This window comes from Mesorhizobium sp. M00.F.Ca.ET.216.01.1.1, assembly GCF_004010325.2.
Classification (GTDB): Bacteria; Pseudomonadota; Alphaproteobacteria; order Rhizobiales; family Rhizobiaceae; genus Mesorhizobium.
In genome coordinates this window covers 1-57,464 of the sequence record NZ_SADR02000022.1, presented here as the reverse complement: position 1 = coordinate 57,464, position 57,464 = coordinate 1, and the positions used below count along the sequence as shown (strand labels likewise).

Sequence of the window (57,464 nt, the reverse complement as noted above, 5' to 3'; positions counted from 1 at the left end):
GACACCGGGCGGGTGGCGGCGATTGCCATTGCCCACCAGCGTGAGACCTTCACGCTGATCGACAGCGCCGGCAAGCCGCTCATTCCGGCGATCCTTTGGCTCGACGAGCGCGCCCGCCCGCAGGTTATCAGGCTTTCGGCCGAACTCGGCCGCGAGACTATCCGCGACTGGAGCGGCAAGCCGCCCGACCCGACGCCGGCGCTCTATGCTGTTCGCTGGCTCGCCGAACACCAGCCGCAGGCGCTTGGCAAGGCAGCGGCGCTGGTCGACGTGCATGGCTTCTTCGTTCAGCGGCTGACCGGGCGGCTTGTCACCAGCACGGCAAGTGCCGATCCGCTCGGGCTTCTCGACGTCGGGAACGGCACATGGCACCCGCAGCTTGTCAAGGCCGCGGGGCTGCGGCCGGACCAGTTGCCGGACCTGGTCGCGCCGGGCACGGTCTGCGGCGGCCTCGCAGAAAGCGTGGCCCGGCTGACCGGCCTGAAGGCCGGCACGCCTGTCGTCGCCGGCGCCGGCGACGGCCAGGCGATGGGGCTCGGCATGGGCGTCTGCGGCGAAGGCAAGAGCTATCTTTCGCTCGGCTCGGGCGTCGTCAGCGGCTGCTACTCCGGCAAGGCGAAAACCTCGGACGCATTTCGAACACTCGTATCGCCGACCGGCGCGGGATACATGCTGGAGACCGTGCTGCGCTCCGGCATGCAACTGGTGGACTGGATCGTTCGCACCACCGGCTCGCCGTCGGCTGCGGCGCTGGAGAAGGCGGCGGTGGACGTTGCCGCCGGCAGCGAGGGCCTGCTTGTCATGCCCTATTGGGCGGGCGTCATGAGCCCTTATTGGGACGGCGCGGCGCGCGGCGCCGTTGTCGGCCTGTCGCTCGACCACCGACCGGAGCATCTCTTCCGCGCGGTTCTGGAAGGCATCGCCTTCGAGCAGGCGATCGCCAGCGAGGCGATGGAAGATCAGAACGGCGGCAAGCCGGCAGCGATGATTGCTGCCGGCGGCGGCACCAATTCGGCGCTGCTGATGCAGATCATGGCAAGTGTGCTCGAGCGGCCGCTCTCCGTCTCGCCGGTCAACGAAGCCGCAGCACTTGGCGCCGCCATGCTGGCGGCCTCCGCCGTCGGCTGGTTTGCCTCGCCCGAGGCAGCCGCCGAGGCGATGACCGCAGAGCCGGCCAAGCGTGTCGACCCGGTCGATGGGCTGGTCTCAAGATATCGCGTGCGCAAGGCGATCTACCGCGACCTCTATCAGGCGACACGTGATATTCACGCCCGGCTGGATGCGCTTGGTTAGGTGGAAGATCAGCGGTTGAGCAGGCCCTTGGCCGCATCCTCGTCGGTGACCAGGACCGACACCCTGGTACTGGCGAGCGCCGCCCGCATGACCGCGATCTTTTCCTGCCCTCCCGAAACCAGGACGATGTTCGGGATATCCGACAGATCCTGCAGCGGATAGGCGCAGACGCGGCGATTGACCTCGTGGTCGACCGGACGGCCCTCGGCGTCGATGAAATGGCACAGGATATCGCCAACGGCGCCGGCCGCCTGCAATTCCTCGAGCTCGCTGGGCTTGATGAAGCCGTAATTGGCGATCGGGCTGTCGTTGGAAAACGAGCCGACGCTGAGCACGGCGATGTTTGCCCGGCGCGCGCGGAAGACGACATCCTGGACGCTGCGCTGGCTCATGAAGGCGTCGCGCTGCTCCGGCCTGTCGGCATAGACCGGCACCGGCAGCAGAAAACACTCGGCGCCGATCTTTTCGGCGAAATCCCAGGCGCTTTCGGTCGGGTTGAGCGGCTGCGCGTGGGTGAGGCCGCCAAGCATGGAGACCACCGTCGTCCTGGCGATCGGTCGCCGCGGCAGTTCATTGATGGCGAATTTCAGCGTCCGCCCCCAGCCCAGCGCAATGACATCGCCGGCATTGACATTGTCGGCCAGATAGGTGGCGGCGGCGTGGCCGATCATGAGCGGCGCGTTGCTCCTGTCGGCGGCCGAGGGCACCACGACGGCCTGGCTGAGCCCGAAGCGCTGCTTGAGGGCCTCCTCCAGCACCACGCATTCGACGACGCTGTCGCGGATGCGGAACTGGACGACACCCTCCTCGCGGGCGGCGGAGAGGATGCGATGCACCTTGATGCGGCCGACGCCGAGGATCTCGGAAATCCGCTCCTGCGTCAGGCCCTCGACATAATAGTGCCACGCAGCGCGGGCCTTGAGCTCGGCATCCGGGAAGCGCGCGGCCTTCTCGTTCTCCATCACCGCCATCTTTTTGCCCTCCCGCGGCTGTCCAAAACTACTCGCTGCCATTCAGATCGCGTATCCGACCGAGTGGCTTGCAACCGTCGGCGCGCCTGAGGTCAAGCCCGCGGCACCGGCAAGATATCGTCCGCAAGGCGAGATGAAACCCAAAATGATCAACATTTACTTCGTTTTGGCCGCCTTGCCCTCTCATGCAGCCCAAGGACGAGACCCAGGCCCGAAACGCGACACTTCGTGCCCTTCCCCTAAGGCAAACAGCCCGGCAGCGCAAACCAGGGTCGAATGAGGCAGCAGGCCTTGACAATTTTCCGAGGAACAGTTTAGCTGAACAAAATTGCATATAAAAGATAAATTGTTCACAGGGAGGGGCCTGGTGAACAAGGGTGAGCTGGCGACGCATCGCCGGATTGCTGGTGGAGGAGACAAAGTGACTGTGAGCAACGATGCAAGCAGGCTGAAAGCCGGGGCCGGTGCGCAGGCAGCGACGGGCGCGAAGCTTTCGGCCGTCTTCGCCGGAACCATGGGACCGCTGATCGGGCTGGTGCTGCTGTGCGTCGCGCTGACGCTGACCACCGACACGTTCCTGACCTTCCGCAACATCCTCAACGTGCTCGACCAGGTCACGGTGCTCGGGATCATGGCGATCGGCATGACGCTGGTCATCCTGATCGGCGGCATCGACCTGTCCGTCGGTTCCGTACTGGCGCTCGCCGCCATGGTGATGGGCTTTGTTGCCCATCCCGACTATCTCAATCTCGGCCTCCCGGTGGGCATTGCCTCAGCGCTCGCCGTCGCCGGCCTTTGCGGGCTGGTCTCGGGCCTGCTGGTGACGGTCACCAAGCTGCCGCCCTTCATCGCCACGCTGGCCATGATGTCGGTGGCGCGCGGCCTTGCCAACATGATCACCGACGGCTCGCAGATCATCGGCTTCCCCGACTGGTTCACCAACCTGTCGATCATCCGCCATTTCGGCTTCCTGTCGGTCACCGTCGGGCTGATGATCGTGCTGGCCATCGTCTTCGCGATTTTCCTGAACTACCGCGCGACAGGCCGCAGCCTGTACGCGATCGGCGGCAGCGCCGAGGTCGCCCGGCTCTCTGGCATACCGGTCAAGCCGCTGACCAACTGGGTCTACGCGACCTGCGGCCTGCTGGCCGGGCTCGCCGGCATCGTGCTCGCGGCGCGGCTCGATTCCGTCCAGCCGAGCTCCGGCCTCGGCTACGAGTTGGACACGATCGCGGCGGTGGTGATCGGCGGCGCCAGCCTGTCGGGCGGCGTCGGCTCGATCGGCGGCACCACAGTCGGCGTCCTCATCATCGGCGTGCTGCGCAACGGGCTGAACCTGCTCGGCGTGTCGCCCTTTATCCAGCAGGTGGTGATCGGCGTGGTCATCGCGCTGGCGGTGGCCACCGACACCTGGCGGCGCCGAGCTCAATGAAAACTGGGGCGCAATGAGATTCGCCCGGATGTGCGGGCGAAAACGGATCGGTGATCCGAAACTGGGAACGTTCGGCCGAGGCGCCGCGAGGCGCCGGCAGGACAGATTGAATATCAACGGAGGAAACACATGCTGACCAAACGTTCATTGCTGCTCGCTGCCGCAGCCGTCATGCCGCTGCTTGCACTATCCGACATGGCCTCGGCCAAGGATGCCAAGAAGCTCGGCCTTGCCGTCGCCAATCTGCAGGCCGACTTCTTCAACCAGATCAAACAGTCGGTCGAAGCCTACGGCAAGGACAAGGGCATCGAAGTCGTCACCGTCGACGCCAAGGGCGATTCGGCGACCCAGGTCAGCCAGGTGCAGGACCTGATCACGCAAAACATCGATGCGCTGATCTACATTCCGGCCGGCGCAACCGCCGCCACCGTGCCGACCAAGACGGCCAAGGCCGCCGGCATCCCGGTCATCAATGTCGACCGCAACGCCGATGGCGCACCGGGCGACACCTTCATCGCCACCAACAGCGTGGCGTCGGCCAAGGCGGTCTGCGACTACATCGCCAAGCAGGCCGGCGGCAAGGGTGAGCTGATCATCATCCACGGCCAGAAGGGCACGACGCCCGAGGTCGACCGCTCGAAGGGCTGCGGCGAAGCTCTGACCGCCTATCCCGACATCAAGGTGGTCGGCGAGCTGTGGAGCGAGGGCTGGCACCAGGACGAAGGCTTCAAGCTGACGCAGGACCTCTTGCAGTCGCACCCCGACGTCTCGATCGTCATCGGCCAGGCCGATGCGCTTGCGCTCGGTGCGGCCCAGGCGGTCAAGGTCGCAAGCCCCGGCCACAAGGTGTGGGTTGCCGGCTTTGACGGTGACGTGGCGGCGCTCAAGGCGTTGAAGGACGGCGTCTTCGACGTGACCGCGACGCAGCAGACGCAAGGCATGGGCCGGCTTGCAGTCGATGCGGCGCTCAAGCTGGTGGCCGGCGAATCCCTCCCCGCCGAACAGCTGCAGGACGCGACGCTGACCACCAAGGACAATGTCGAGCAGTTCATCGCCAAGCATCCCTAGACCAGGCATCCCTAAGACCAGGCATCCCTGACTATTGACGAGCGGAACGATGTCACTTGATCCTCGCCATACCGAGAGCCCGCATATGGGGCTCTTCGTCGACGGCCTCTGCAAGAGCTATGGACCGGTGCAGGTCCTGGCCGATGCGAGCTTTGACGTGCGGCCGGGAGAGGTCGTGGCGCTGCTTGGAGAAAACGGCGCCGGCAAGTCCACCGTTTCGAACATCATCGCCGGATCGGTCAAAGCCGATGCCGGCACCATCACCTGGCGGGGGAAATCCTATTCCCCCGCCTCCCCCGCCGCGGCCATCGACGCCGGCGTCGGCATGATCCACCAGGAATTGAAGCTGCTGCCGGACCTGTCGGTTGCCGAGAACGTCTATGTCGGGCGCCTGCCGATGCGCGGCGGCCGCATCGACCGTGCGGCAATGAATGCGCAGGCATCGGCGCAGTTGAAGCGCCTCGGCCTCGATGTCTCGCCGGAGCGCAAGGTGCGCACGCTGCGCGTCGCCGCCCAGCAGCAGGTCGAGATCGCCAAGGCGCTGACGCTCAATGCCGAGCTTCTGATCTTCGACGAGCCGACGGCGGCGCTTGGCGGCGAGGAAACGGAACTGTTGTTCCGGCAGATCCGCAAGCTCAAGGCGGAAGGCATGTGCTTCATCTATATCAGCCACCGGCTGGACGAGATCGCCCAGATCGCCGACCGCGTGGTGGTAATGCGCGACGGGCGCATCGTCGCCCGGCACGAGCGCGCCGACATTCCGGTGCGCACCGTGGTCGAGCAGATGGTCGGCCGCAGCGTCGAGCGGATGTTCCCGACGCTGTCGGCGCCGGGCGACCAGACGCTGCTCGAGGTCGAGAACCTGTCCTCGCCGGAACGCAGCTTCAACAACGTCAGCTTTTCGGTGCGGGCCGGCGAAATCCTTGGCATTGCCGGGCTGATCGGCGCCGGCCGCACGGAGCTGGTGCGGGCGATCGCCGGCGCCGACCCGATCTCATCCGGCTCGGTGCGTGTCGCCGGCAGACCGGTGCATCTCAGCGGCCCGGCGGCGGCGATCAAGGCCGGCGTGGTGCTGGTGCCGGAGGACCGCAAGGCGCAAGGCGTGGTGCTCGACCAGACCATCGGCGAGAATCTGGCGATCGGCAATTTCGACCTTGTGGCGCCGAATGGCTGGGTGTTTCCCAAGGCGGTGCAGAGATTCGCCCAAGCCGGCATCGGCCGGCTTGGCGTGAAAGGCCGGCCGGGCCAGGCGGTCAGCAAGCTTTCCGGCGGCAACCAGCAGAAGGTCGTCATCGCCAAATGGGTTTCGCGCCCGCCCAAGGTGTTCATCCTGGACGAGCCGACGCGCGGCATCGATGTCGGCGCCCGCGCCGCGATCTACGATGTCGTCGCAGATCTTGCTCGTTCCGGAATGGCGGTGGTGGTGGTGAGCTCCGACCTTGAGGAGGTGCTCGGCCTGTCGCATCGCGTGCTGGTGCTGAGCCGCGGCCGCCAGCGCGGGATCCTCGACCGCAGCGAGGCCAGCAATGTCGCCGTGATGGAACTCGCTACAAGCTAATAACGGCAAAGGATCGGAACAAAGCGCAGCAGGTGGTATCCTCCCAGACACCGGACCGCGCGGGGCGCCAGCGATGTTGGCGCCCTTCATTTCAGGAGGCCGGCGGTTGGAGCAGAGGGACCGACGATGAAACTATTCGACCTTCACGGGGACGTTGCATTTGTTACCGGCGCCGGCAGCGGCATCGGGCAAGCGATCGCCATCGGCCTGGCCGGGGCCGGCGCCGACATCGCCTGCTTCGGCCATGCCTCGAAGGGCGGGCTGGAGGAGACGGCACACAAGATTGCAGCGCTTGGCCGCAAGGCGCTGGTGCTGACCGGCACGGTGACCTCCGAAAGCGATCTGGCGGCGGCGATCGAGCGCACTGAAACTGAGCTCGGCGCGCTGACCGTCGCCGTCAACAATGCCGGCGTTGCCGGGGCCGAAGCGGCCGAGACGCTGTCGCTGGAGAAGTGGCAGAAGCTTTACGAGGTCAATGTCAGTGGCGTGTTCCTGTCCTGCCAGGCCGAAGCACGCAGAATGCTGGCGCGACGCAAGGGCTCGATCATCAACATCGCCTCGATGTCGGGCTCAATCGTCAATCGCGGCCTGACCCAGGCACACTACAATTCCTCGAAGGCGGCGGTCATCCACATGTCGAAGAGCCTCGCCATGGAATGGGCCGATCGCGGCCTGCGCGTCAACGTCGTCAGCCCCGGCTACACGCTGACGCCGATGAACAAGCGGCCCGAGGTCGCCGAACAGGTCAGGATCTTCGAGCGCGACACGCCTATGGGGCGCATGGCGACACCGGAAGAGATGGTCGGGCCGACCGTGTTCCTGGCCAGCCGCGCCTCGAGTTTCGTCACCGGCATCGACCTGATCGTCGATGGCGGCTTCGTCTGCTGGTAGGAGAGAAGAAAAGTGCAGAAGCGTTTCCAGGGAAAGACGGCGGTCATCACCGGCGCCAGCGGTGGCATCGGTGCGGCGATGGCCAAGCGCTTCGCAGCGGAAGGCGCCGCGGTCGTCGTCAGCGCCATCGACGCGCGCGTCGAAGAGATAGCCGCTGGCCTGAAGGCAGAGGGCGCACAGGTCGCGTCGATGCGCATGGACGTGACAAAGAAGGACGAGGTCGCCGCCCTCTATGACCTGGCCGAGCAGCAGTTTGGCCGCGTCGACATCTCGGTACAGAACGCCGGCGTCATCACCATCGCCAGGATCGAGGCGATGACCGAGGCCGAATGGGACAAGGTGCTGGCGGTGAACACCAAGGGCGTGTTCCTGTGCTGCCAGGAGGCGATCGCGCGCATCCGCAAGCATGGCGACGGCGGCAGGCTGATCAACACCGCGTCCGGCCAGGCGCGGCAAGGTTTCATCTACACGCCGCATTATGCAGCGTCGAAATTCGGCGTCGTCGGCATCACCCAAAGCCTCGCCAAGGAAGTGGCGAAGGAGAAGATCACCGTCAACGCGATCTGCCCCGGCATCATCGACACCGACATGTGGGCCTATAATGACGCGGCCTGGGGCAAACTGATGGGCGACTACAAGCCAGGCGAACTGATGGCCGAATGGGTGAAGAACATCCCGATGGGCCGCGCCGGCAGCGGCGAGGACGTTTCCGGCCTGGTCAGCTTTCTGGCCAGCAACGACGCCGCCTACATCACCGGCCAGACCATCAATGTCGATGGCGGCCTGATCATGTCGTGAGGTACAGCGCAGACCAACGCACCAATCCACGGGGATCTGAAACGTTCTTCGTTGTATTCAGGCTGCTCGGCCGGCTCGTGCCAGTCCATGTTGTAAGAGCCGGTCGATGATCTCGGCATAACTCACGCCGCTTGCCGCCATTGCCTTGGAATACATGCTGATGTCGGTGAAGCCGGGAATGGTGTTGATTTCATTGACCAAAAATTGCATGTCCGATGTCAGGAAAAAGTCGACGCGCGCCATCCCGTCACAGCCGACGGCTCTGAAAGCCCTTGCGGCCATGTCCCGCATGCCCGTCTCAACCTCCGGCGGCAGCTCGGCCGGCACTTTTAGCACTGCGCCATTCTCGTCGATGTATTTGGCATCATAGCTGTAAAAGCCGTGGCTTTCCGCCGGCACGATCTCGCCTGGCCGCGAGACGAAAAGGTTGCCTGCCGGGTCCTCCAGCACGCTGTATTCGATCTCGCGCCCACAAACGAATTCCTCGGCCAACAGCTTGCAATCGTGGCGGAAGGCTTCAGCAAGCGCTCCGTCGAATTCCTGGCTGGCATTGACCTTTCTGACGCCGACAGACGATCCCTGTCGCGCCGGTTTGATGAAGAGAGGCAGGCCGAGTTCGCCTTCAAGTGTGGCGAGGGAAGGTGCTGCACCTTCATGGATCGTCACTGAGCGCGCGATCGGTAGACCCGCCGCCTTCAGGAGCCGTTTGGCGATATCCTTGTCCAGCGCGGCTGCCGAACCCAGGATGCCACAGCCGGCGAGCGGAACCCGAGCCACCTCCGCCATCCCCTGCACCGAGCCGTCTTCGCCGTGGAGGCCGTGCAGGACGGGAAACAGGATGTCGATCTTCGGCAGATCATAGGGTGTGCCGTCGGCCGGGATCGCCATCGTCCGTCCGCGCCCGCCCGGAAGGAGGCAAACTTCCGTGCCGGCCGCAGGTTTCGCGAGCGTACCATCCTGGAAGCTGCTCAGCAGCCATTGTCCTTCGCGCGTCACGAAGACTGGGATGGCTTCGTATTTCGCAGGCTCCAGCGCCCGCATGACATTGGTTGCCGAAAGCACCGAAACGTCATGCTCGGCGGAACGTCCGCCGAAGAGCACGGCAATACGCAGTCTGTTCGAGGAAGAGGTCATGCAAGCCTCGGAAATGATCTGGTGTTGAAAGGGTCAGAAGCCGACGGCAATGCCGCGGTTGGCGAAGAAACGATCGAAGGTGGCAAGTGGTAGCGTCACGTCCGCCTGGCTCGCCTGGTCGTGGCCGGACGGATTGTGGAAGCGGGCCGTCTCTGGAGAGGCTGCCGTCACCAGCACCAGATGCCCACCCTTCGACGGCGGCTCGCGCTCCGGCCAGCGGACTGCGTGATGCACCGAGGCGATGAAAAACTGCCGCTTCGAAAGAAGTTCGGGAATGGCGGCCGTATCGACGTTTGTCATTGTCTCCGCACTTAGCCCGAAACATTCGGAGACGAACTTTACGAAGGGCGCATAGATCAACCCCTTGATCGAGGCGTCGATCTCGTTGACGACATAGCCGCCATAGGCCGTGCAGGCGCGGGCAAGTTCGAGTGTCGGATGGATTTCACCGCGTGCAGCAAGGATCATCTTCAGGCAGGCCATGCCGCACACGTTCGCTGCCCAGCGTACATATTCCTCGATCGTCTCGGCGCCCGAATGCCGCCAGAGCGGATCGTGCATCAGTGCCGAAGGCCCTTCGGTAATCACCGGCAGCGTCATCTCCGGTGTTTCCCATTGGCTGAAATAAGGCACTTTGGTCTGCTGCATCGTATCGATATCCCGTCCTTCCTGGCTCGTATACGAGATGGCCGGCAACCTTGGCTTTTTTCGAACCGTTACGTCGCGCAGCCGTACTCAGCACGTCATAGCTCGCAATCTGGAAAGTTATCCGTTAAGGAGCACTTCACCCCTGCCGCAAAAAACGCCGATCGAATTCGCGCGAAACGGGCGGCGTTATTCGTTGCGCGACATGAACGTTGGTATATATAATTTCATCCCATGAAAATGGCTTCGGCGACTGGCTGGCTTGCCGGCGATCGATCCGCGGATGACTGCTTTGGCAGCAACCCCCGGCAGTCATGACGCGGCCCCGCACGACATCTTCATCAAACTGGGCACCATCCCCCTTCTGCGCCGGCATCAGCGCCTACAGCAATTTGGTGCCAACGGCCTTGCGCAACGACCAGCTTTTCCAACACAATCAAAAAAAGACGTAAAAAGGGAACGAACGATAACTTCCACACAAGCTTGACAGGAGAACAAGCATGTCACTTCGGAGTGTGATTTCGACATTATCAATGGGAGCCTTCACGCTTGCCGCGGCAAGCGCACTGACGCCTTCGGCCTATGCGGCGGCGCCAGAATCCAACGACCCGATCAAAATCGCGCTATTCGATTGGACCAGCGTCAATCTGAACGCCAAGATCCTGGGCGGTATTCTCGAAAAGCTCGGATACACGGTCGAATACCCGACCGCCGATTATCTTTCCAGCCTGACCACCGGCCTTACCAATGGCGACCTCGATGTCGCCCTGGAGTTCTGGGACACGACGGCCGGCGAAGCCATGAAGGCCTCCGATGCAACCGGGCAGACCGAACGCCTCGGCAAGCTCGGCCCCAAGGCCAAGGAAGAGTGGTGGTTTCCCGAATACATGAAAGAGAAATGCCCCGGCCTGCCGAACTGGGAAGCGCTGAAAGACCCTAAATGCGCCGAAGCGTTCTCAACGGCCGAAACGGCGCCGAACGGCCGCTATCTCGGCGGCCCGGTGACATGGGAAGGCTTTGACGACGAGCGTGCCGCGGCGCTGAAACTACCCTTTACCGTCATCCATGCCGGCACCGATGCGGCGATGTTTGCTGAACTGGAGTCGGCCTATCAGCGCAAGGCACCGATCATGCTGTGGATCTATTCGCCGCACTGGGCGCCGGCCAAATACAAGGGCGAATGGGTGCAATTCCCCGAATACACGCCCGAGTGCTACAGCGACCCGAAATGGGGCGTTAACCCCGACGCGAAATATGACTGTGGCAAGCCGCATGGCGAGATCTGGAAATATTCCTGGGCCGGCATGAAGGACAAATGGCCGGTCGCCTACAAGGTGGCGAAAAACTACACGGTCGACACCGACGAGCTCAACAAGATGAGCGGCGACATCGATCTCGGCGGCAAGACGCCGGAAGACGTCGCTGCCGCCTGGATCGCCGCCCACGAGGCCGACTGGAAAGCCTGGGCGGAGTGATCGTTCCGACTGGAAACCAAAAGATCCGGGCCTTCGCGACCGGGTCTCCATCCGATATTCCAGAAGGACGATCGCATGAGCGAAGTGACTGAACAAAGCTTGCAAGCGGCGGGCAAGGATGCCCGCCCAATAAAGCTTGCCTGCCGCAACGTCTGGAAGCTGTTCGGGGGGAACGCGGCCAATTTCATCCGCCAACGCGACGGCAAGGCCAGCATGGCGGAAGTCGCAGCGGCCGGGTTGGTCGGCGCGGTGCGCGCCGTCGACCTCGAAATCCGTCAGGGTGAGATCTTCATCATCATGGGCCTGTCCGGCTCCGGCAAGTCGACGCTGGTGCGCTGCATGTCGCGGCTGGTCGAGCCGACCCACGGCAAGGTCGAGTTCGAGGGCAAGGATCTGCTCAAAATCTCTGATGCAGCGTTGATCGAATTGCGGCGCCACCGCATGGGTATGGTGTTCCAGAATTTTGCCTTGCTGCCGCATCTCAACGTGCTGGAGAACATCGCCTTTCCGCTCGGCATCCAGGGACAGGACCGGCCGACGCGCGAAGCACGGGCCCGCGAAGTCATCGAGCTCGTGGGTTTGAACGGCCGCGAACATTTCTATCCGCGCGAACTTTCCGGTGGCCAGCAGCAGCGGGTCGGCATCGCCCGCAGCCTCGCCACTAAGCCGGAGATCTGGTTTCTCGACGAGCCGTTCTCGGCGCTCGATCCGCTGATCCGCCGCGAGATGCAAGACGAGCTGATGCGGCTGCAGACTATGCTGCACAAGACCATCGTCTTCATCACCCATGATTTCGACGAAGCCATCCGCCTGGCCGACCGCATCGTCATCATGAAGGACGGCGAGGTCATCCAGACCGGCACGCCGGAGGAATTGGTCGTCAACCCGGCGACCGACTACGTCGCCGAATTCACCCGCGACGTCGACCGTGCCAAGGTGATCTCAGCGAAAAGCCTGATGCGCGCCTGCGATGGCGCCGAGCATGGTGGCACGGTGGCGCCGGATGCCAAGATCGCCAGTTTTTCGGCTGATATCGTCTCCGCCGGCAAGCCGTTCGCGGTGGTCAACGGCACCGGCAAGCCGATCGGCGAGGTGACACCGCAAGCGGTGATCGATCTCCTGGCCGGCATTGAGCGCCCCGGAGCCGCCATATGACGGTGACGGCAAGCGCCAGCGAAGCGAGGTCGCGGCCGGTTCAGGCCTGGCTGGCGGTCTGGGCCTGCGCGCTCGCCGCCGTGCTTGTGGTGTTCCTGCTGCAGGATAGCGCGCCCTGGGCGGTCAACTATCCGGCCAGTGCGGTCGTTCCTGTTGCGGACTGGGTAAGTGCGCTGATGGGCTGGGTGAAGTCGAACCTGTCCTGGCTGACCCGGTCGATCACCGCGGTGCTCGGTGTGCCGCTCGATTTCGCGCTCAATCTGCTGGCCAAGAATTTCAAGATCGGCCATGGCGCCGATACCGTCGTTTTGCCGCGCCTGTCATGGGTCGGTATCTGCGCTGCAGCCTTCCTGGCCGGGCGCGCCGCCGGCGGCTGGAAGCTCGGTGTGCTGGTCGGCGGCTGCTTTGCCTACATCGCGCTTTTCGGCCAGTGGACCAGCGCTATGCTGACGCTCGCTTTGATCTCCATTGCCGTGCCGTTTTGCATCGTCACCGGCCTGTTCGCCGGCATCTGGGCATGGCGCAAGCCATGGGTGGAGAGGCTCATTGTCTCCCCTGCCCTCGACCTGATGCAGACGATACCGACCTTTGCCTATCTGATCCCGATGCTGCTGTTGTTCGGCAACAGCCCGGTGTCGGCGATGATCGCGACGGCCATCTTCGCCACGCCGCCGATGGTGCGGGCAACGATGCTGGGACTGTCGCGCGTGCCGTCCGAGATCGACGACTTCAGCGAAATGGCCGGCTGCACGGCGCGGCAAAAACTGTGGCGGGTGCTGCTGCCCTCGGCGCGCCCGACACTGATGGTCGGCGTCAACCAGGTCATCATGCTGGCGCTCAATATGGTCATTATCGCCTCGATGATCGGCGCCGGCGGCCTTGGCTACGACGTGCTTTTGGCGCTCAGGGCACTGAAGGTTGGCGAGGCGATGGAAGCAGGTCTCGCCATCGTGGCGCTGGCCATCGCGCTCGACCGGCTGAGCCAGGCAATTGCGCACAACCACGCGAAGGGCCATGTCCACCGCGAGGTCAGCCCCAGTTTCTGGCGGCGCTACCCCAATCTGACGCTGGCCATTGTCATCCTCGCCGTGACCACGCTGCTTGGCCTGTTCGTGCCGGCCTTCGCGGCGGTGCCGAAGGCGATCACCTTGACCACCGCGCCGCTGTGGAAGGCAGCGGTGAGCTGGGTCACGATCAACTTCTTCGACACGATCGAAGCCTTCCGCGTGGCGCTGATCCTCAATGTGCTCAACCCGGTGCGCGCCTTCTGCGAGGGGTTTCCGTGGCTCGGTGCGGTATTCCTGCTCGGCCTTGCCGGCTACCAGCTCGGCGGCTTTCGCCTGGCGACCCTGGTTGCCGTGCTGACCGCCTTCTGCGCGGTGACCGGCCTGTGGGAGAAGACCATGGCGACCGTCTATCTGTGCGGCATCTCAGCCTTCATCGCCTGCCTGATCGGCATCCCGATCGGGCTGATGGCGTCACGCAGCGACCGCTTCGAGAAGATCGTCACGCCGGTCATCGACACGCTGCAGGTGCTGCCGTCGTTCTGCTTCATCATTCCGGTGGTGATGCTGTTTCGGGTCGGCGACGTTACGGCGATGATCGCCACCGTCGCCTTTGCCGTGGTACCGGCCATCCGCTACACCAATCACGGCATCAGGCAGGTGCCGCCAGCGCTGATCGAGGCGGCAAAAGTGTCAGGCTGCACGAAGCGCCAGACGTTCCTGCGCGTGCAGCTGCCGCTGGCGTTGCCTGAGATCATGCTGGGCGTCAACCAGACGATCCTGATGGCGCTGGCGATGATCATCATCTGCGCCATGATCGGCACCCGCGATCTCGGCCAGGAGGTGTTCATCGCGCTGTCCAAAGCCGATTCTGGGCGCGGCATTGTCGCCGGGCTGGCCATCGCCTTCATCGGCATCGTCGCCGACCGGCTGTTCAACGCCTGGACGGCGAAGGCACGGGCAAGGCTGGGGTAGCCATTGCGAACCTTCGACGTTGCATTTGCAGACGACAGCTAGTCGTCACCCAATGGATCGGACCAAGCGGGCTGCCGCTAGGCCTCGAGGAAGTCCAGAGCCTTTTTCACGAAGGCGTCGTGATACTGGAAAATGGCCGTATGCCCGCCGTCCTCGTACAGGACCAGCTCGGCATTGGGAAAGCGCCATGCTATGTCGACGGAATTGCTGGTGGGCACCATTCTGTCGTGATCGCCATTCACAATGAGGACCGGGTGCCGGATACGCGATAGGTCGGCAGGGCGCTCCCGGCCAAAAGCACGGACTGCCTTGAGCTGCTGGCTGAAGGAACCGAGCGTAATGGGCTTGTCGCGGTCATTGGTCCGTTCCTTCAATCGCTGCAGAAACTCGCTCGCCGCTTTCTTGCCGTGGGGGGTTTGGGTGAAGAAGAGGTAGTTCTTTGGGTCCTTGAAAGTTAGCGCGGCGCGGATCATGTCGAAGATGGTGACGAACGTCACCCTGTCGATGCCGGTACCCCCGGCTGGGCCGGTACCCGCGAGGATGATCTTCCGAACCAGATTAGGCTCCAGCTGAACAATCGCTTGGGCGATGAAGCCGCCGAGCGATAGGCCGAGCAGATCGACCTGCTCGAAACCGAAGGCACGGATGAAGGCGACCGCGTCGCGGGCCATTGCCTCCACCGTATTGGGAGTGGAACCCTCTGATGCACCAACACCACGGTTGTCGAAGGTAATAACATGCCGTTTTGCGGCGATGCCATCGACGACTCGGGGATCCCAATTGTCGAGAACCGCACTCAGATGGGTGAGAAAGATCACCGGCACCCCGGTTTTGGGCCCGAGCTCCCGGTAGGCGAATTTCATACCGCCGACATCGACCGTTTTCGTCGGTACGTCCCTGTGTTTGGTGATCGCGGCAGGTCGCGATAGCTGATGGACGTTCATGATGGTTGCCTTTCTGCTGGCTTGTCGTTCTCGCGGGGCTGGAGCAGCGCCTTCGCTGCCACCGCGCCGGCCTTGAGAATACGATCGGATAGTTCGGTTCCGTCCACCGCGCGGGACAGCTCAAGCGTGCCGATCAGGGTCGCGAAGACGCCCAACGCGACACCCTCGGGGTCGCGGGCGTCGGGCGTAACTTCGGCCGCCACCTGGCGTACGAGTTTGAGGAAGTGTTCGGCATAGACTTGGCGTGTCTCGGCCGGCTCACGCGCAATTTCGGGCAACAGCGCGGCTGAAGCGCAACCTTTGCCTGGATTGTCTCGATGTTCCGCCGACAGATACAAATCGATGGCCATTGACAGGCCACCGGCGGCCAATACCTCCTCGATCTGGTCCGCCTGGACCTCCAGGGCGGCCGCGACGCTCTCACGCACAAGCGCCGCCTTGGACGGAAAGTGGGGATAGAAAGCTCCGTTGGTCAGCCCCGCCTCGCCCATGATGCCGGCGAGACCTGATGCAGCAATGCCGTCGGAGCGAAACCTTTCGGCCGCCACATCCATGATCCGCTGCCGCGACGCGTCCTTCCTGCCCTTCTCGTAGCGCATGGTCTCTCCTTCGATTTGCTATTGCATTATCATCATAATATCATTAAACGAGCGTAATGCAATAGCGGCCGGGTCGACGTACTGGTCTGATCGCAACCCCGACCCGGGCGCCCTGGGTCTCCTCAAATTTGGGAAAGCTACAATGAAGGCCTTCATCGTCGATCGATACGCAAAGAACGCTCCTCTCCGGTTTGGAGAAGTTACGGAGCCGGAAGTACGGGAGAATGACGTGCTGGTGCAGATCCATGCCGCCACCGTCAATCTGCTGGACTTCAAGATCAGAGACGGAGAGTTCAAACCCATACTGCCCTATCGCCCGCCCTTCGTTGCGGGCCATGACGTGGCCGGAACGGTCATTCGCGTCGGCTCGAAAGTCCGACAGTTCAAGCCGGGCGACGAGGTCTACGCGCGACCACGCGATGGTCGGGTCGGGACTTTCGCTGAATATATCGCCATAAATGATGCGGACGTGGCGCTAAAACCGAAGAACCTCAGCATGGAAGAGGCTGCGTCCATTCCTCTGGTGGGTCTGACAGCCTGGCAGGCGCTGGTCGAAAGGGCGAACCTGAAGAAAGGACAGAAGGTTTTCATTCAGGCCGGCTCCGGCGGAGTGGGGACATTCGCCATTCAGTTGGCAAAGCACCTCGGCGCGACGGTCGCCACGACAACAAGCGCATCGAACATGGACATGGTCAGGAATCTGGGCGCCGATGTCCTCATCGACTACAAGAAGGATGACTTCGAGAAAGTCCTTTCGGGCTACGACGTCGTCCTGAACAGCCAGGACAAGAGGACCCTCGAAAAGTCCCTGCGTGTGTTGAAGCCAGGTGGCGTCGCCGTTTCGATCTCCGGTCCGCCCGATCCTGGTTTTGCCCGGGAGAAGGGTCTGAGCGTGGTGCTGAACTTGGTCATGCGCCTTTTGAGCGCCGGCATCAGGAGCCGGGCCAAACGCGCAGGTGTCCAATATTCGTTCCTGTTCATGGCCGCCAATGGGGAGCAGTTGACCAAGATCACGTCTCTCATCGAGTCGGGCGTCATCCGCCCGGTCGTAGATCGCGTCTTCCCGTTCGAGCTGACCAATGAGGCCTTGGCCTACATTGAGCAGGGCCGCGCCAAGGGCAAGGTTGTCATCAAGGTCAAATAGCTTTGCAATCCTTCAGGCGACGACGTGCGCGTCTGGCGGGGATCATGATCTACTCCGCCGCCACTCCCTTCACCTCCAGGTAGGATTCCATCGAATCGTCCATTGCCTGCAGCCAGGGCGTATTGTGCAACGGCGCCATCGTACCGGTCATCAGCGAACGATATGCATGGTCGCGGAAGCTCATGATGTCCTCCACCTTGTGGTGCTCCCGGCGGGTCAAGCGAGGCTATTGCCAGCGACAGAAGTGAACCCACGGCCGGCGGTGGCGACGACGTATCGACTCGTCGACCGGAATCCTTGCGGGTCCTCGTTACCACTCTCAAGGATCGCCAGCAGTTCGTTACGCACGCGTTCCGCCTGTCCGAGTTTAGCGAGGATTCCTAGCCCTGCGACGGCCAAAGGATGGTCTTTCGCCTGCTGGTCCAGGAACTCTTGCACTGAAGCGGCGGTGAAAGCTAACTCATATTCATCGAGCGACAGAGTGAACCCGTATGGCTGCAACAGCCGGGTGAGCTCGCCGGGGTCGTGCCAATCGAACGGCTTCGGTTGTGGAGGTGCCCCGAAGGCCAGTCTGACGGCGTCGGCTGCAGCCGAGCTTATTTTGAACAGAGTTCCGCTGGGGACCCAAGCGCTCAGCGCGATGCGTCCGGTCGGTGCCAAGACGCGATCAATCTCAGCTGCGACCGCCTCGGCATCAGAGGCGAAGATGATGCCAAACACCGACAGGATGACATCAACGCTCGCGTCAGCGAGCGGCAGCGACGCCGCCTCGCCGAGATGGAAAGTCATCTGCTTGCCCTGAAGAGCGGCTCGGTCGGCCGCGACTTGGATGAGGCGAGGAGCAGGATCGACGCCGATGACTTCCGTCGCGTACTCGGCCGCCAGAAGCGCTGCGTTCCCGGTACCGCAACCGACGTCCAAGACACGTTCGCCGGCGCGAAGTCCGGCTGCTTCGACCACAATTTTTGCCGCAGGCAATAACTGGGCGGCAATGGTCTCGTACCGGCCGAGACCCCAATCCGGCGCCGAGGATTGCATGTTGCTCCTCCCATCCGCAATAACGAAACGCTTGTTACGTTACGACTGTTGCGATACTCTGTCAAGATGGGACGACCGAGAGAACACGATTCTGCGACAGGCGAAGCTCTTCTCGACGCAGCGGAGCAAATCGTCGAGAATGACGGCATGGCCGGGCTATCGGTCCGGCGCATTGCCGATCGGGCCGGCACGAGCACCCGAGCTGTGTACGCGGTCTTCGAGTCGAAGGAAGGCCTCATCGTCGCGCTCGGCAGACGGGCCTTCGATTTGCTCGCTCATGCGATGGACAAACTTCCCAGCAGCGATGACCCGGCCACGGACCTCGCGGAGGCGGGCGTTCGGGTATTCCGGACCCTCGTCGTCGACCATCCGGCGCTGTTCAAGATTGGCCTCCAGCATCGTGACGTGCCGGCTCATCTGGTGCAGGAGTTCCGTGCCGAGGCCGAAAATGCCTGGCTCCGGCTCCACTCGCGGTTCCAACGCCTTCAGGAGCATCACCTCCTTGGTGGCCGGACCATTGACGAGGCGGCCTGCCAGTTTCATGCCCTCTGCGAGGGACTTGCGGCCATCGAGTTGCGCGGGCTGCTTCCTGGCGGCCAGGAGGAGCGGCTCTGGCGCGACGCCCTTAGCGCGCTGATCGAGGGACTCCGCCCACCGAGAGCGCAGCAGCAGCTACCTCCCGGGGCCTGAGGTCGGTCCGGCGGCCTCAAGCGGGCAGCGCTCGCACGGGGCTACTCGCTCCGGCTGGTCGCGTGCGATCCAAACCTCGTACCGGAGAATGTCCCAAACGGGTCGACTGCGGTCGCACAGCGAAGGTCCGCTTCGGAGAAGCGCCTGGAAGGACAGGAAACCGGCGTGATAACGTCGTTCCGACAGCGACGCTGTACGGCAAATTTCCACCCACTGCGGTCATTCCCGATCATCGGGATGTGGCGGTTTTGGGTTAACTTGCGTCGTCCCGGCCCTCGGCGCCAAATGTCCGAGAATGGCCTGGACGAGGTCGCTCAGAACAATTGGGTTTTGACCCTAAGCCCGTTTTCGCTGACGCGATCCTTCGGTCCGGGATCACGATCTACTCCGCCGCCACTCCCTTCACCTCGAGATAGCTTTCCATCGAATCGTCCAGCGCCTGCAGCCACGGCGTATGGTGCAACGGCGCCATGGTGCCGGTCATCAGCGAGCGATAGGCATGGTCGCGGAAGCTCATGATGTCTTCCACCTTGTGGTGCTCCCATTCCATGAAGGTCCGGTTGACGGCCTCGACATCGAAGCCCGGATAATCGGTCTGCTCCATCAATTCCTTGGTGTAGTCGCCCTGGAACCAGATCATCTGCTCGGCGTCTTCCAGCGTTTCCTCGCGCTCCCGCCATCTTTTTCCATGCGCCGCCATCGCCTCGTCCGAGGGCAGTTTGATGCGGCCCATGATGACGTCGCGCGCGAACCAGGCCTGCGCGTCGAACATGTTGAAGGTGTAGAACTGATCCTGCATGCCGATATAGGAAAGCTGCGGGTTCTTCTCCCAGATGACGCCTTCATAGAGCCCGTCCGGCCACATACGGTTTGCGGTCTTGAGCTTGAGATCATCGGTGAGGAACGGGAAGGAATGCAGATAGCCAGTGCACAGGATGATGGCGTCGACATCCTTGATGCTGCCGTCCTTGAAATGCGCGGTCTTGCCGACGACCTTCTGCAGCAGCGGCACTTCCTTCCAATTCGCCGGCCATTTGAAGCCCATCGGCTTCGAGCGATAACTGGAGGTGATCGATTTGGCGCCGTATTTGTAGCATTGCGAGCCAATGTCCTCGGCCGAATAGGAGCGGCCGATGATCAATATGTCCTTGCCCTTGAACTCCATGGCGTCGCGGAAATCGTGGCTGTGCAGGATGCGGCCGTTGAAGGTGGCAAAGCCCTCGAAATAGGGGACGTTGGGCACCGAAAAATGCCCCGAAGCAACGACGACGTTGTCGAACTCTTCCGAATAGGTGACGTCGTTGGTGCGGTCATGCGCGGTGACGGTGAACTTCTTCGTCGCGTCCGAAAACGTGACCATGCGCACTGGGCTGTTGAAGCGCACCCATTTGCGAACATCGGATTTTTCGACGCGGCCCTTGATGTAGTCCCACAAGACGGCGCGCGGGGGGTAGGAGCCGATCGGGCGGCCGAAATGCTCCTCGAATGTGTAGTCGGCGAATTCCAAGCATTCCTTTGGGCCATTCGACCAGAGGTAACGATACATCGAGCCATGCACCGGATCGCCGTGCTCGTCGAGGCCGGTGCGCCAGGTGTAGTTCCATAGGCCGCCCCAGTCGGACTGCTTCTCGAAGCAGACGACCTCCGGGATGTCCGCGCCCTTGTCGGCCGCCGACTTGAAGGCTCGAAGCTGGGCCATGCCGGATGGTCCGGCTCCGATGACGGCAACACGACTTTTCATTGCGGGCCTCCTCTTTTTTGATTTCCCCAGCGAAACAAATTTCACTGAGAGTGACAGTAATTGGCCCTTCGGTGCTGTCAACTGGCCTTGCACCGATACAGCGTTGCGCGGAGGCAACTTTCTACGAAAAGCGGTCGGAAGGGACAGGCTTCGCAGAAAGCGGACCAATTCACCACAGGGCTTGTTGCAGCAGTTGCGCTCTTGTACCGGCAACGAATATGTTCACCTAGAGTGAAATAATCCGCAGATTCTCCGGGGAAGGCGACATGACGAAAAAGACTTCCGATCCCAAGCCTGGTCCTGTCGCAGTCAAGACCAGGCCATCGCCGAAAGGCATTGGTCCGAACGGCCGGACGATCCGCACGCCGCTGACCCAAGACCCGCATGCCATTCGCGATACGCGCGAAAAGGTGCTGGAGGTGGCGATCGGCCGCGAGGTGCGGGCGTTCCGCAAGAAGCTCGGCATCACCGTCGCCGATCTTGCGGCTGCCACCGACATTTCGCTCGGCATGCTGTCGAAGATCGAGAACGGCATCACCTCGCCATCGCTGACGACGCTGCAGGCGTTGTCGCGCGCGCTCGGCGTTCCGGTCACCGCCTTCTTCCGCCGTTTCGAGGAAGAGCGCAGCGCCGTCTTCGTCAAGGCCGGCGAAGGGCTCGACGTCGAGCGCCGCGGCACGCGCGCCGGCCACCAGTACAATCTGCTCGGCCATATCGGCTCCAACACCAGCGGCGTCGTCGTCGAACCGTATCTGATCACGCTGACCGAGGATTCCGATGTGTTCCCGACCTTCCAGCATGAGGGCATGGAGTTCCTCTACATGCTCGAAGGCGAGGTGGTTTACCGGCATGGCAGCAATCTCTATCCGATGAAGCCGGGCGACAGCCTGTTCTTCGATGCCGATGCGCCGCACGGGCCGGAACAGCTGACGCAGCTGCCGATGCGCTACCTCTCGATCATCTGCTATCCGCAAAGCAGCACGAGTTGAGAAAGCTTCCGAACGTCGGCGCGGCCCCTCATCCGCCTGCCGGCACCTTCTCTCCGTGAAGAACGAGGGAGAAGGGAACTGGCGGCAACGCTGGCGATCCCCCTCTCCCCGTTCTTCATGGGGAGAGGGTAAGGGTGAGGGGCAGCGCGAACTGCAAAAGGATGGAGCGCTCAGTCCGGTCCGAAGCCTGGCGATGTCGGGCTGCCATCATCCAACTTCGACAGCCACTCGACCAAGGTCGGGCGGTAGCGCGTCAGGCCCTTGTAGTTGGCGAGTTCGTCCGGAAGGTCGCGGATGACGCGGTGCAGACGCCGGGCCCATTTCGGCTGCGTCACCAGTTCGTCCATCTTGATCAGGTAACAGCGGATCGGAAAGACGATGCCGTTCGAACGCGGCAGCCGCCAGAAGCTCTGCAACTCGACGCGCAGGTGCACCTTCTCGCCGACGTTCTCGGGCGTCACCGTCGCCCGGTCCGGACCCCATTTGTGATAATTTTCCGGACTGGTGTCGAGGCGCGGATTGACGGTCATGGTCCAGTTCAGGCGCCGCGCCGGTTTGCCCTGCTGGATGTTGGTAAGGAACTTCAGCGCCCGTGTGAAAATCCCCTTCTCATGCGCCAAGGGCACGGGCGCGTGCCATTCGAAGAAGTTCATGCCGATGTCGAAATCGAGCGACCAGTCGGCCTGGGTGGTGACCATGCCGGCATCCATCCACAGATTGCCGTCGCGCTGGTCGAGAATGCAGAAATCGCCCTGGCTCTGCCGCGTGATGTATTCCATCGGCCCGTAGGGCAGCGTCGACACGTCGCCGAAGGTGAAGCTGTCGTCGATGCCGAGCGGCCGGTTGATCCAGCGCCATCTGTCGCCGTCGCGCGTCAGCGTGAAGTGCTCGGGATAGCCTAGCGCCTGCTGTTCCATCAGCAGTTCGAGCAGGTCCCAGCCGGCCAGCGTCATGTGCGGCAGCGATTGGCAGCGCAGCGGATCCTCGGCAAGCACCAGGGCGCGGTCCTGCATCTCGGCGACATAGTGCTCGTCGACATCAATCAGGTTCTCCAGCACGCTGCCCTTCGGCCCGACGACATGCGGCTCGATGTTGACCGCATACATGTAGCTGTCTTCGTGGAACGGAAACGGAAACCGCCTGATATGCTCCGGGCTGTTGCGGAAGGTAAAGTCGTCGCGGAACGTTTCCTTGCGAAAGGTTATGCCCAAGCTCGCCTCCTATCTTTCCAGCACCAGCGACCTGCCCTCGAAGCGCGACACGCAGGGCATGATCTTCCTGCATGAACGATGCTCTTCCTCGCTCAGCCAATGGTCGTTGTGGATGAATTTGCCGTCATGCGAGATGACGTTGGTTTCGCACTGGCCACAGACGCCGCCGCGGCAGAGATAGGGCGGATCGACGCCGGCAGCCTCGATCGCCTCGAGCAGGCTCTGCTGCTCGTCGACGCGGATCGTCTTGCCGCTGACAACCAGCATCACATCGAACGGCGCGCCGGGCTGCGGTGCCGCGAAATGCTCGAAATGCACGGTTTCCGCCGGCCAGCCCAAGGCAGCGGCACGGTCGCACACCCAGCCGATCATGCCAGACGGGCCGCAGACATAGAGATGCGTGCCGAGCGGCTGCGACGACAGCAGACGGTCGAGCTCGATGCGCTCGTCGCGGTCGTCGTGATAGAGCCTGACCCGGCGGTCGTAGCGCTCTCTCAGCACATCGGCATAGGTGCCGAGCGACGCGGTGCGGCAGGTGTAGTGCAGCTCGAAATTGCCGCCTCCGGCCGCCAGTTGCGCGGTCTGCGCCATGAACGGCGTGATGCCGATGCCGCCCGCCAGCATCAGGTGCTTCCTGGCGCGCAGGTCGAGCGAGAACAGGTTGACCGGGTAGCTGATCACCATCTCCATGCCGGGCCTGACATTCCTGTGCATGAACAGCGAGCCGCCGCGGCCGGCATCGTCGCGCCGCACCGAGATCGTGTATTCGCGCGTGTCGAGCGGCGAGCCCATCAACGAATAGGGATTGAGCCGGGTCCGCTGGCCGTCGCGCATTTCGACGACGACATGGGCGCCGCCGGAAAATGTCGGCAGCAGCGCGCCGTCACGCCGGCGGAAATGAAAGCGGGTGACCAGATCGTTGATCGGGACGACATCGCTGACCACGACATCGAGCTTGGTGGTGCCGGTGCTCATCGGAAAATCTCCTCCATCGGAGGAATTTCGCTGCGATCCTCGGCATTGATGCAGACGCCCTGGAAGGCAGCGAGGCGCCTGGAATAGTGATCACGCACCAGCAGCAGCAGGCCGCAATGCGAACAGGTCGCCGGCTGCGTTATCACGTTCTCGGTGATGCCCTTGCAGTGGACGCATTGCATGCGGCGCGCCAGCGAGCCGCGATGCTCGGTCTGGATCGAGGTGTGGTCGATGCCGGCTTCGAGCGCCGCCTGCATGGCCTGGCCGATCAGCCCTTCGGTGCCGGCGAGATAGAGCCGCAGGCCCATATGCGCGTTGGCCAGCGTCTGCTTCAGCCGCGGCAGGGCGCTGGCAAAGGAATGCCCCTGATAGAACTGCGCCGGCTTCAGCGCTTCGAGCGCAGCGACATGTTTGCCGTCATGGCCGGGGATGAAGATGATATGGACATCGCCGAAAAAACCCGCTGGCGCCTTCGCGGCCAGGTCCGTTATCGCCAGCGCTCCTTCTGCATCCGCCACGAAAAGATGATGCTTGCCGGGCTGCGGAGACAAGGTTCCGTAGACCGGCCGGCTGATGATGCTTTTCGCTGCCATTGTCTCAGTATGCCTCAGCCTTTCGCCGTGCGCTTGGTCTTCTTCGGATCGTCGAACGGAAGCGGCTCAGCCGTCGCGCTGATGGCGCCGCTCTTGTTGCGGATTTCGAGCCTAGTGCCCTGGACGGCACATTCGACGTCGAGGCGGGCGATGCCCATCGATTTCCTGACCAGCGGCGAATACATGGCGCAGGTCACCACGCCGACCTTTTTGCCGTCACGATAGACCGGCGCCCCCTCGTCGGCCGGCTCCTTGCCTTCGAGCAGCACGCCGAAGATCTTGAAGCGTTCCTTGCCCTTGAGACGGTAGTGCTCCTCGGCGCCGCGAAAGCCTGTCTTGCCGGGGCTGACAGTGAAGTCGAGGCCGAGCTCCCACAGCGTATCGCCGGGACCCTCGTTCTCGAACGGATATTTCTGCGAATTGTCGTAGGGGTAGAACAACAGGTAGCTTTCGACGCGCAGCATGTCGAGCGTGGTGAAGCGGCACGGGATGATGCCGGCGCTCTTGCCCTCGTCGAGGATCCTGTCCCAGATCGTGCCGGCATCCTGGCCGCGGCAGAAGATCTCATAGCCGCGCTCGCCGGTGTAGCCGGTGCGCGAGATCATCACCGGAAAACCGAACAGCTGCGTCTGCATGTGATGGAAGTAGTTGAGGTCGCGAATACCGGGCACATGCTTTGCCAGATAGTCGACTGCGGTCGGCCCTTGCAGCGAAAGGTCGTGCAGATTGTCGTCGAAACGCAGCGAGACATCGCGGCCCATGGCGGCGCGTTGCAGCTCCTCATGGCCGGTGCCCGAACCGTGCACGACCATCCAGGAATTCGGGCCGGTACGGTAGAGAATACAGTCGTCGGTGAATTTGCCGGCCTCGTTCAGCATGCAGGCATAGGCCGACTTGCCGGGATAGATCTTTTCCACGTCGCGCGTCGTCGCCAGGTCGATCAGGTGCGAGGCGTGCGGCCCGGTGATGTGGACCTTCTTCAGGCCCGACACGTCCATCAGCCCTGCCTTGGTGCGGATGGCGATATACTCCTCGTCGGCATCCTTGTCGTAGGTCCAGGCGGTGCCCATCCCGCTCCAGTCTTCGAGTTTCGAGCCGAGCGCGCGGTGGCGGTCGGCCAAGGTCGAAAATCTCCAGGATGCCGTCATCCGCTCGTCCTCCGTTGTGATACCAGCTGTTCCCCGCTCCTGTGCGCGGAGGCCGGAGCATTGACCGAATATTGACCGCAAACGCAGGAGCCCCGCAATACCCGCAAGCAAATAATTTCATTGTCAGGCAAAATCCGTGCATGAAACAAACAGTTAGCCGATCGCAAAATTGGCTTGACAATTCCAGAATTCAGACAGAACTTATGAAAAAAATTTCACTCTCTTGAAAGAGCGCAACGGCCGGCCAATTCGGGACCAGACGTTGGAAAAAGGGGAAAACCGATGTCCGACCTGCACCAGCGCATTGAAGCGCTGTACCGTTCCGACGTGCGTGGATCCGTGCTCCTGATCGTCTGCCTGTGGGCGACGATCCTGTTCGTCCTGGTGATGACCTGGCCATACATACCTGACGCCGGGATCAAGCTCGTTGTCGCGGTCGCCGCCGCGGCCGTGCTGATCTTCAACACGGCCGCCATCCTGGCGATGGTCAATCACTATAGGGAAGACAAGGAGTTCATCTACGGTCTCGACATCAAGCACGCCGACGCGTTCCGCAACCGCAAGTCCTGAGGGGTAGAAAACATGTCGCGCTACACACCGCCGAAGCAAAGCAAGGCCGGGCAGATCTTCGATATCGCTGTCGTCGTGGTCGCTATTTTCGTCGCCTTGTGGCTGCCGCTCAAGATGGGCCTGGCGGGCGCGGCAAAATCTATCGACGCGCTCGACGCCACGACATGGGAAGCGCTCGGCCAGAACCCGACCATGGCGTCAATCTGGGAAAAGCTGGGCTACACGCCGGAGACCGCGCACGACATCATCCAGAACCGGTTCCACTACGTCATCGACTGGCCGACGCTGATCATCATGGCCGCGGTTCTGATCGGCTACTTCGTCTTCCTGTTCCGCGCATCAGACCGCGAATATCGAGACGTCATCAACGAAAAGTTCGACGACAAATAGAAGTTCGACGACGAACAAAATCGGGGAAGCATCGTCATGTGGACCGCACTCTCTTATGCATCGTGGGGCATCTCGATCGTGCTCGCGCTGTGGATGCTCTACGACTGGTTCAAGATCGACACGACCTTTTCCGAAGAGGTCCTGACCTCGTCGCGGGAAGGCGAACTTGAAGCCGTGTCCGAAAAACACCGGATCTGAGTGGGGATTGAACAATGACGATCACGCTTGAACCGGCAATACACGGCGACAGGGTTTCGCTGCTCAGAGTGCTCGGCCCGGCCCATGTCTGGGCACTGGGCGTCGGCATCGTTCTGGTCGGCGAATTCACCGGCTGGAATTTCGCGGCCGACAAGGGTGGCGCGCTGGCGGCGCTGATCGTCTGCTGGATCGTCGGGCTGCTCTACACCTCGGTCGCCATGATCGATTCCGAGGTCACCTCGACGGTCGCCGCCGCCGGCGGCCAGTACGCACAGGCAAAGCACATTGTCGGGCCGCTGATGGCGTTCAATGTCGCGCTGTTCCTGGTCTTTGCATACACAATGCTCGAAGTGTCGGACGCTATTTTGCTCGGTGACACGATCGTCGCCAAGGCCGCCGTCGAAGGGCTCAACCACAACGCCTTCATTGCTGCGACGATCGTCGTGCTGGCGTGGCTGAATTACCGCGGCGTGCTGATGACGCTCAACGTCAACTTCGTCATCACCGCGGTCGCCTATGTCTCCATCGTCATCCTGTTCTTCTCGGTCAGCCCGTGGACGCAAGGCGCGGTGCTGAAACTCAACGAACTGGTGACCCCCGGCAACGCCCTGCCCTATGGCTGGATCGGCGTCATCGCCGCTTTCCAGTTCGGCATCTGGTACTATCTCGGCATCGAGGGCACCACGCAGGCGGCCGAGGAAGTGCGCTCGCCGGCCCGCTCGCTGCCCTACGGCACCATGGCCGGCATGATCACGCTTTTGATCGCCGCCGCCATGACCTGGTATGTCTGCGCCTCGCTGATGCCGTGGGAATATCTCGGCATCACCTACTACCCGCTCTGGGATGCGGCCAAGCTGACCGGCAGCCCGTTGCTTGAGAACCTCCTGTTCATCGCGACGCTGCTTGCCGCGCTTGCATCCGCCAACGGCTGCATCAACGACGCCGCGCGCGCCTGGTTCTCGCTCGGCCGCGACCGCTACCTGCCGAGCTGGTTCTCGGCGGTGCATCCGAGATACCGTACGCCCTACCGCTCGATCCTGTTCCTGCTGCCGATCGCGCTCGCCTTTGCCTTCATCGCCGATCTCAACCAGGCGATTACCTTCTCCATCCTGTCGGGCGTGCTGCAATACACCTTCATGAGCATCAACATCATGATGTTCCGGAAGAAGTGGCCGCTGGGCAGCATCCAACGTGGCTACACGCATCCGTTCCACCCGCTGCCGGCCATCGTGCTGTTTTGCCTGTGCGTGGTCACCTTCTTTGCGATCTTCCTCGGCTTCGGCTCGCAGCTGATCGCCATGGTCGCTTTCTACTTCCTGATCTCACTGTGGTTTCATTTCTACCGCTACAAATTCGTGCGCCGCGGCGATCAGTTCACCATGCCGTGGCCGAAACCGCAGGGGTATTGAACGAGAGAGGGGAGAGCCCGCCCGGTTTGCGGGCGGGCGTTGGCGTGACGAGGTGCGTTAAGTGACATCGGCATTGCTCGCCGGGGCCGTCGCCCTGGCTCTCGTCCTTCACCTCGCCTGGCTTGCGCGCGCCAACCGCAGCAGGGCTACGGTGGCGCTTGCCGCCGACGAGGCCAGCGTCCGCGCCGTCATCACAGACGCGGCAAACATCTCGGACGGCGCCGCCGGCGTGGTCACCTGGGCCGGTTCGTGGAACGGCAGGCGCGTACAGGTGCGCACGATCGTCGACACGCTGGCGACGAGAAAACTTCCGGCTCGATGGGTGTCCGTGTCGATCACCGAAAAGGTGGCGGTTCCTGGCACGTTCGACATGATGATGCGGCCGGGCTCGCCGACGACCTTTTCCAACTTCGATCATCTCGACCATACGCTGCCGAAAGCGCCGGGAATTCCGGCTGAGGCGGTGCTGCGGACAGACCGGAAAGGTGTGCTGTTTCCGCAGGACGTTATCGCAAATCACCTCGATATCTTTACCGAGGGGCGTGCCAAGGAATTGCTGATCACGCCGAACGGCGTGCGCGTCGTCTGGCTGCTGGCGGAGGCGGAGCGGGCGCGCTATGGCGTGTTCCGGCAAGCCGAATTCGGCGGCGTCAGGCTCGACCCCGTGCTGATCGAAAGGTTGCTGGCGTTCGCATCGGCGCTTCGCGATGCCATCAGCCGGGGCGAACGTCAGGCCGCATGACCAGTTCTACCCCCTCGCCCGCACCGTCAAATCCGTATCTCGTCCTCGGCGCCGCGATCGTTTTGCCGGCAAGCGGACATGTCATCCTGGGCGTGCCTGTGCGCGGCCTGCAGTTCCTTTTCTTCATGGTGATCCTGGCTTGGGTGACGGCCAAGGTCGCACCGCCCGATGCCAGCTTCGTCGGCCGCCATGCCGGCGGCTTTCTGATCTATGCCTTGTCGATCCTGGATGCCTACAGGATCGCCCGCATTCGCCATGCCAAATGGATTCACAACGCCGGTCGGGACAACGATAGGGCGGGTGGCGACGCACAAGCAGACATATAACCACAGGAAAATTTTTTTCATACCAATTGAATTTTGTCGACTCATTCGATACATCAGAGGGAACAAACCTCGGGAGCCTGACATGTGCGGAATCGTCGGACTGTTTTTGAAGGACAAGTCGCTTGAGCCCCGGTTGGGTTCGATGCTGTCGGAAATGCTGATCTCGCTCAGCGATCGCGGTCCGGACAGCGCCGGCATCGCCATCTATGGCGCCCCGTCCGGCCACGAGGCCAAGATCACCATCCAGTCGGCAAAGCCGGAACGCGACTTTCGGGGGCTCGACACCGAACTTGCCAAGGCTATCGGAGCGCCGGTGAGCATCGCGGCGAAATCGACGCACGCTGTGGTCAGGACCACCCACGACAAGATCGACGAGGCGCGCGAGACGATCCAGGCGCTGCGCCCCGACATCCGCATCATGGGCGCCGGCGAGGTTGTCGAAATCTACAAGGAAGTCGGCCTGCCGGAAGCGGTCGTCGACCGTTTCGATGTCCGCAGCATGACCGGCACGCACGGCATCGGCCATACCCGCATGGCGACGGAATCGGCGGTGACGACGATGGGCGCGCACCCGTTCTCGACCGGCGCCGACCAGTGCCTGGTGCACAATGGCTCGCTCTCCAACCACAACAACGTCCGCCGCGAGCTGATCCGCGAAGGCATGAAGTTCGAGACCGAGAACGACACCGAGGTCGCCGCCGCCTATCTGTCCTCGAAGATGGCGCACGGCAAGAATCTCGGCGAAGCGCTGGAAGGCACGCTGAGCGACCTCGACGGCTTCTTCACCTTCGTCGTCGGCACCAAGAACGGCTTCGGCGTGGTGCGCGATCCGATCGCCTGCAAGCCCGCCGTCATGGCCGAGACCGAGCAGTATGTCGCCTTCGGCTCCGAGTATCGCGCGCTCACCAAGCTGCCCGGCATAGACAGCGCGAGGGTCTGGGAACCCGAACCTGCGACCGTTTATTTCTGGGAGCATTGAGCTCATGCCTGCAATCAACCTCTCCAAGGCCGCGCGGGATCAAAGCCATGCCCCGAGTCAGGCATCGCGCGTTTTCGACCTGGCCGAAATGTCGCTGCGCGAGCTCAACCAGGCGCTTCACAATCTCACCGCTGGTTCGAACGAGACCGCCTGGGAAGTGCTCAATCCGAAAGGCAGCCATTCGGTCGCCGTTGGCGTCGGCCAGCCGGTCACAATCGAGGTCCGCGGCAGCGTCGGCTATTATTGCGCAGGCATGAATGCCGGCAGCACCATCACCGTGCATGGTTCGGCCGGACCGGGCGTCGGCGAGAACATGATGTCCGGCTCGATCATAGTCAAAGGTGACGCCAGCCAGTATGCCGGCGCCACCGGCAGGGGCGGGCTGCTGGTCATCGAAGGCAACGCGTCGTCGCGCTGCGGCATCTCGATGAAGGGCATCGACATCGTCGTCCATGGCAATATCGGCCATATGTCGGCCTTCATGGCGCAGTCCGGCAATCTGGTGGTGCTGGGGGATGCCGGCGATGCGCTCGGCGATTCCATCTACGAGGCGCGGCTCTTCGTGCGCGGCAAGGTCGGCAGCCTCGGTGCCGACTGCATCGCCAAGGAGATGCGGCCCGAGCATCTTGAACTGCTGCAGAGCCTGCTCGACCGCGCCGGTGTGACCGGCGTCGAGCCGACGGAGTTCAAGCGTTACGGCTCGGCGCGCACGCTATACAATTTCAATATCGACAACGCCGACGCGTATTGAGGCAGCATGACCTATCGCAACCCGCCGACGACGCCGCGCAGATCCGCGACATTCGACGACTACACGCTTTCCGAAATCCGCCGCGCCGCGGCGACCGGCATCTACGACATCCGCGGCGGTGGCGCCAAGCGCAAGCTGCCGCATTTTGACGACCTGCTGGTCCTCGGCGCCTCGATCTCGCGCTATCCGCTCGAAGGCTATCGCGAACGCTGCGACACCAACGTCGTGCTGGGCTCGCGCCATGCCAAGAAGCCGATCGAACTGAAGATCCCGATCACCATCGCCGGCATGAGTTTCGGCTCACTGTCCGGTCCGGCCAAGGAAGCGCTCGGGCGTGGCGCGACGCTGGCCGGCACCTCGACCACCACCGGCGATGGCGGCATGACCGAGGAAGAGCGCGGCCATTCGAAGACGCTGGTCTACCAGTACCTGCCGTCGCGCTACGGCATGAACCCGCGCGACCTGCGCCGGGCGGATGCCATCGAGGTGGTCGTTGGCCAGGGTGCCAAGCCCGGCGGCGGCGGCATGCTGCTCGGCCAGAAGATTTCCGACCGCGTCGCCGAGATGCGCACATTGCCGAAGGGCATCGACCAGCGCTCCGCCTCACGCCATCCCGACTGGACCGGACCAGACGATCTCGAGATCAAGATCCTGGAATTGCGCGAAATCACCGACTGGGAAAAGCCGATATACGTCAAGGTCGGCGGCGCGCGGCCCTATTATGACACAGCACTCGCGGTGAAGGCCGGCGCCGATGTCGTCGTGGTCGACGGCATGCAGGGCGGCACTGCGGCAACACAGGAAGTGTTCATTGAAAATGTCGGCCAGCCGACGCTTGCCTGCATCAGGCCGGCGGTGCAGGCGCTGCAGGACCTCGGCATGCACCGCAAGGTGCAGCTGATCGTTTCCGGCGGCATCCGCAACGGCGCCGATGTCGCCAAGGCGCTGGCGCTCGGCGTCGACGCGGTGTCGATCGGCACCGCAGCCCTTGTCGCGCTCGGCGATAACGACCCGCGCTGGGAAGCCGAGTACAACGAACTCGGCACCACGGCCGGCGCCTATGACGACTGGCATGAGGGACGTGACCCGGCCGGCATCACCACGCAGGATCCCGAACTGATGAAGCGGGTCGATCCGATCGCCGCGGGGCGGCGGCTGGCGAATTATCTGAAGGTAATGACGCTGGAGGCGCAGACCATTGCCCGCGCCTGCGGCAAGAACAGCCTGCATAATCTCGAGCCCGAGGATCTCGTCGCACTGACGATCGAAGCCGCTGCCATGGCCGGCGTGCCGCTGGCCGGCACCAACTGGATACCGGGGAAGAACGGCTTCTAATAACAAACCACCAGATAGCAATAAGCGAGGAACTATAATGGGGAACGATCTCGCCGCCTTCGCCAAAGAGAAGGGCGTCAAATATTTCATGATATCCTACACCGATCTGTTCGGTGGGCAGCGGGCCAAGCTGGTGCCGGCACAGGCGATCGCCGACATGCAGAGGGACGGTGCCGGCTTTGCCGGTTTCGCCACCTGGCTCGACCTGACGCCGGCCCATCCCGACATGCTGGCGGTGCCGGATCCGGATTCGGTCATCCAGTTGCCGTGGAAACCTGAAGTCGCCTGGGTTGCCGCCAACTGCATCATGGACGACAAGTCGGTCGAGCAGGCGCCGCGCAATACGCTGAAGCGGGTGATCGCCGAAGCGGCAATCGACGGCATGCACATCAAGACCGGCGTCGAGGCCGAGTTCTTCCTGATCTCGCCCGACGGCAAAACGATTTCCGACGAATACGACACGGCGTCCAAACCCTGCTACGACCAGCAGGCGGTGATGCGCCGTTACGATGTCATCGCCGAGATCTGCGACCACATGCTGGCGCTCGGCTGGGGCGCCTACCAGAACGACCACGAGGACGCCAACGGCCAGTTCGAGATGAACTGGGCCTTCGACGATGCGCTGGCGACGGCCGACAAGCACTCCTTCTTCAAATTCATGGTGAAGTCTGTCGCCGAGAAGCATGGCCTGCGCGCGACTTTCATGCCGAAGCCATTCCAGGGCCTGACCGGCAATGGCTGTCATGCCCACATCTCGGTTTGGGACAAGGCCGGCAAGACCAATGTCTTTGCCGACAATGCGATGGAGCTCGGCTTGTCGGCAAAGGGCAAGAATTTCCTCGGCGGCATCATGAAACATGCCTCCGCGCTTGCCGCGATCACCAACCCGACGGTCAATTCCTACAAACGCATCAACGCACCGCGGACGATTTCAGGTGCGACCTGGGCGCCGAACACGGTGACCTGGACCGGCAACAACCGCACCCACATGGTGCGCGTGCCCGGCCCCGGCCGCTTCGAGCTGCGTCTGCCCGACGGCGCGGCAAACCCATATCTGCTGCAGGCCGTGATCATCGCCGCCGGCCTCGACGGCATTCGTTCGAGGGCCGATCCGGGCCAGCGCTACGATATCGACATGTACCAGTTCGGACATACTGTGGAAGGCGCGCCGAAGCTTCCGCTCAACCTGCTCGATGCATTGCGCGAGTTCGACAACGACAAATCGCTCAAGGCGGCGCTGGGTGAGGAATTTTCGTCGGCCTACCTAAAGCTGAAGCAGCAGGAATGGAATTCCTATGCTTCCCACTTCACCCAGTGGGAGCGCGACCACACGCTGGATATCTAACTGCCTGCGTGGCGCGAGCGACCTCGGAATAGACTTATGAAATACTCGATCTTCTCGCTCGCCCGCGCCGCATTTTCCGGCCACAAGACCTGGCAGCGCACATGGCGCGACGCCAGCCCGAAGGATCACTACGACGTGGTGATCATCGGCGGCGGCGGCCACGGCCTGGCGACGGCGTGGTTCCTGGCCAGCGAGTACGGCGTCAGGAATGTCGCCGTGCTCGAAAAGGGCTGGATCGGCTCCGGCAATGCCGGCCGCAACACCACCATCATCCGCTCCAATTACGGGCTTCCGGGCAATACCGGCTTCTACGAATTGTCGATGAAGCTGTGGGAGCGCATGGAGCAGGACCTCAACTACAACACCATGGTCAGCCAGCGCGGCGTCATCAACCTCTATCATTCCGATGCGCAGCGCGACGCCTATGCGCGACGCGGCAACACCATGCGCATCAACGGTATCGACGCCGAACTTCTCGACCTGGCCGCGGTCAGGAAGATGATGCCGTTCCTCAACTTCGACAATGCGCGCTTTCCGGTGCAAGGCGGGCTGCTGCAGCGGCGCGGCGGCACGGCACGCCACGACGCCGTCGTCTGGGGCTATGCGCATGCGGCGAGCGCGCTCGGCGTCGACATCATCCAGAACTGCGAGGTGTCAGCCTTTGTGCGCGACGCCAACGGTAAGGTGACCGGTGTCGAGACGACGCGCGGCAGGATCGGCGCCGGCAAGGTCGGCATGGCCGTCGCCGGCAGTTCGTCGCGCGTCGCGGCGATGGCCGGCTTGCGGCTGCCGATCGAAAGTCATGTGCTGCAGGCCTTCGTCTCCGAGGCTATCAAGCCGCTGATCCCCAATGTCATGACCTTCGGTGCCGGGCATTTCTATGTCAGCCAGTCCGACAAGGGCGGGCTGGTCTTCGGCGGCGACATAGACGGCTACAATTCCTACGCCCAGCGCGGCAACCTGCCTGTCATGGAGGACGTCTGCGAAGGCGGCATGGCGCTGATGCCGATGATCGGCCGTGTGCGGCTTCTGCGCCAGTGGGGCGGCATCATGGACATGTCGATGGACGGCTCGCCGATCATCGACAGGACGCCGGTGGACGGGCTCTATCTCAATGCCGGCTGGTGCTATGGCGGCTTCAAGGCGACGCCGGGCTCGGGCTTGGTCTTCGCCCACCTTCTGGCCCGCGACGAGCCGCACGAGGAGGCGGCGCGGTTTCGTCTCGACCGCTTCCGGCGCGGCGCGATGATCGACGAAAAGGGCCAGGGCGCCCAACCGAACCTGCATTGAGCGTGGGTAGAAGAGAATGCGTATAGTCTGTCCCTTCTGCGGCGAACGCGAACTCGGCGAGTTCACCTATCTGGGCGATGCCAAGCCGGTGCGTCCGGCTGCAAGCGCCTCGGAAGACGAGGTGTTTGACTACGTCTATCTGCGCGACAATGTCGCCGGCCAGATGAGCGAATACTGGTACCATGGCGGTGGCTGCCGGGCCTGGCTGAAGGTCACTCGCAACACGCTGACGCACGAGATTTCGGCGGTCGAACCGGCGGCTGGCGTCGGTGCCCGCAAGGTTGGCGCCTGATGGTCGGTCGCGCGCAGACACATCGGCTGGAAAAGGGTGGTCTCATCGACCGCTCTGCACCGTTGGGCTTTCGCTTCGATGGAAAGACCTTTGCCGGCTTCCAGGGCGACACACTGGCCTCGGCGCTGATCGCCAACGGCGTCAAGCTGGTCGGCCGTTCATTCAAGTACCACCGGCCGCGCGGCATCCTGACTGCAGGCTCGGAGGAACCGAACGCGCTGGTCGAGCTGCGCAACGGCGCGCGGCGCGAGCCGAACACCAAGGCGACTACGGCCGAACTCTATGACGGGCTCGAAGCCGCCAGCCAGAACCGCTGGCCATCGCTGCGCCACGACATGATGGCGGTGAACCAGCTGTTCGCGCCGATCTTCGTCGCCGGCTTCTACTACAAGACCTTCATGTGGCCGGCCAAGTTCTGGGAGGCGATCTACGAGCCGGCGATCCGCCGCGCTGCCGGCCTCGGACGTGCGTCAGGCGTTGCCGATCCCGACCATTACGACAAGGCATGGGCGCATTGCGACGTGCTGATCGCCGGCTCCGGCCCGGCCGGGTTGGCGGCGGCATTGGCCGCTGGCCGCAGCGGCGCCCGCGTCATCTTGTGCGAGGAGGATTTCGTGGTCGGCGGCCGCCCGCTTGCCGACGGCGGCACGATCGACGGCATGCCGGCAGCAGAATGGATTTCCCGCACACTCAGCGAGCTTGCCGCGCTGCCCGACGTCCGCATCATGACCCGCACGACGCTGTTCGGCGTCTATGACGGCGGCACCCATGGTGCGATCGAGCGAGTCAACGACCACCTGCCCTCGCCGCCCGAACACCAGGTGCGCCAGAGGCTGTGGCGGATCGTGGCCAAACGTTCGATCGTTGCGGCCGGCGCCATCGAACGGCCGATCGTCTTTGCCGGCAACGACACGCCCGGCGTGATGATGGCCTCGGCGGTGCGGAGCTATGTCGAACGCTACGCGGCGACGCCGGCAAGGCGCATCGCGTTGTTCACCAACAACGAGGATGGCTGGCGCACGGTCGAGACCGCGCTTGGCGCCGGACTGCAGATCGCGGCGGTCGTCGATGCACGCCCAGACGTATCCCCAGCCCATCGCGCGCTTGCCGCCAAAGCCGGTTTTCCCATAATGAATGGGTCCGTCGGTGGTGTTGACGGCGGCAAGCACGGCGTCCGGAAAATCACGGTGTCGCTGACCGGCGGCGCTCGCGCCGAAGTCGAGGCCGACGGGCTTGCGGTCTCGGGCGGCTGGAACCCAGCAGTGGGGCTGACCTCCTACCATCGCGGCCGGCCGAAATGGCAGAACGATATCGCCGCCTTCGTTCCGGACAGCGCCCCGCCGGGTATGGTGGCCGCGGGGGCGGCCAACGGCGCCTTCAGCCTCGGCGCCTGCCTGCGCCAAGGATTTGCCGCCGGTGCGGCTGCGGCACAAGACACCGGACGCAGCGGCAAGGCCGGCACAGCGCCGGCCGCCGACGACGAGGCGTTTTCGCTGACGCCGCTCTGGCATGTCGCCGGCAAAGGAAAGGCCTTTGTCGACTACCAGCACGATGTCACCGCTTCCGACATCGAACTTGCACAGCGCGAAGGCTTTGAATCGGTCGAGCACCTGAAGCGCTACACGACGCTCGGCATGGCCACCGACCAGGGCAAGACATCGAACGTCGCCGGCCTCGCTATCATGGCCGCGGTCAGCGGCAAATCGATTCCCGAGACCGGCACGACAATCTACCGTCCACCCTATGTACCCGTCGCCATCGGCGCCTTCGCCGGCCATCACCGCGACGAGAATTTCCATGCGACAAGGTTGACGCCGTCGCATCACTGGGCCAGCGAACAGGGTGCGGTGTTCGTCGACACCGGCCTGTGGAAACGGGCGCAATGGTATCCACGCCCCGGCGAGAAGGATTGGCTGGAATCGGTAACCCGCGAGGTCAAGGCAGTGCGCGGCGGCGTCGGCTTCTGCGACGTCTCGACGCTCGGCAAGATCGACGTGCACGGCCCGGATGCTGGCGCCTTCCTCGACCGCGTCTACATCAACACCTTCTCCAATCTTGCTGTGGGAAAGGCTCGCTACGGGCTGATGCTGCGCGAGGATGGCATCGTCTATGACGACGGTACCACGTCGCGGCTGGCCGAGGACCATTATTTCCTGACCACTACGACTGCCAAGGCGGGGCTGGTGATGCAGCATCTCGAATTCTGCCGGCAGGTGCTGTTTCCCGAACTCGATGTGCAGCTCACATCGGTCTCGGACCAGTGGGCGCAATTCTCGATCGCCGGACCGAAGACCCGAGACCTGCTCAGGGAGATCGTCGATCCGGCCGAGGACCTGTCGAACGAGGGCTTTCCGTTCATGGGCGCTCGGGAAGTCACGCTTCGCGGCGGCATCAAGGGACGGCTGTTCCGCATTTCGTTCTCCGGCGAGATGGCGTTCGAGATTTCCGTCCCGGCCCGCTACGGCGACGCGCTGGCGCGCAATCTTATGCTAGCCGGCAAACCTCTCGGCGTGACGCCTTACGGCACCGAGGCACTCGGCGTCATGCGCATCGAAAAGGGCCACGTCGCCGGGCCGGAACTGAACGGCACAACGACAGCCGCCGACCTCGGCTTGGGCAAGATGATGTCGACCAAGAAAGATTATATCGGCCGCGTCATGGCCGGGCGCGAGGCGCTCGTCGCACCGGACCGGCAGGTGGTGGTCGGCATCAAGCCGGTGGACAAGACAAGCCGCCTGCGCTCCGGCGCGCATATCATCCCGAAAGGCAGGACGCCCGGCCCCGACACCGACCAGGGCTATGTCACCTCGGTCTGCTTCTCGCCGGTGCTCGACCAGTGGATCGGACTGGGTCTTGTCGAGCGTGGCCGCGAGCGCATCGGCGAGATCGTCCATACGCATGATCCGTTGCGCGGCGAAGACTACGATGTCGAGCTGTGCAGTCCCGTCTTCTATGATCCGGATGGAGGGCGCCAGCGTGGCTGAGTTTTCGTGGGTTTCCCGCAGTCCGCTCGAACAGGGGCTAGTCACCGGCGTACATGGCGCGCGCGGTATCAAGGCCGGCGTTTTGCTTACCGAGATCCGCAATTTCGACCTGATCCAGGTGATGGCGCGGCGCGGCAAAGGAGTTCAAATGGCGAGTGCCGCCGAAGCCCGTTTCGGCGTTGCCGCCCCGGATGTACCAAAGGCGATCCAGACAGCGGACGCTTCGCTCATCTGGTCGGGGCCGGACCAGTATTTCGTCCTGTCGAAGGGCAGCAAGCACACAATGGACACCCTGACCCGGGCGCTCTCGCAATCAGCCTCGTTGTCGGACCAGTCGCACGCCCGCGCCCTGATCGGCGTCTCTGGCACGAAGGCGCGCGCCATGCTGGCGAAACTGTCGTCGATCGACCTGCACCCGCAGGCGCTCCCGATCGGCACCGCTGCCGCGACCTCGATCGACCACACCAGTGTCAATCTCTGGCGCGGCAATGATCGGCCGGACGGTCAGGCTGTGTTCAATCTTCTGGTGTTTGCGACTTTTGCGGAAAGCCTCTGGCACACGATGCTCGATGCGGCCGCTGAATACGGCGTCGATATCAGGCATTCCGAGGAATTTGCGTAGGTTCTCGACCATACCGGCACAGCCGGCGCGGCAGCTTCGCCTTGCCAAATCCGGCCTTGCTGCCTATTCTTGCTGCTAAAATAATTTCACATACAGGCAAATTTGTTTCTCGAACCCGGTTCTCGAAACGCAAGGCCAGAATGAGCCAGTCGCCCTACCCCGCCGTCGCAGCCGGACCGCCCCGGCCGAGCCTGATCCTGCGGCCCGGCCAGATTGCGCTGCCCCTCGGCATGGAGCGTTACCACGTACAAGGCAATGGCGCGGTGCTCATAGAGGTCGAGGCCGGCGACACCATCACCGTGCGCAACGTCGAAGGCGGCCAGGCCTGCGAGCTGCTGGTATGGGACAAGACCGGCACGACCGACCCCGGCATCTTCGGCGAGAAATCGAACAGCAATGCCGCCGGCATCAAGGCGCTGCTGACAGAAGGTGACGACAGCCTCGCAGCGCTGCGTCGCGGGCTCCAGAGCCGCCAGGTGCAGCTCGACCAAGCCAAGGCCGTTCGCGTTTTCGGTGGCACAACTCCTGCCGGCACCGAACAGGGTTTTGCCGTCGCGCGCGACGGCTCGATGGTCATCGCCGCGCCGGGCGGGCCGATGCTGGTCGACGGCCACGACACGGCAACGCCGCTCAGCGTCTTTGTCCGCCGCGCCACCATCCGCCCGGCGGCGAAGTCGCGGCTTGCCGATCCGCTGGCCGATCCGATGCTCGACCTGCGCGTCCATTCGGCGACGGCAGAATCCTATTTTGTGAGGGCTGGCGACTATCTGCAGATCATCGATGTCGATGGGCGCCAGTGCACCGACTTCCAGTGCTTTTCGGCGCGCAAGCTGGACAAGGGACGCGACCATCCGCTCGACGTGACGACGACCCGCACGCTGATGGGATCGAGCTATCCAATGCCCGGCCTGCATTCGAAATATTACGACCAGGACATGGAGCCGCTGGTCGAGGTGGTGCAGGACACATGCGGCCGGCACGATGCGTTCGCGCTCGCCTGTGCGGCCAAATATTACGACGACATCGGCTATCCCGGTCACCCCAATTGCTCGGAGAATTTCAACCGCGCGCTGGCTGACAAGGGCGTCACGCCTCGCGCCGGCTGGATGGCGATCAACTTCTTCTTCAACACGGCGATCGACGCGCATGGCGTCATGGTTTCCGACGAACCGTGGTCGCGGCCGGGCGACTATGTGCTGCTGCGCGCCCTGACCGACGTCGTCTGCGTCTCGTCCGCCTGCCCCGACGATACGACGCCGGCCAATGGCTGGAACCTGACCGACATCCATGTGCGGACCTATTCCGGCCAGCACAAATTCTCGCGAGCGATCGCCAGACGCATGACGCCCGATTCGGAACCGAAAATGACCCGCGAGACATCATTTCATTCGAGCTTTGCCAAGCACACCCGCAACTTCATCGAGTACCGGGGCTATTGGCTGGCCAATTCCTTCGCCAGGGAAGGCGCGATCGACGAATACTGGGCCTGCCGGCAGGACGCCGTGATCATGGACCTGTCGCCGCTGCGTAAGTTCGAGGTCACCGGCCCGGATTCCGAAGCGCTGCTGCAATACACGCTGACCCGCGACGTGAAGAAGCTCGGCGTCGGCCAGGTCGTCTATTCGGCGATGTGCTACGAGCATGGCGGCATGATCGACGACGGCACGCTGCTCAGGCTCGGCAAGGACAATTTCCGCTGGGTCGGCGGCGACGATCTTTCCGGCGAATGGCTGCGCGAGACGGCGAAGAAGCTCGGCCTCAACGTGCTGGTGCGCTCGTCCACCGACCAGATGCACAACGTCGCTGTGCAGGGCCCGAAAAGCCGCGACATCCTGAAAGAGATCATCTGGACCTCGCCGCTGCAGCCGTCGATCGAGGAGCTCGAATGGTTCCGTTTTGCGGTGGCGCGCATCGGCGGCGGCAACGGCGTTCCGGTTGTCGTCTCGCGCACCGGCTATACCGGCGAGCTCGGCTACGAGATCTGGTGCCATCCGCGCGACGCCGAAAAGGTGTTCGACGCCATCTGGCAGGCCGGTCAGCCGCACGGGCTGAAGCCGATGGGGCTACAGGCGCTCGACATGGTGCGCATCGAGGCCGGGCTGATCTTTGCCGGCTATGAGTTCTCCGACCAGACCGATCCGTTCGAGGCCGGCATCGGCTTCACCGTTCCGCTGAAGACCAAGACCGACGATTTCATCGGCCGCGAGGCGCTGATCCGGCGCAAGGAGAACCCGCAAAAGAAACTGGTCGGCCTCGACATCGATGCCAACGTCGCCGTCGGCCATGGCGACTGCGTGCATGTCGGCCGCGCCCAGATCGGCGAGGTCACCTCAGGCACGCGCTCGCCGCTGCTGAACAAGAACATCGCGCTGGCCAGGCTTGACGTCACCCATGCCGCGATCGGCACCGAGGTCGAGATCGGCAAGCTCGACGGCCACCAGAAGCGGCTGCCGGCGCGTGTCGTGGCCCTCGCCCACTACGATCCGCAAAAGACCCGACCGCGTTCCTGACCCAGGGCAACCAAGCCATGTCGATCGACAAATGACAGCAGTTATGCTATTGATCTAGGTATGGTGCTGATTTGCGCCGCGATCCGCCTTAGGCGGGTTTTTGGTTTCAGGCCCACCCCCAAACCCGACTTCTCAAACAGTCCCGCCGCCATTGGCAACCGCCGACAGCGTTGCGAAGGCCAGTCTGTTCACAGACGCGCTGTGCACAGCGTCACAAAACGCTTGACCTGAAAGCGTGCCGGATCAATCTTCACTGTTAAGAAAAAAATACGACTGAGTGGAAACACGAGCGTCGTCCAGAAAATGTCGATGGTGAAGCCTCGCGAAGTCGCGGCCGTCGCCGACGGGGAATATCGAAAAAAGGGGAAATCAAACACATGAGCACGATAGTCACTGCCCTGGCGCAGCCTGCCGAAGGGCAGTTGCATCGGAATATCGACTGGCGCGGCGCCTTCTGGGTGGCAAGCGGCGTTCCCGCCCTTGTGCTGTTTTCGATCGGCGGCATTGCCGGCACGACCGGAACGCTGGCGTTCGTGATCTGGACCGCGTCCATGATCATGGGCTTCCTGCAATCCTTCACCTATGCGGAGATTGCCGGCCTGTTTCCGAACAAGTCCGGCGGCGCCTCGATCTATGGCGCCACCGCCTGGCTGCGCTATTCCAAGTTCATCGCGCCGCTTTCGGTCTGGTGCAACTGGTTCGCCTGGTCGCCGGTGCTGTCGCTCGGCTGCTCGATCGCCGCCGCCTACATCCTCAACGCGCTGGCGCCGGTGCCGCTGTTCACCGACACTTCGCCGGAAGTGGCCGGCTATATCGCGGCGCATGCAGGAACCAGCGCCACTGATGCCATTGCGGCGGTGACCGCGACCGCGACACCGGCGATCCGCAACTGGACGCTGTTCAGCCACACGCTGGGTCCGGTCTCCTTCACCTTCAACGCCACCTTCTTCATCGGCGCGGTGTTGATGCTGATCATCTTCTCCATCCAGCATCGCGGCATCCTGGGCACCGCCAATGTCCAGAAATATATCGGCCTGTTCGTCATCATCCCGATGCTGATCGTCGGCGTGGTGCCGATCTTCACCGGCCAGATCGACTGGGCGAACTTTTCGCCGCTGGTGCCGCTGGCGGCAGCCTATGCGCCCGAGCCCGGCACCTGGAACGTCGCCGGCTGGACGCTCGTCCTTGGCGGCATGTTCATCGCCGCCTGGTCGACCTACGGCTTCGAGACCGCTGTCTGCTACACGTCCGAGTTCAAGAATCCCGGCACCGACACATTCAAGGCGATCTTCTTTTCCGGCCTGCTCTGCATGCTGCTCTTCATCCTGGTGCCGTTCACCTTCCAGGGCGTGCTCGGCTTGAACGGCATGCTGGCGACCCCGATCGTCGACGGCTCCGGTGTTGCCGATGCCTTGGCCGGCATGGTCGGCGGAGGACAGCTCATCCATAGCCTGCTGGTGATGCTGATGATCCTGGCGCTGGTGCTGTGCATCATGACGGCGATGGCGGGTTCCTCGCGCACGCTCTACCAGGGCTCCGTCGACGGTTGGCTGCCGCGCTACCTCAGCCACGTCAACGAGCATGGCGCGCCGACGCGGGCCATGTGGACGGACTTGGTCTTCAACCTGATCGTGCTTGCCATCGCTTCGGCCGACGCGACGAGCTTCTTCTTCATCCTCGCCGTGTCGAACTGCGGCTATATCATCTTCAACTTCCTCAACCTCAATGCCGGCTGGATCCACCGCATCGACAATGGCAATATCGCGCGGCCGTGGAAGGCACCGAGCTGGCTGCTTGGCGTCGGCGCGATCTTTGCCTATGTCAACGCGATCTTCATGGGCGCAGGCGCAAAGGTCTGGAACCCGATGGCGCTGTGGGCGGGGCTGATCACGGCTGCCCTGATCATCCCGGTGTTCTGCTTCCGGCACTACATCCAGGACAAGGGCAAGTTTCCCGACCACATGCTGGCCGACCTCGGTATGACATCATCCGATCTCGCGGTACGAAAGGCCGGGATGCTGCCCTATTTGACGCTGATCGCCGGCGTGGTGGTGATGCTGCTCGCCAACTGGCTGTTCGTTATCTGACGTCATCAAGATCGAGCGCGCATCGGCGCGCTCGACCTCCCTTCATACAAATGCTTGCCCGCGCCCGGCGCCTAGGGTCAAAACCCGATCACTCCGAACGACCGAGCTCGACGCGTTGAGGACCTTCCCTTGGGGCGGTGACCCGAAGCAGAAGGTCGCGCTGCCAATAAAGGGATGTCGGCTTCGCGCCGCAATGTCGCCGTCCAGCGATCCGCTCGCCAATCCTGGAAGCTGCCGTACGTTCACCTTCGGCAGATGTTGGGCACGAACGGCCGACATGGGGACTTTCCCGCCCGACAGCTTTTGGCAAGACCGGCGTTGATAGCTGCCTATCGCGATGGCCGCCGACATGATGGATTTGGTTGCTATCTGGCGGCGACATCATGCCACCGATTGGGCGAAGAAGAATATCCGCAGGGACGAGGCGACCCTCGCGAACGGCGACATCAACAAAGTAGCCCCGTACCCGATGGTGACCTTGGCCCCAAAGCCCGGCTTGGCTAGAGTTCGGAGCATGCTGAACGCCATTCACCACGTCGCGCTAATCTGCACCGACTACGACCGGTCGCGACGGTTCTATGTCGAACTCCTCGGCCTCGATCTGATCCGGGAAATCTATCGGGAGGAGCGGCAGTCATGGAAGGCCGACCTGCGGATCGGGTCCGCCCAGCTGGAATTGTTCTCCTTCCCTGTCCCGGTGATGCGGCCGTCCTATCCAGAGGCGACAGGCCTGCGACATCTGGCATTTACCGTGGTGAACCTCGATCCCGTCATTATGCGCCTGGAAGCCGCCGGCATTGCCGTTGAGCCAATCCGGATCGACCCATATACGGATCAGCGGTTCACCTTTTTCAGCGACCCAGATGGATTGCCGCTGGAACTCTACGAAGACCAATAAGGAACGTTTGCCCCTTTCGCGATCACGTCGTCGGAGGTGGGAACGCCACCTCTACTCTTGCGAACGGCAGGTTTCAGGAACGGCACTTGGCTCCTCGAACGACGGTCTTTCGTGACCGTTCTGGCCGATGATTCCGACCGGCGGCAGTCAGCAGATATAATCCGCCAACTCGGGTGCGTCGCCGGGCTCCTTGCCACTGGCTTGGGGCCGGACCGCACTGCGCCGCATAGCTGACATGCAGATCCTGGCTAACCTGGCCAGTAAGCGGACATTGACCAGCCGGCCAGCTCTGGCCTCTCAGCGCCCGATGAACCGCACAGTGGACGGATTCTGGCCTACGGACTCAGTCCGTCGCAGGCACGGAGTGATGCTCGTGTGCGATGCGCCAGTCGCCATCGACCTTGCGCAGGCCCACAGTTAGTCGGAACAGAAAGCCGTCCTTGTCTATAGGATTGCTGGACGAGTCAGGTCCGCACCACATGATGGCGACCGCGAAGGCGACGTCCGCGCCCGCGGTAACGGCGAGTTCCCGAAAGTCGAAGGCCGTACCGGGCTTGTGGTAACGGAAAAGCAGATCCCAGGTCTGTTCGTAGGCTTCGATGCCCCTGCATTGAAGTGGCGGCGGCAAGTCGAACATCACCATGTCCCGCTCATGGTGCGCAAGAATAGCGGGAAGCTCGTGCCGGCGGACAGCGTCCGCCCAGTCCTCGAGAAGGGCTTTGATCCGGGCTTCTTCGGCGTTGGCCTGTTCAGGCATGGTTTGGACTCCCTGTTGCGACCCTAGGACGAACGAAGGCTGGCAAATCCGACAACATCTGTACAGTCGTCCAAGCCGCTGAAGCTCACAGCGCCCGTTTCGGAAATTTAGGCCATTCGGCGCTTGGCCGTCGGCTTCGCGCCGCATATCGGCCGTTGAGCAGACCCTAGCCGCATCCCAAAACCAGACGTCCGAGAGCACAGGCGAGGCGGCACGTTTGCGCCAGTAGCCGAGGGGGAGCCAAGACAGCTTTGACCAAGTGGACATTTCGCTTTCGGTCGCGTCGTGACGGTCAGACCCTTGGCATGCCTTTTGGCCGCAGTGTTCGCTTCTGAGCGGCAATGCGGAACGGAGCGTTGGCTGCCCCGTAGCCTCGATAGCCGCGACGCTCGACGATCTCGAAGAAGAAACCTTCACCGTAGGCCTGGCTGTAGAGCTGGAAATAGTCGCCGCCCTCATCGCGATCGAAGAGGATGTTTCGGTCCCGCAGCCGGTTGGTGAATTCCGGGTCGAGGCCGTGGCGCGCTTCGAGATCATCGTAGTAGTTCGGTGAAATTTCCAGCGCATTGAAGCCGAGCTCGGCCAGGCGGGTGGCGGTCTGGAAAATATCGCGGCTGGCGAAGGCCAGATGCTGCATGCCGGAGCCGAAGCTCTCGGCGACAAAATGGCCGGCCAGCGTCCTGCGGTTCTCCGCACCGTTCAAAGTAAGCCGAAGCCGGCCACCATCGTCGCTCTCCACGACCTGGCTGCGCACGACGCCGGCCGGATCGATCACATCCACCATGGGCAATTTTCTCGTCCTGAAGATCGATGCGTAAAAAAGCAGCCAGGTCAGCATCTCCTCATAGTTCATCGATTGAGCGAGGTGGTCGATTGCCATCAGCCCGGCATCGTCGCCAGCGTCGGCGACCGGTTCGAATTCGATCTCCCAGACTTTTGCCAACTCGCTCTTGCCGTCGATGAAGTAGATCACGCCGCCTCCGACCCCGCGTATTGCCGGTATCGCCAGCTCATCTGGGCCATGGCGCTGCTCAAAGGGCTCGGCGCCCAATGCGCGAGCGCGGGCCACGGTTGCGGCCGCATCGTCGACCTTCAAGCCGAACGCATAGGCAGAAGCGCCGTGAACGAGATACGAGGAGTGCGCCAGCCCTTCTTTTTCGGTGTTGACGACAATGTTGATGTCGCCCTGGCGAAGCAGCACCACATCCTTGCTCTTGTGGCGGCCGACCAGCGAAAACCCCATCGCACGCAGAAGCAGCACCAGCTCTTCAGCCTCGGTCTCGTTTGCGGCGAACTCGACGAATTCGATACCGCTGACCGCGACACGTTCCGGCAAGGCCGGCACGTCGATCGCGATGTCGGGCTCGGCGCGTGCAACCTGGTCCATGAGGTAGATTAGGGACCTGTGGCCATCGACCGCGATAGACCTGGGCGATCCACCGCGGAACTGGTCGTTGAATATTTCGAGCGACAACGGTCCGTCGTAGCCGGTTGCCGCGACCGCTCGCATGAAGTCGACCACCGGCAGGTCACCTTCGCCCGGCATGTTCCGGAAGTGGCGGCTCCAGTACAGCAGGTCCATGTCAATCAGCGGAGCGTCGGCAAGCTGGACAATGAAGATGCGATCGCCGGGGATGGCGCGGATCGACTCCAGATCCACCCGTCGGGCCAAGGTGTGGAAGGAGTCGAGGATCAGTCCGATGTTGGGATGGTTCGCCCGCCTGACGATCTCCCATGCGTCGCGATGGTCGCTGATATGCCTCCCCCAGGCGAGCGCCTCGTAGCCGACGCGAAGGCCGCGCCTCTTTGCCCGTTCGCCAAGGTCGCAGAAATCGTCGGCGGCACGGTCGATGCCGCCCACCGCCAACGGCGAGACATTGGAACACACGAGCATCAGCTCCGTGCCGAGTTCTTGCATGAGATCGAACTTGTGCTCCGCTCGATCGAAGGCGCGGGAACGTTGCTGTTCGGGCATTCCTTCGAAATCGCGGAAAGGCTGGAACAGTGTGATCTCCAGGCCATGATCCCTGATCATCCGCCCGACTTCGGCGGGGCTGCCGTCGAAGGCAAGAAAGTCATTCTCGAATATTTCCACCCCATCGAAGCCGGCAGCAGCGATTGCCGCGAGCTTCTCGCGCAAATCGCCGCTGATCGACACGGTGGCGATGGAGGTCTTCAAGGTCATGGCACCTTCGATGCCGCCGCGAGCAGATCCAAGACCGCACGAACCGCAACAGGATAACCGCGCGGACCCAGCCCTGCGATGACCGCCGTCGCGACCTTCGACACGTAGGAGTGGTGATAGTGGGCCTCACGCCTATGAATGTTCGAGATGTGAAGCTCGACGATCGGGCCGGAAAACATCTTTAGGGCGTCGAGGATCGCAATCGACGTGAAGGAGAGACCGGCCGGGTTGATGACGATCCCGGCTCCCTCGTCGATCGCTTCGTGGATCCAGTCGATGATCTGGGCCTCGCCGTTCGACTGATGGAAGCGGACGGGCGTGTCGCCGGCCGCATCGCGGCAGATGACCTCGATCTCAGCCAGCGTCGTCGTGCCATAGATTTCCGGCTCGCGCTTGCCGAGCCGGTTCAGGTTCGGGCCGTTGATCACGTAGATGGGCTTCGTCATGACGGCTCCTTTGACTTCGATCAGCCCTGGTAGCCCAGCAGCCGGGGCAGCCAGAGCACGAGCCCCGGGAAAAAAGTGATGAGAACCAGCGAAGCGATCATCGCCCACAGGAACGGAAGCACGTCGCGGACGATGTCCCTCAGCGGCACTTCGGCGATCCTCGTCATGATGAACAGCAAGAGACCATATGGCGGCGTCACCAGGCCGAGCATGATGTTGACCACCACCATGACGCCGAAATGCACCATGTCGATGCCGAGAGCGCGCGCCGTCGGGATAAGGACGGGCACGATCACGAGGAGAATCGTGGTGCCTTCGAGCACGCAGCCGAGCAGCAGGAGCAGGATATTGACCAGGATCAGGAAGCCGATCGGCGAAAGATCCCAGCTTGTGAGAACGGCCTTGATCGATTCAGGGATGTTTTCGACTGTGACTACATAATTGAAGACCAGGGCGCCGGCGATCAGCATGCCGATCGAGGCCGAGGTGCGCGCGCTGGCCAGCACGGAACGGTAGAAGTCGGCGAAGCTCACACTGCGGTAGAGCACGACAGAGATGACCAGGGCATAGGCCGCAGCCACGGCCGCCGCTTCGGTCGGCGTGGTGGCGCCGGTGTAGATGCCGCCGAGAAGGACGACCGGCATCATGAGCGAGGGGAAGGCACGCCAGCTAATGCCCGGCAGTTCGCGCAGCGGTGTCGGCGCCTCTATCGGAAAGTTGTTGCGCCGCGCCTGGTATGCCACGATCCCCATCTGCGCCGCCGCCATAAGCAGGCCGGGGATGACGCCGCCGAGGAACAGGTAGCCGATCGAGGCATCGGACACGAGCGCATAGATGACCATGGGGATCGATGGCGGGATGATCGGCCCGATGACCGAGGTCACGGCCGTCAGCGCCGCAGCGTAGCTCGGCGTATACTTGCCGTCCTTGGTCATCATCATCTGCATCATCTTGCCGGTGCCGGCAGCATCGGCGATGGCCGATCCCGACATGCCCGCAAAGATAATGCTCTGGACGACGTTGACGTGGGCAAGCCCGCCCCGGAACCGGCCGACCACGGCATCGCAGAAGCGCAGCAGGCGCTCCGTCATCGAGCCGATGTTCATCAGCTCCGCAGCCAGGATGAACAGCGGCACGGCGAGGATGATGTAGTTGTTGTACATCCCGTTCAGCAACTGCTCGGCCGCCGTCCCCATATCGAGCCCTGCCAGCAGCAGATAGAGGATCGAGCCGGCGATCATGGAGTGCCCGATCGGCAGGCCGAGAAAGGCAAGCACGGTGATCGCGACGACCGAGATCGAGAACGGGCTGGCGAAACTCATACGCCCGACCCCGCCTTGGTGGGATCGAATTCCTTTGGCGCCTTGCCGAACACGGCCTGCCAGGACAGCCAGAGGTAGCGGACAATGATAGCCAAGACGAAGATGACATAGATCGAGAACAGCCAGTCGAAGCGGATCTTCAGATAAGCGGTCTTTTCGACCTTCATGAACGTCACGTAGTCGAGCACGGCAGGAAACGAAATCGCGTAAAGCGCAATGAGCGATGCCGCCGCGATGAGGAACATGATGCGCCGAACACGCGGTGGGGCCGATGCGTAAAAGAGATCGAAGCGGATCTCCTCTTCCTCGCGGACAACAAAGGCTGCACCCCACAGCACCAGCCAGATCCACAGGATCACGCTGATTTCGTTGGTCCAGCCGATCGGCATGTTGAGCAGGTAGCGAAAGACGATCTGCAGCAGGAACGCTGCGAACATTGCCGCCAGCATGACGGCGAGGACGTTCTCGGCGCGCCGGTATAGCCAGCGGCCGAGGTTTCGGAGCGAAGGGTTCACGCGCGAGTCTCCGCCAGTGAAAGCCATAAGTGGAATGGAGGAGGCGCGGTTGAAGGCAATCCCCACCGCACCTCCGGCTTACAGCGCATTGATCTTGTCGACCATGCCGGCCGGCCAGTCCTTGGCGAGATCCGACGACAGGTATTTCTCCTGAGCGTATTTGCGGAACGCAGCGATATCGGGTTCGTAGAGCTTGAGGCCCTTGCCCTTGAACGACTCAACGAGCTCCTTCTCACGCGCAAGGTGCCTTTGCGTGCTGGATTCGATGGCGGCGTCGGCAGCGGCCTGGAATTTCGCCTGCTTGTCGGGGCCCATGTCGTCCCACACCTTCTTCGACACGGTCAGCAGATCGAAGCCGACCAGGTGCGATGTCAGCACGATCTGCGACATGACCTCATAGAACTTCATGTTCTCGACATTGGGCAGCGGATTGTCCTGGCCGTCGATCGCACCGGTCTGCAGCCCAGTGTAGACCTCGGCGTAAGCCATCGCGACGGGATTGGCTCCGAGAGCGGCGCCGAGGAACTGCCAGGCGTCGCCACCGGGCATGCGCAGCTTGATGCCTGCCATGTCGGCCGGCGTGGTGATTTTCTTGTCCGGCTTGAGGCCGATCTGCCGGGCGCCGAAATAGGTTGGCCCGAGCACGCGCACGCCAAGCTGGTCCTCGGTCATCTTCTTCATCTCTGCGCCGAGATCGCTTGCGAAGAAGGTTTTCAGATGCGCAGCGTCGCGAAACAAATAGGCGGCGGTGACAATCGACCATGCCGGGATCTGCTTGGAGATATCCTGCGGTGCGATGTTGCCCATCTCAAGATTGCCGCGCTGCAGGGCAACGAGTTCGGTACCCTGCTTGAACAGATTGCCGCCGTAGTAACCCTCAAAGACGAAGTCGTCCTTGATCGCGTCGGCGAACATTTTCATCATGTCGGCGCGGATGTCCTGTTCGGAGAACACAGCCGAGAAGCGCAGTTTCGGCTTATCCTGGGCGAGTGCCGGAAAGGCTGCCGTCGTGGCGAGCAGGCCGGCCCCGACCAGGAGTTCGCGGCGTGTTGCATTGAAAGTCATGTTCTTTCCTCCCTATTGGCTATTGTCCAAATCTGTGGCGTCTGGCCCACGGCCCCTCCCAAAGGCGGCAAACGCCGCCTTCATCCGTTCAACATCGGGCGCAAGCCCGGTGAAAAGTTCAAAAGCCCGCACCGCCTGGAACACGGCCATGCCCTCGCCACTGAGCGTGCGGCAGCCCCGTTGCCGTGCCGTCCTGAGCAGTTCCGTTTCGAGCGGCAGGTAGACGATGTCGGCCACCCAGCACTCCGCTCGCAATAGATCTGCGGCGATCGGCATGCCGGGCAACTTTGCCATGCCGACCGGTGTTGCGTTGACGATGCCGTCTGCGCGACCCGAGGCCGCAGCGAGGTCGGTTACCACCTCCACCTTTTGGGTGCCGCCGACCGACCTAAGCCGGGACGCCAGCGCTTCGGCCCGATCAGTCTGCACGTCGGTTACAAGCAGCGTCTCGACGCCGCTTTCCAACAAAGCCTGGGCCACCGCTGCACCGGCGCCGCCGGCTCCCAGCAGCAGCACCTCCCGATGCTCCTGTCCGGCCAGCCCGTGGCGGAAACTCTCCTTGAACCCCCACTTGTCGGTGTTGTGGCCGATGCGACGGCCGCCCCGGAACACCACAGTGTTGACCGAGCCAAGCATCTCGGCCGCCTCGGAAAGTTCGTCGAGCAGCGGGATGATTTCCTGTTTGTAGGGGAACGTGACGTTGAAGCCAGTGAAGCCGAAGTGCTCGGCAAAGGTGATGAGATCAGCCAAAGGAGGCGCAGTCTCGCCCATCGTTTCTGTATCGAGCAGCGTATAGACGCAGGAGAGCCCCTGGGCGCGGCCTTCCGCCTCGTGCATCGCGGGCGTCCTGGAAAGCTGAATTCCACGCCCGAGCAAGCCGACCAATATGCGGCGCGAGCCGGGAGATGTTTCCCGGTTCTCGACAGTGGTGGCCAAAAGGGCCAAACGATCCTCCCAAATCGAACTGGGCACACTTTGTACCAGTTAGTTAATTGCGTCAACAGCTTTGTACCATTCGGTTAATTTGCTATAAGCTATGCTATGTGCCGATCCACGGTTGCGAGAAGCGGACATGAATGACGATATGATGCTGAACGAGAAGGCGGTGGCAGGCGGCCGCAGCGGGTGGAAGCAGGATCCCGCAGGCGTTCAAAACAACATACTTGCGGTGGCGATGACCGAGTTTGCCGCAAACGGCCTCTCCGGCGCGCGCATCGACGAGATCGCAGCTAAGACGCACACGTCAAAGCGGATGATTTACTACTATTTCGGCGACAAGGAACGGCTCTACGGCCGGGTCCTCGAGGAAGCCTACCGGCAGGTTCGAACCGGCGAGGAGGCGTTGGAGCTTGATCACCTGCCGCCGGTCGAGGCACTCAAGCGGCTCGCCGAGTTCACATTCGATCATCACAGCCGCCATCCGGATTTCATCAGGCTCGTGATGATCGAAAACATCCATCATGGCGTGTATCTCGAACAGTCTGAGCTGATCGGACTGTTGAATGTAGGGGCTATTCAAAAGCTTGAGGCGATTTGCCAGCGCGGGCGCGCGGATGGTCTTTTCCGGGAAGACGTGTCGCCGCTCGAACTGCACTGGCACATCAGCGCGTCGAGCTTCTTCAACGTCTCCAACCGGGCCACCTTCTCGCGCATTTTTGGCAGCACACTCTACACCGTGGACGGGCAGCGCTCACTGCGAGATCATCTGGTGGAAATGGTCGTCGGCCTTGCGCTGAAACCCGAGCGCGCGAAGGGGCGCGCTCGTGGAGCAGCGCGCCCCTGACCGTCGTGCCTCCCTGACATTCAATTTGGAAGCCGAGAGGCTGCTCCGGGCCAGCTTCAATCCTTAGTCCACCGGGCCTAACCGTCCGCTTCGTTCTTCGGACGCCAAAAGCCGCCAATCCGCTTTCGGCCCACGGCGGACGCTGGTGAGGTCAGTCGTTTCATTTCAGCGCAACCAGTTCTATAATCCGTCGGGGATGGGCCAGATCGATGGACCGCAAGCTTTCCGCCATTCTCGCCGCCGATGTTGTGGGCTATTCCACCCAGATGGAACGCGACGAGGCCGGCACGTTCGAGCGCCTTCGTGCTGGACGCAAGGAACTGTTCGAACCCGAGATTGCCCGCCACCACGGCCACATCTTCAAGCTGATAGGCGATGGACTGCTGGCCGAATTCGGCAGCGTCGTGGACGCGGTCGAATGTGGCGTGTCGTTGCAGCGCGGCCTGGTGGAACGCAACGCCGCCGTTTCCGAAGATCATCGGATTCGCGTCAGGATCGGGATCAATCTCGGCGAGGTGATTGTCGAGGGCGAGGACCGGTATGGCGAGGGCGTCAACGTCGCTGCCAGGCTTCAACAGCTAGCGGAACCTGGCGGCATTTGCGTCTCAGGAAAAGTCGCCAAAGAGGTCGAGAAGAAGTTGGCTTTCGGCTTTGAGCCGATGGGCGAACAGAAGCTGAAAAACATCGCCGAACCGGTGCAGGCATACCGGGTGCTGCTCGATCCCGCGGTGGCGGGAAAACCTCGGGATGATGTCAATCGACACCCACGCTTCTGGCGCTATCTGGCCGTCTCTGTTGGGGTCTTTGTTGTCGCAGTCGGCCTTGCAGCAGCCTGGTGGCGACCGTGGGAGCCGACGATTCGGCCCGCCGCTTTGGCGGCCAACGCGAAAGCCGACGCCCGGCCATCCCTCGTCGTGCTTCCATTTGACAATCTCAGCGACGACAAGGCGCAAGGCTATCTGGCAGACGGTTTCACCGAAGACCTGACCACAGAACTTGCACGCATACCCGGCTTGTTCGTCGTGTCGCGAAACGCGGCTTCCGCCTACAAGGGTAAAGAGACTAAACCCGCAGAGACCGCCGCAGCGCTTGGTGTCCGGTACATGCTGGAGGGCTCGATACGTCGGGTCGGCGATGACATGCGTATCAATGCTCAATTGGTCGACGGCTCGACCACCGGTCATCTCTGGGCGGAACGTTTCGACGGCCAGTGGGCGGATGTCTTTGCGCTACAGGACAAGGTCGTCGCCAGCATCGCAGGCGCGCTCAAGCTCCGTCTCGTCAGCGCCCAAGGTAAGGCAGACTTCGCAGGGGGCACGCGCAATCCCGCAGCCTACGAAGCTTACCTCATGGGCATGGAAATCTATAACAGTCGCAATACTCCAGAGGAGTTTGCGCAGGCGGTGAGGTTGTTCCAGCAGGCGCTGGAACTCGATCCGAATTTCGGCGCGGCGGCAGCATCGCTCGCATGGGCCTATTGGGAGATGGACGGGCCGCGGGTCAAGGCTTTGGCCGTTTCGGACATTAGCGCGCTTTACAACGTCTACAAGTACCTGGAGCAGGCGGCCAAGCATCCTTCGCCCTCCTACTATCAGCTCGTCGCCAGTTTGCTGGTTCGCGAGCACCGGTCCGATGAGGCAGTCGCGGTTATGTTCAAGGCAGTGGCGCTCGACCCTAGCGATCCCCTGAACTATGTCGGGCTGGCAGAAGCCCTGAGTTTCAATGGCAGGCCGAACGAGGCGCGCGACTATCTCGACGCGGCCAACCGTGTCGACCCAGGCGGCAATGACCATCGGCACTACCAGACTGGGCTGGCTGCATTTGGCCAGGGTCGTTTCGAGGAAGCCGTCGACTACCTTGAAAGGATCGATCTCCAATCACCCGATCCTTGGCCGAAATTCTACGGTCTGCAGGTGTTGGTTTCGGCCTATGCACATCTCGGGCGCAGTGACCAGGTCGCCGCCTATAGCGACAGGCTAAGGAACGTTATGTTGGAACGAAAGGATGGAGGGGCAAATCAGCTGGTCACGCAGAGGTATTTTGTGTTCAAGAACCCGGCTGACATCGGCCGCCTGCTGGACGGCCTGGACAAGGCCGGTTTGCCGGAGTTGCCGGAACAGCTCGATTTGGACGCGAAGGACCGGCTTACCGGTTCGGAGATCAGGTCGCTCATCCTCGGTCGTGACCTGCGCGGAGGAGGCGCATGGATAGATAAAAGAACCAGTTGGGTGCAGGAGAACTTCCTGTGCGACGCTATTCCGAGAGTTCAGACAACCTGCGGCGCGATCTTCCGGAATCCTGCCGGGACGCCGGAGCGGGGCCACGAGTACACTGCAGTTTTCCGTTTTGATCGTTTTGAGTTTTCGACCATCAAATGAGACGATTTGAGAAAGTCGCGTTCCTCGGAAAAGTTAGTTGGCGCACGCAGGACCTAGCGAGCGATGGCATAGTTTGTGGTCTTGTTTGGACAACCACAGCGGCGACTCCGACTCCACGGGTTCCATCACGGGCAACTTCGTGGGTACCTGGTAGGGGCCGGCGGCACTGCCGAATGAGCAAGCTGCGAGCGGCATGGGGAGCGTTCGATTTCCTTTCCGCACGCGCTCATTTCGAGTAAGGCTATGACTGGGCGCCTTCCGATCGCGCGGGGACGGCGCTGTTAGGTGGCGGCGTGACTGTGATCGGCTTTGATTGCAGCGTTTGCCATCCAAGATTGCGTGCTTCGAGGCTGGAACATGGAACACAGGCTCGCGGCGGTGCTGGCAGCCGACATGGCTGGATACTCTCGGCTCATGGAAGCCGATGAGAGTGGCACCCTTGCGCGGCTCAAAACGCACCGGATCGAACTCATTGATCCGGCAATCGCCAAGAACCAGGGCCGCATCATCAAAACCACCGGTGACGGCATGCTGGTCGAGTTCCAGAGCGTGGCAGATGCCGTGCGCTGCGCCGCGGAGGTGCAGATCCGCATGCGCCGCCGCAACGCCGACGTGCCGGACGCCGGACGCATTCAGTTCCGGATCGGCATCAATCTCGGCGACATCATCTTCGATGAGGGCGACATTTATGGCGACGGCGTGAATGTCGCCGCCCGGCTGGAGCAGATGGCCGAAGTCGGCGGGGTGTGCGTCACCCAAGCCGTGTACGAACAGGTCTTCGACCGGCTCGAAATCAGGTTCGAGGACCTCGGCGAGAAGGCCCTGAAGAACATCTCTCGCCCGATACGGGTCTGGCGCGCGGTGCTAGACGATGCAGCCGATCCGCGAGCGGGGGACGGCTCGGCCCGGCGCAGCGTGGTGAAGCCGTCGATTGCGGTCCTACCATTCGCTAATATGAGCGGCGAATCCGAACAGGAATTTTTCGTCGATGGTCTGACCGAGGATATCATCACGGAACTTTCGCGCCGGCACGAGCTGTTCGTCATCTCGCGCAACTCCACCTTCGTCTACAAAGGGCAGTCAGTAAACCTCCGTGAAATCGCCCGGCAGCTGGGCGCGCAATACCTGGTGGAGGGCAGCGTCCGCAAATCGGGCGGTCAGCTCAGGGTGACGGCGCAGCTGATCGATACTGCCACCGATACGCACATCTGGGCCGAGCGATACGACCGCAAGCTCGACGATGTTTTCGCCATTCAGGACGAACTAACCGCAGCGATCGTGGCCACGCTGCCAGGCCGCGTCGAGGCCGCGCAGCAGGACCTCGTGGCGCGCAAAATACCTGCCAACATGGCAGCATACGAATGCGTGCTCGCTGCCAAGGTCCGCCACCATCGCAGCACTCGAGCCGAGAATGAGGAGGCGCTGAAGCTGGTGACCCGAGCGCTAGAACTCGACCCCGAATACGCGCATGCCCATGCCTGGCGGGGCTGCATCCTGGGGCAAGCTTGGGGCTACGGCTGGTGCACTGATAAGGACGCCACTTTCGACGAAGTCGTCCGTGAGCTTGAGTTGGCGCAAGTGCTGGACGTCAACGATGCGGACGTCCAACGGATATTGGCGGCCATTAACATCGGCCGCAACGATCTGACGAAGGCTCGGCACCACCAGGAGCGGGCTCTCGCACTCAATCCAAACTACGATCTCGTCGTGGTCCAGCACGGCGAGCTTTTGACTTGGCTCGGTCGCCCCAAGGAAGGGGCCGACTGGATTCGCAAGGCGATGCAGTTGAACCCTCACCATCCAGAACGCTTCTGGAGCCATCTTGGGAAAGCTCACTTTACAGCCCACGAATATCCCGAAGCAATCGAGGCCTTCATGCATCTGTCGAAGATGGATGCCAACCAACACGCCTTTGTCGCGGCGGCCTATTACTGGCTGGGCGATCGGACCGCTGCGTCCGCTCACCTCGCTCAAATAGACAAGGTCGATCCGGAATTTACGATTGATGCGTTCGTCTCTTCCCTGCACTACGAGAACGAGGCGGATCTTAATCATCTAGTTGATGGACTGAAGTTTCCCGAAGCGGCGCAGGTGAAAGCATAGTATTCGAACCTCGCGAGCGGGCGATGTTAGGGTAGTCTGTAATATAGCAGCGGAGGAGCCTGGCGGCGTCCCCACTAGGGAGCGACTATTGTGGTTGTGCGGTTGGCTCTGGCATCCCGCGGGCACGTGTAGGTCCGAACTTGCTGCTCGGGCTATCGTGCGTTGACTTGACCGCTCTATGCCGAGACGGGGCGGCTCTGATCGGGCTATGGTGCTCGGCTGGATTGCCGGACTGAACGCTTGATCTCCGATATTGACGCAAAGCCGCCCGCGGTATGCTGGAGGCGAAGGTCGGCTTTTCAGTCCAATCACCCCGAAAGCGGATCTTCCACTTTCGGCCCAAATCCCGCTACGTCCGCTTCGCGCCGCACGGCAGTCATTCCTAGGGTCCTGTCCATTCACCAAAGAACGAACCCGCTCGCGGGAGGGGCGCGGGGTTTGAGGCGTGAGCTTCGTTGGCAGCGTCGGTGAGGCTTTAATCGATCAGGGGTGACGGACGGCCATCGGCCTCCGAGCATGAGTGTCAACCTTCAGCTTGAGAGGAGCATCCGATGACCGTCCCTACGCATCCATCCGGCAGCGCACTTCGCGAGCGCATGATCGAAGACATGTCCCTGCGCGGCTTCACCGAGGATACGCGCCGTGACTATATCCGTTGCGTGAAGGCATTTGCAGCCTTCATCGGGCGCTCGCCCGACACCGCGACGGCTG

The 57,464-nt window shown here is 62.5% G+C and carries 50 protein-coding genes and 1 pseudogene (1 of these 51 running past the window's edge); 31 read left to right on the top strand and 20 right to left on the bottom strand.

Features of this window, described 5'->3' with window-relative positions; all coding sequences use genetic code 11:
• Positions 1-1,293: the 3' portion of an FGGY family carbohydrate kinase gene (locus EN859_RS25340; RefSeq protein ID WP_127855319.1), read on the top strand. It extends 198 nt beyond the left edge of the window; only the last 1,293 of its 1,491 coding nucleotides appear in the window; its start codon lies off the left edge, out of view; its stop codon occupies positions 1,291-1,293.
• 8 nt (positions 1,294-1,301) lie between these two features.
• Here EN859_RS25340 and EN859_RS25335 read toward each other — a convergent pair whose 3' ends face one another.
• A complete protein-coding gene (locus tag EN859_RS25335) occupies positions 1,302-2,264 on the bottom strand; it encodes a sugar-binding transcriptional regulator (RefSeq protein WP_127855320.1) in 963 nt (320 codons plus the stop codon).
• 421 nt (positions 2,265-2,685) lie between these two features.
• Here EN859_RS25335 and EN859_RS25330 point away from each other — a divergent pair, with 421 nt between their 5' ends.
• From EN859_RS25330 to EN859_RS25310, 5 genes are all read left to right on the top strand, one after another.
• Positions 2,686-3,696, top strand: coding sequence for an ABC transporter permease (locus EN859_RS25330; protein ID WP_127855321.1), 1,011 nt, complete (start codon positions 2,686-2,688; stop codon positions 3,694-3,696).
• A 129-nt stretch (positions 3,697-3,825) separates the two neighbouring features.
• Positions 3,826-4,764, top strand: coding sequence for a sugar ABC transporter substrate-binding protein (locus EN859_RS25325; RefSeq protein WP_127855322.1), 939 nt, complete (start codon positions 3,826-3,828; stop codon positions 4,762-4,764).
• A gap of 49 nt (positions 4,765-4,813) precedes the next feature.
• Positions 4,814-6,322, top strand: a complete 1,509-nt coding sequence (locus EN859_RS25320) for a sugar ABC transporter ATP-binding protein (protein ID WP_127855323.1) — start codon at positions 4,814-4,816, stop codon at positions 6,320-6,322.
• Positions 6,323-6,448: 126 nt separating this feature from the next.
• Positions 6,449-7,213, top strand: coding sequence for an SDR family oxidoreductase (locus tag EN859_RS25315; protein ID WP_127855324.1), 765 nt, complete (start codon positions 6,449-6,451; stop codon positions 7,211-7,213).
• Positions 7,214-7,225: 12 nt separating this feature from the next.
• Entirely contained in the window at positions 7,226-8,011 is a 786-nt protein-coding gene (locus EN859_RS25310; protein ID WP_127855325.1) for an SDR family oxidoreductase, read from the top strand.
• Between the two features lie 57 nt (positions 8,012-8,068).
• On the opposite strand, the gene EN859_RS25305 is transcribed toward EN859_RS25310, so the two are convergent.
• Positions 8,069-9,145 carry a D-alanine--D-alanine ligase family protein gene (locus EN859_RS25305; RefSeq protein ID WP_127855326.1) on the bottom strand — a complete coding sequence of 359 codons (1,077 nt, stop codon included), beginning with the start codon at positions 9,143-9,145 and terminating at the stop codon, positions 8,069-8,071.
• Between the two features lie 33 nt (positions 9,146-9,178).
• Entirely contained in the window at positions 9,179-9,793 is a 615-nt protein-coding gene (locus tag EN859_RS25300) for a C39 family peptidase (RefSeq protein WP_127855327.1), read from the bottom strand.
• Between the two features lie 497 nt (positions 9,794-10,290).
• Here EN859_RS25300 and EN859_RS25295 point away from each other — a divergent pair, with 497 nt between their 5' ends.
• From EN859_RS25295 to EN859_RS25285, 3 genes are all read left to right on the top strand, one after another.
• On the top strand, positions 10,291-11,265 hold the full coding sequence (locus EN859_RS25295; RefSeq protein ID WP_127855328.1) for an ABC transporter substrate-binding protein: 975 nt from the start codon (positions 10,291-10,293) through the stop codon (positions 11,263-11,265).
• Between the two features lie 75 nt (positions 11,266-11,340).
• Entirely contained in the window at positions 11,341-12,420 is a 1,080-nt protein-coding gene (locus EN859_RS25290; RefSeq protein WP_127855329.1) for a glycine betaine/L-proline ABC transporter ATP-binding protein, read from the top strand.
• The gene (locus EN859_RS25285) at positions 12,417-14,399 is read left to right on the top strand and encodes an ABC transporter permease subunit (protein ID WP_127855330.1); all 1,983 of its coding nucleotides are present in this window, start codon (positions 12,417-12,419) and stop codon (positions 14,397-14,399) included. The genes EN859_RS25290 and EN859_RS25285 overlap by 4 nt, the downstream gene beginning before the upstream one ends.
• A 77-nt stretch (positions 14,400-14,476) precedes the next feature.
• Here EN859_RS25285 and EN859_RS25280 read toward each other — a convergent pair whose 3' ends face one another.
• Together EN859_RS25280 and EN859_RS25275 are read right to left on the bottom strand one after the other, a co-directional pair.
• Positions 14,477-15,343 carry an alpha/beta hydrolase gene (locus tag EN859_RS25280; protein WP_127855331.1) on the bottom strand — a complete coding sequence of 289 codons (867 nt, stop codon included), beginning with the start codon at positions 15,341-15,343 and terminating at the stop codon, positions 14,477-14,479.
• Positions 15,340-15,942: a TetR/AcrR family transcriptional regulator gene (locus EN859_RS25275; protein ID WP_127855332.1), complete on the bottom strand. Its 603-nt coding sequence runs from the start codon at positions 15,940-15,942 to the stop codon at positions 15,340-15,342. Before EN859_RS25275 ends, EN859_RS25280 begins: the two co-directional genes overlap by 4 nt.
• A 142-nt stretch (positions 15,943-16,084) precedes the next feature.
• Here EN859_RS25275 and EN859_RS25270 point away from each other — a divergent pair, with 142 nt between their 5' ends.
• Entirely contained in the window at positions 16,085-17,086 is a 1,002-nt protein-coding gene (locus EN859_RS25270) for an NADP-dependent oxidoreductase (protein ID WP_127855333.1), read from the top strand.
• Positions 17,087-17,135: 49 nt separating this feature from the next.
• Here EN859_RS25270 and EN859_RS40315 read toward each other — a convergent pair.
• The 4 genes and pseudogenes from EN859_RS40315 to EN859_RS25250 form a co-directional block, all read right to left on the bottom strand.
• A pseudogene (locus tag EN859_RS40315) lies at positions 17,136-17,294 on the bottom strand (NAD(P)/FAD-dependent oxidoreductase); the annotation flags it as partial.
• A gap of 8 nt (positions 17,295-17,302) precedes the next feature.
• Positions 17,303-18,124 carry a class I SAM-dependent methyltransferase gene (locus EN859_RS25260; RefSeq protein WP_127855334.1) on the bottom strand — a complete coding sequence of 274 codons (822 nt, stop codon included), beginning with the start codon at positions 18,122-18,124 and terminating at the stop codon, positions 17,303-17,305.
• 156 nt (positions 18,125-18,280) lie between these two features.
• The gene (locus EN859_RS39600; RefSeq protein ID WP_245525701.1) at positions 18,281-18,667 is read right to left on the bottom strand and encodes a hypothetical protein; all 387 of its coding nucleotides are present in this window, start codon (positions 18,665-18,667) and stop codon (positions 18,281-18,283) included.
• Between the two features lie 529 nt (positions 18,668-19,196).
• Positions 19,197-20,555 (bottom strand): NAD(P)/FAD-dependent oxidoreductase, encoded by a 1,359-nt coding sequence (locus EN859_RS25250; RefSeq protein WP_127855336.1) that lies wholly within the window; start codon positions 20,553-20,555, stop codon positions 19,197-19,199.
• 266 nt (positions 20,556-20,821) lie between these two features.
• Between EN859_RS25250 and EN859_RS25245 the strand changes: the two genes are divergently transcribed.
• A complete protein-coding gene (locus EN859_RS25245; protein WP_127855337.1) occupies positions 20,822-21,544 on the top strand; it encodes an XRE family transcriptional regulator in 723 nt (240 codons plus the stop codon).
• A 170-nt stretch (positions 21,545-21,714) separates the two neighbouring features.
• Here EN859_RS25245 and EN859_RS25240 read toward each other — a convergent pair whose 3' ends face one another.
• Genes EN859_RS25240 through EN859_RS25225 form a run of 4 tightly spaced genes read right to left on the bottom strand, consistent with a single transcriptional unit; the run spans position 21,715 to position 25,471 of the window.
• Positions 21,715-22,755 carry a DUF3445 domain-containing protein gene (locus tag EN859_RS25240; RefSeq protein WP_127855338.1) on the bottom strand — a complete coding sequence of 347 codons (1,041 nt, stop codon included), beginning with the start codon at positions 22,753-22,755 and terminating at the stop codon, positions 21,715-21,717.
• Positions 22,756-22,764: 9 nt separating this feature from the next.
• Positions 22,765-23,730 carry a PDR/VanB family oxidoreductase gene (locus tag EN859_RS25235; protein WP_127855339.1) on the bottom strand — a complete coding sequence of 322 codons (966 nt, stop codon included), beginning with the start codon at positions 23,728-23,730 and terminating at the stop codon, positions 22,765-22,767.
• A complete protein-coding gene (locus EN859_RS25230; protein ID WP_127855340.1) occupies positions 23,727-24,323 on the bottom strand; it encodes a dimethylamine monooxygenase subunit DmmA family protein in 597 nt (198 codons plus the stop codon). Before EN859_RS25230 ends, EN859_RS25235 begins: the two co-directional genes overlap by 4 nt.
• Positions 24,324-24,337: 14 nt before the next feature.
• The gene (locus EN859_RS25225; protein WP_127855341.1) at positions 24,338-25,471 is read right to left on the bottom strand and encodes an aminomethyltransferase family protein; all 1,134 of its coding nucleotides are present in this window, start codon (positions 25,469-25,471) and stop codon (positions 24,338-24,340) included.
• Between the two features lie 282 nt (positions 25,472-25,753).
• Here EN859_RS25225 and EN859_RS25220 point away from each other — a divergent pair, with 282 nt between their 5' ends.
• From EN859_RS25220 to EN859_RS25140, 17 genes are all read left to right on the top strand, one after another.
• The gene (locus EN859_RS25220) at positions 25,754-26,041 is read left to right on the top strand and encodes a hypothetical protein (RefSeq protein WP_127855342.1); all 288 of its coding nucleotides are present in this window, start codon (positions 25,754-25,756) and stop codon (positions 26,039-26,041) included.
• A 12-nt stretch (positions 26,042-26,053) separates the two neighbouring features.
• Positions 26,054-26,431 (top strand): hypothetical protein, encoded by a 378-nt coding sequence (locus EN859_RS25215; protein WP_127855343.1) that lies wholly within the window; start codon positions 26,054-26,056, stop codon positions 26,429-26,431.
• 36 nt (positions 26,432-26,467) lie between these two features.
• Positions 26,468-26,629 carry a hypothetical protein gene (locus EN859_RS25210; RefSeq protein ID WP_127855344.1) on the top strand — a complete coding sequence of 54 codons (162 nt, stop codon included), beginning with the start codon at positions 26,468-26,470 and terminating at the stop codon, positions 26,627-26,629.
• A 14-nt stretch (positions 26,630-26,643) separates the two neighbouring features.
• On the top strand, positions 26,644-28,038 hold the full coding sequence (locus EN859_RS25205; protein ID WP_127855345.1) for an amino acid permease: 1,395 nt from the start codon (positions 26,644-26,646) through the stop codon (positions 28,036-28,038).
• A 61-nt stretch (positions 28,039-28,099) separates the two neighbouring features.
• On the top strand, positions 28,100-28,780 hold the full coding sequence (locus EN859_RS25200; RefSeq protein WP_189502229.1) for a hypothetical protein: 681 nt from the start codon (positions 28,100-28,102) through the stop codon (positions 28,778-28,780).
• Positions 28,777-29,106, top strand: coding sequence for a hypothetical protein (locus EN859_RS25195; protein ID WP_127855346.1), 330 nt, complete (start codon positions 28,777-28,779; stop codon positions 29,104-29,106). Before EN859_RS25200 ends, EN859_RS25195 begins: the two co-directional genes overlap by 4 nt.
• Before the next feature lie 82 nt (positions 29,107-29,188).
• Entirely contained in the window at positions 29,189-30,085 is an 897-nt protein-coding gene (locus EN859_RS25190; RefSeq protein ID WP_127855347.1) for a glutamine amidotransferase family protein, read from the top strand.
• Positions 30,086-30,089: 4 nt separating this feature from the next.
• The gene (locus EN859_RS25185; protein WP_127855348.1) at positions 30,090-30,836 is read left to right on the top strand and encodes a GXGXG domain-containing protein; all 747 of its coding nucleotides are present in this window, start codon (positions 30,090-30,092) and stop codon (positions 30,834-30,836) included.
• Positions 30,837-30,842: 6 nt separating this feature from the next.
• On the top strand, positions 30,843-32,171 hold the full coding sequence (locus EN859_RS25180; RefSeq protein WP_127855349.1) for an FMN-binding glutamate synthase family protein: 1,329 nt from the start codon (positions 30,843-30,845) through the stop codon (positions 32,169-32,171).
• A 37-nt stretch (positions 32,172-32,208) separates the two neighbouring features.
• Complete coding sequence (gene glnT / locus EN859_RS25175; protein ID WP_127855350.1) at positions 32,209-33,516, top strand: type III glutamate--ammonia ligase; 1,308 nt, start codon at positions 32,209-32,211, stop codon at positions 33,514-33,516.
• A 36-nt stretch (positions 33,517-33,552) separates the two neighbouring features.
• A complete protein-coding gene (locus EN859_RS25170; protein ID WP_127855351.1) occupies positions 33,553-34,806 on the top strand; it encodes a sarcosine oxidase subunit beta family protein in 1,254 nt (417 codons plus the stop codon).
• Between the two features lie 16 nt (positions 34,807-34,822).
• Positions 34,823-35,098, top strand: coding sequence for a sarcosine oxidase subunit delta (locus tag EN859_RS25165; protein WP_127855352.1), 276 nt, complete (start codon positions 34,823-34,825; stop codon positions 35,096-35,098).
• On the top strand, positions 35,098-38,082 hold the full coding sequence (locus tag EN859_RS25160; protein ID WP_127855353.1) for a sarcosine oxidase subunit alpha: 2,985 nt from the start codon (positions 35,098-35,100) through the stop codon (positions 38,080-38,082). Before EN859_RS25165 ends, EN859_RS25160 begins: the two co-directional genes overlap by 1 nt.
• Entirely contained in the window at positions 38,075-38,704 is a 630-nt protein-coding gene (locus EN859_RS25155) for a sarcosine oxidase subunit gamma family protein (RefSeq protein ID WP_127855354.1), read from the top strand. Before EN859_RS25160 ends, EN859_RS25155 begins: the two co-directional genes overlap by 8 nt.
• Before the next feature lie 140 nt (positions 38,705-38,844).
• On the top strand, positions 38,845-41,214 hold the full coding sequence (locus tag EN859_RS25150; RefSeq protein ID WP_127855355.1) for an aminomethyltransferase family protein: 2,370 nt from the start codon (positions 38,845-38,847) through the stop codon (positions 41,212-41,214).
• 377 nt (positions 41,215-41,591) lie between these two features.
• Positions 41,592-43,301, top strand: a complete 1,710-nt coding sequence (locus EN859_RS25145) for an APC family permease (protein WP_127855356.1) — start codon at positions 41,592-41,594, stop codon at positions 43,299-43,301.
• Positions 43,302-43,815: 514 nt separating this feature from the next.
• Positions 43,816-44,199: a VOC family protein gene (locus EN859_RS25140; RefSeq protein WP_127855369.1), complete on the top strand. Its 384-nt coding sequence runs from the start codon at positions 43,816-43,818 to the stop codon at positions 44,197-44,199.
• Positions 44,200-44,542: 343 nt separating this feature from the next.
• Here the strand turns inward: EN859_RS25140 and EN859_RS25135 are convergent, their stop codons facing one another.
• The 7 genes from EN859_RS25135 to EN859_RS25105 all read right to left on the bottom strand — a co-directional run bounded on the left by EN859_RS25135 (position 44,543) and on the right by EN859_RS25105 (position 51,374).
• Entirely contained in the window at positions 44,543-44,956 is a 414-nt protein-coding gene (locus EN859_RS25135) for a nuclear transport factor 2 family protein (protein WP_127855357.1), read from the bottom strand.
• A gap of 292 nt (positions 44,957-45,248) precedes the next feature.
• A complete protein-coding gene (locus EN859_RS25130; protein WP_127855370.1) occupies positions 45,249-47,135 on the bottom strand; it encodes a sugar phosphate isomerase/epimerase and 4-hydroxyphenylpyruvate domain-containing protein in 1,887 nt (628 codons plus the stop codon).
• Positions 47,136-47,137: 2 nt separating this feature from the next.
• On the bottom strand, positions 47,138-47,587 hold the full coding sequence (locus tag EN859_RS25125; protein ID WP_127855358.1) for a type II 3-dehydroquinate dehydratase: 450 nt from the start codon (positions 47,585-47,587) through the stop codon (positions 47,138-47,140).
• Positions 47,588-47,607: 20 nt separating this feature from the next.
• Positions 47,608-48,909, bottom strand: a complete 1,302-nt coding sequence (locus EN859_RS25120) for a TRAP transporter large permease (protein WP_127855359.1) — start codon at positions 48,907-48,909, stop codon at positions 47,608-47,610.
• Positions 48,906-49,424: a TRAP transporter small permease subunit gene (locus tag EN859_RS25115; protein WP_245525699.1), complete on the bottom strand. Its 519-nt coding sequence runs from the start codon at positions 49,422-49,424 to the stop codon at positions 48,906-48,908. Before EN859_RS25115 ends, EN859_RS25120 begins: the two co-directional genes overlap by 4 nt.
• Positions 49,425-49,502: 78 nt before the next feature.
• Positions 49,503-50,489 carry a TRAP transporter substrate-binding protein DctP gene (gene dctP, locus EN859_RS25110; protein ID WP_127855360.1) on the bottom strand — a complete coding sequence of 329 codons (987 nt, stop codon included), beginning with the start codon at positions 50,487-50,489 and terminating at the stop codon, positions 49,503-49,505.
• A gap of 12 nt (positions 50,490-50,501) precedes the next feature.
• Entirely contained in the window at positions 50,502-51,374 is an 873-nt protein-coding gene (locus EN859_RS25105) for a shikimate dehydrogenase (protein ID WP_245525698.1), read from the bottom strand.
• 202 nt (positions 51,375-51,576) lie between these two features.
• On the opposite strand from EN859_RS25105, the gene EN859_RS25100 reads away from it, so the two are divergent.
• The 3 genes from EN859_RS25100 to EN859_RS25090 all read left to right on the top strand — a co-directional run bounded on the left by EN859_RS25100 (position 51,577) and on the right by EN859_RS25090 (position 56,753).
• Complete coding sequence (locus EN859_RS25100) at positions 51,577-52,272, top strand: TetR/AcrR family transcriptional regulator (protein WP_127855372.1); 696 nt, start codon at positions 51,577-51,579, stop codon at positions 52,270-52,272.
• A 209-nt stretch (positions 52,273-52,481) separates the two neighbouring features.
• Positions 52,482-54,650: a tetratricopeptide repeat protein gene (locus tag EN859_RS25095; protein WP_127855362.1), complete on the top strand. Its 2,169-nt coding sequence runs from the start codon at positions 52,482-52,484 to the stop codon at positions 54,648-54,650.
• 357 nt (positions 54,651-55,007) lie between these two features.
• Positions 55,008-56,753 (top strand): adenylate/guanylate cyclase domain-containing protein, encoded by a 1,746-nt coding sequence (locus tag EN859_RS25090; RefSeq protein WP_127855363.1) that lies wholly within the window; start codon positions 55,008-55,010, stop codon positions 56,751-56,753.
• Positions 56,754-57,464: the final 711 nt, after the last annotated feature.

What these genes read in the sequence shown, in the direction of transcription:
- EN859_RS25135 (WP_127855357.1), bottom strand. Translation starts at nt 44,956, where the DNA reads ATGCCTGAACAGGCCAACGCCGAAGAAGCCCGGATCAAAGCCCTTCTC.
- EN859_RS39600 (WP_245525701.1), bottom strand. Translation starts at nt 18,667, where the DNA reads ATGAAACTGGCAGGCCGCCTCGTCAATGGTCCGGCCACCAAGGAGGTG.
- EN859_RS25160 (WP_127855353.1), top strand. Translation starts at nt 35,098, where the DNA reads ATGGTCGGTCGCGCGCAGACACATCGGCTGGAAAAGGGTGGTCTCATC.
- EN859_RS25315 (WP_127855324.1), top strand. Translation starts at nt 6,449, where the DNA reads ATGAAACTATTCGACCTTCACGGGGACGTTGCATTTGTTACCGGCGCC.
- EN859_RS25295 (WP_127855328.1), top strand. Translation starts at nt 10,291, where the DNA reads ATGTCACTTCGGAGTGTGATTTCGACATTATCAATGGGAGCCTTCACG.
- EN859_RS25270 (WP_127855333.1), top strand. Translation starts at nt 16,085, where the DNA reads ATGAAGGCCTTCATCGTCGATCGATACGCAAAGAACGCTCCTCTCCGG.
- EN859_RS25300 (WP_127855327.1), bottom strand. Translation starts at nt 9,793, where the DNA reads ATGCAGCAGACCAAAGTGCCTTATTTCAGCCAATGGGAAACACCGGAG.
- EN859_RS25145 (WP_127855356.1), top strand. Translation starts at nt 41,592, where the DNA reads ATGAGCACGATAGTCACTGCCCTGGCGCAGCCTGCCGAAGGGCAGTTG.
- glnT (WP_127855350.1), top strand. Translation starts at nt 32,209, where the DNA reads ATGGGGAACGATCTCGCCGCCTTCGCCAAAGAGAAGGGCGTCAAATAT.
- EN859_RS25325 (WP_127855322.1), top strand. Translation starts at nt 3,826, where the DNA reads ATGCTGACCAAACGTTCATTGCTGCTCGCTGCCGCAGCCGTCATGCCG.
- EN859_RS25275 (WP_127855332.1), bottom strand. Translation starts at nt 15,942, where the DNA reads ATGCGCTACGAGAAGGGCAGGAAGGACGCGTCGCGGCAGCGGATCATG.
- EN859_RS25190 (WP_127855347.1), top strand. Translation starts at nt 29,189, where the DNA reads ATGTGCGGAATCGTCGGACTGTTTTTGAAGGACAAGTCGCTTGAGCCC.
- EN859_RS25215 (WP_127855343.1), top strand. Translation starts at nt 26,054, where the DNA reads ATGTCGCGCTACACACCGCCGAAGCAAAGCAAGGCCGGGCAGATCTTC.
- EN859_RS25220 (WP_127855342.1), top strand. Translation starts at nt 25,754, where the DNA reads ATGTCCGACCTGCACCAGCGCATTGAAGCGCTGTACCGTTCCGACGTG.
- EN859_RS25260 (WP_127855334.1), bottom strand. Translation starts at nt 18,124, where the DNA reads ATGCAATCCTCGGCGCCGGATTGGGGTCTCGGCCGGTACGAGACCATT.
- EN859_RS25170 (WP_127855351.1), top strand. Translation starts at nt 33,553, where the DNA reads ATGAAATACTCGATCTTCTCGCTCGCCCGCGCCGCATTTTCCGGCCAC.
- EN859_RS25180 (WP_127855349.1), top strand. Translation starts at nt 30,843, where the DNA reads ATGACCTATCGCAACCCGCCGACGACGCCGCGCAGATCCGCGACATTC.
- EN859_RS25280 (WP_127855331.1), bottom strand. Translation starts at nt 15,343, where the DNA reads ATGAACGTCCATCAGCTATCGCGACCTGCCGCGATCACCAAACACAGG.
- EN859_RS25120 (WP_127855359.1), bottom strand. Translation starts at nt 48,909, where the DNA reads ATGAGTTTCGCCAGCCCGTTCTCGATCTCGGTCGTCGCGATCACCGTG.
- EN859_RS25165 (WP_127855352.1), top strand. Translation starts at nt 34,823, where the DNA reads ATGCGTATAGTCTGTCCCTTCTGCGGCGAACGCGAACTCGGCGAGTTC.
- EN859_RS25285 (WP_127855330.1), top strand. Translation starts at nt 12,417, where the DNA reads ATGACGGTGACGGCAAGCGCCAGCGAAGCGAGGTCGCGGCCGGTTCAG.
- EN859_RS25320 (WP_127855323.1), top strand. Translation starts at nt 4,814, where the DNA reads ATGTCACTTGATCCTCGCCATACCGAGAGCCCGCATATGGGGCTCTTC.
- EN859_RS25250 (WP_127855336.1), bottom strand. Translation starts at nt 20,555, where the DNA reads ATGAAAAGTCGTGTTGCCGTCATCGGAGCCGGACCATCCGGCATGGCC.
- EN859_RS25095 (WP_127855362.1), top strand. Translation starts at nt 52,482, where the DNA reads ATGGACCGCAAGCTTTCCGCCATTCTCGCCGCCGATGTTGTGGGCTAT.
- EN859_RS25100 (WP_127855372.1), top strand. Translation starts at nt 51,577, where the DNA reads ATGCTGAACGAGAAGGCGGTGGCAGGCGGCCGCAGCGGGTGGAAGCAG.
- EN859_RS25230 (WP_127855340.1), bottom strand. Translation starts at nt 24,323, where the DNA reads ATGGCAGCGAAAAGCATCATCAGCCGGCCGGTCTACGGAACCTTGTCT.
- EN859_RS25335 (WP_127855320.1), bottom strand. Translation starts at nt 2,264, where the DNA reads ATGGCGGTGATGGAGAACGAGAAGGCCGCGCGCTTCCCGGATGCCGAG.
- EN859_RS25205 (WP_127855345.1), top strand. Translation starts at nt 26,644, where the DNA reads ATGACGATCACGCTTGAACCGGCAATACACGGCGACAGGGTTTCGCTG.
- EN859_RS25225 (WP_127855341.1), bottom strand. Translation starts at nt 25,471, where the DNA reads ATGACGGCATCCTGGAGATTTTCGACCTTGGCCGACCGCCACCGCGCG.
- EN859_RS25195 (WP_127855346.1), top strand. Translation starts at nt 28,777, where the DNA reads ATGACCAGTTCTACCCCCTCGCCCGCACCGTCAAATCCGTATCTCGTC.
- EN859_RS25235 (WP_127855339.1), bottom strand. Translation starts at nt 23,730, where the DNA reads ATGAGCACCGGCACCACCAAGCTCGATGTCGTGGTCAGCGATGTCGTC.
- EN859_RS25090 (WP_127855363.1), top strand. Translation starts at nt 55,008, where the DNA reads ATGGAACACAGGCTCGCGGCGGTGCTGGCAGCCGACATGGCTGGATAC.
- EN859_RS25210 (WP_127855344.1), top strand. Translation starts at nt 26,468, where the DNA reads ATGTGGACCGCACTCTCTTATGCATCGTGGGGCATCTCGATCGTGCTC.
- EN859_RS25305 (WP_127855326.1), bottom strand. Translation starts at nt 9,145, where the DNA reads ATGACCTCTTCCTCGAACAGACTGCGTATTGCCGTGCTCTTCGGCGGA.
- dctP (WP_127855360.1), bottom strand. Translation starts at nt 50,489, where the DNA reads ATGACTTTCAATGCAACACGCCGCGAACTCCTGGTCGGGGCCGGCCTG.
- EN859_RS25125 (WP_127855358.1), bottom strand. Translation starts at nt 47,587, where the DNA reads ATGACGAAGCCCATCTACGTGATCAACGGCCCGAACCTGAACCGGCTC.
- EN859_RS25140 (WP_127855369.1), top strand. Translation starts at nt 43,816, where the DNA reads ATGCTGAACGCCATTCACCACGTCGCGCTAATCTGCACCGACTACGAC.
- EN859_RS25290 (WP_127855329.1), top strand. Translation starts at nt 11,341, where the DNA reads ATGAGCGAAGTGACTGAACAAAGCTTGCAAGCGGCGGGCAAGGATGCC.
- EN859_RS25185 (WP_127855348.1), top strand. Translation starts at nt 30,090, where the DNA reads ATGCCTGCAATCAACCTCTCCAAGGCCGCGCGGGATCAAAGCCATGCC.
- EN859_RS25150 (WP_127855355.1), top strand. Translation starts at nt 38,845, where the DNA reads ATGAGCCAGTCGCCCTACCCCGCCGTCGCAGCCGGACCGCCCCGGCCG.
- EN859_RS25245 (WP_127855337.1), top strand. Translation starts at nt 20,822, where the DNA reads ATGACGAAAAAGACTTCCGATCCCAAGCCTGGTCCTGTCGCAGTCAAG.